The sequence below is a fragment of the Pantoea graminicola genome (genome assembly GCF_048452665.1).
Lineage (GTDB): Bacteria > Pseudomonadota > Gammaproteobacteria > Enterobacterales > Enterobacteriaceae > Pantoea.
In genome coordinates, this window is record NZ_JBLWSJ010000013.1 from 1 (window position 1) to 57671 (window position 57671).

Consider the following 57671-nt stretch of genomic DNA (forward strand, 5'->3'; position numbering starts at 1 on the left):
TCATCATTAACAGCAAAAAAATCACAAGAAATCAGCTATGAAGCTATCCGCCGTTCCTTACGTCGCAGTCTTTTTCAAACGGATCACCCGCAGCTCAATGTGAACACAGCTGTGTTATGTAGTGATTTTTCAATGAATCTGGAGTGCCTGATGGCGGCTACTTTTACGCGCCATGAAGCTGATTTTCATTCGCGCAAGTACCGCTCTGGAATTGAAATGCTGTTTATCAATGCGCATGAAAAACTGCTGGTTACCGTTTTTGTATATTCTTCAGCACAAAGCTCTGATCCGGAAACTTATGAAACCCGTATCGTGCATTCAGCAAATCCGATTGATGAAGAACAGCACCCGGAAAATACGGAGTACGAGACAACCAATGTCTATAAAGCCGCAGGGGAGCTGAATGCCGCAGCTCGTGAAAACTTCTGGTCTGAGCATGAAGAGTTAAGTAAGCATGCGCAGCAGAACCTGCCGATCGCTGATGAATACAGCCCATTCTGCCACTGGCGTTTTTCACGCCTGAAAGGTTAATCATATACCCTGCAGTGCACTGCAGGGGTAATGAGCGCTTTATATTTCACTTTTTTATCAAGCGACGAATGATTTATTCGTTTCATAACTGGCTCCGAATGTTTGAGAAGGATTAAATAATGGTCCGTTTTGCTTCCCGCTATGCCGCTCCGACCGCTATCCGTAAAAACAGCCCGCTGAATAACGACGAGCTGATGCGCATTGTTCCGAGCGCGTTTTCTGCAGAAAAGCATTATTCGCGCTCTGAGCGTTACACCTATATTCCTACCATTACGCTGCTTGATAAACTGCGTGATGAAGGATTTGAACCTTTCTTTGCCAGCCAGTCCCGCGTCCGTGATCCTGAGCGCCGTGAATTTACCAAACACATGATCCGCCTGCGCCGTGGAAATAATAACGGGGGCGAAGAGGTGCCGGAAATAGTATTACTGAACAGCCATGATGGCTCCAGCAGTTATAAGATGATCCCGGGAATTTTCCGGCAGGTCTGTACCAACGGCCTGGTGTGCTGGAAATCATTCGGTGAAATCAGTGTGCCACATAAAGGTGATATTGTGTCACAGGTTATTGAAGGCGCTTATGAGGTGCTGAGTGTGTTCGATAAGGTAGAAAGTAATATCGGCACCATGAAAGCGATTCAGGTTAACAGCGAAGAACGTCGCCTGCTGGGACAGTTGGCGCTGGAGTATAAGTATGACGGAAAAGAGCCGCCAGTAACCGCTGAACGTATTATTCAGCCTCGCGCATGGTATGACAAAGTCACCGACTTGTGGACCGCGTTTAATATTGTGCAGGAAAACCTGATCAAGGGGGGAGTGCCTGGCAGAACGGCGAAAGGAAAAAGAACCACTACCAGACCAGTGACGGGTATTGACGGCGACATGAAACTGAATCAGGCGCTTTGGAAAATGGCGGAAGAGTTCGCGAAACTAAAATCGTAAAAATAACCCCGGTATGCCGGGGTTATTTTTTATCAGGCATCACGTCCGCTGTGAGGAAGTTTTCCGGTGCGGGCGTTTTTTTATTTTTCTGCACGATTGCGGTGTAAACCTCATCCCGTGCAATCAGCACGCGGTAAATGCTTTTGATGATGGCTGCATATTCCCGACGCTGCTTGATCAATTTAGGGCTCGGGCCGGTATTGTACATCCCGACGCTGTCCCAGTTCCTGCCATACTGCCTGAAGTTTCGCGCCTCGATCCACGCACCCGTATATATGCAGATGCACGGATCTTTAAGCAGCCTTTCCCGCGTAATATCAAACTTTTTCAGCTGATTAAAGTGAGAGCTGTTTATCTGCATATTGCAGACATCATGCGTGCCGCCGCTGCTTTTGGTATTCAGTGCATTATTACGCATGCGTGATTCCTGAATGGAATGCGCCATCAGCAGACGCGGATCAATACCGAAATCCTGACCGGCTTTTGTGAAGCACATTTCCGGCGCAGCCTGCGCACTGAATACAGCAGCAAGAGCGAGAGCAGCCAATCTTTTCATTCTAATAATCTCACGTACGTGCGCGTAATGCGCCAGGCGGGGTCGGGTGAAAAATACCCGCTCAGATCATAGCTTGCAAGATAATTCGTTACAGACGCGCACAATGCGCTGAAGGCTACGTGACGAACATGGGGAAGGTTATAAAGAATTCAGGAAGATAAGGTTATTTATCAAGCCGCTCTTAAAAGGTAAATTACCATCACACCCTACGCAAGATTATATCTTGCAGTTTTGTTGTTTAAAAACAGTATTTTGTCCCGTTTTTTCTGCCGTTTTTGTAATGTGTAATCATAAAAGGTGTGTTAATTGACACACTTTGCAGTGCCTGATTGTGTGTCTTTACAGTGCCGAATTGTGTGTCATTGCAGTGCCGAATTGTGTGGTAATTAGGCACTGCAATCGGCACTGCTATGTGTGTTTATTGTGGCTAAGCAATTAAAACAGTAACTTAAGTTATATTTAACAGCCTGCGGTGCCTGATTGACACACATATAAAATGCCTATAGTGCCGGATTGACACACATTTAAAGCCACTGATATGCTGTTTTTACGCGCTTTCTAAGCATCTCATAAGGTAATTTACGGCTGAAATGTGGTCATGGTGCTGGATTGTCACACACAATTTCCAGGTTTTGCGGCGGATTGGTAAGCCTTCTGAATTAAAAGAACAGTGCCGGATTGACACACACTTATGGCGGAGTAAATAATACTGGAATAGTCAGTTTATCCGAATGCGGCAGTCCGACAGGCGCTGTGAAGAAGATAATTATAAATAAATCAAAAGGGCTGAGAGTTATAAAATCAGCCTTACAGGAAATATCAAAATGGCGCGCAGAAATATTTACTTCAAAGAAAAAACCGAAAGGGAAGTACTGGAGCTGGTACAGATAGAGCTGCAGAACGGAGCAACTCACGGTGAGGTTAACTTTTCCTCCGTAGTAAACGAATTAGTTGGCATAGGTCTGATGGTTAAGAAGCATCAAGGGGAAGGTAATAAGTTTGATATGGAAGGGTTCAACCGGGATTTGATACGTCGGGTAGCAGGAACGCGGGAAGGAACCAGTATAATGATGGCTATGATGACAGAGGTTTATCTTCACATCAGAGGTGACTCTAATCCTCAGTCGCTTGAGGATCTCATTGATACTCATCTCACAGGTATGAGTACAGCTGAAGATAAGGCCGAGAATAAACACTTTATCGCTGAATAGTACAGAAGTCCGGGAAACCGGACTTCATCTGGATTTTTTTGTGATTCAATTAACGATATTTACAGGGATTCTGATCATAAAGACAGAACCCTTTCCAATCTCAGAATGCGCAGTAACACTTCCCTTCATTGTCTTCAGATAGCTCTTAACGATTGAAAGACCCAAGCCTAAACCTTGCCGTGTTTCTCTTTCCATACCCTGATTGAACGGCTTGAAAAGTAAGCTTAGTTTTTTTGTGTCAAAGCCACATCCTGTATCACTAACTCTAAAAAATAATACTGACTCAGTTACTCTCAAACGGACTTTGATAACACCATTCTGTGTGTTTTTATTGGCATTATCTATAATATTGTGAATTATGGATATAATCTTATGCATGTCAGCATTAACCAGAAGGTTCTCAGGGTATACGCTACATTCAATTTTGTTAGCATTACTTTCGTTAAATAGTGAAAGCCCTGCATTTAAAACATCTTCAATATAGAAACTTTGATTGGTTATTCCGACATTACCGATCTCTATTTTAGAGAATTCGAGAATTTCCTTTGTCTGCTGATATAGCTTGTTTGAATGATAGGTGATTTTAGCGAGGTATTTTTCTGATTTTAATATATCGCCTCTGACATCAATCATGTCTGATGATAACTGGATTTTCTGAATAGACCCTGACAATTCATGATAAATTGCTGATATAAATATATTCTTCCCTCTGATTGCTCTGTTGAGCCTTGTAATGTGCACCCAAAGCAGAATGATTAAAGTAAAAAGGAGTACTATGCTTAACAGGGCAGCGAGTTCAGTGTAGGAAGAGTTATCTAAGATTAGCGATTTAATTGTGTTGAAGTTTCTTATCTGTATTTTATAGATTATTTCCTGCAGATTTATCAGCGTAGGCTGCATCTTATTCATCTGATCTAAGAGCACTTCTTTTCTCTCTGCGGGATCTGCAGATTCGCTTAGACGGCTTAGCTCAGCACTTTGCTTTTCAAGGAGCTCAAGGGCGCTTAGGAAATCAGGCTCATAATAAAATGAGTTAATACGGAGGGATTTGTTTTTGAGAATTCTGACTTTAGAATCAAAAACTGACTTCTTAACCATGAAATTGTCCGGACTCTCTGTCTGGTAAACAGATGTCCGTGTTCTTTCAAATGCTAAAAAGAGGATTTCTGCCGTCGAATAATTATCAAGATTCGGCTCGATACTTTTATACTGATTTTTTATCTCATTAAATTTTTGTACGGTGAAGAAAACAGAACCTGAAAAAAAAAGAGTCAGGACCAATCCGAGCAAGACTGGGATAATCCTTCCCTTCATTTGATAGCCTCAATCCTGTTAATCTGCCAGACGGTTTTGGCATTTACTTCAAGTTTATTGAGTTCCGGATTCTGATCTCTCGGATAAATCACGGCAAAAGGACCGAGATCAGATACCGGGATCACTTTATCATTTTTGCGGTATGCCAGGATAACGTGATATTTCTCCAGTTCTCCAACCGGCAGTGTGTAGCTATAGTCATCAAGTGCATAGACTCTCAGGGATGATGCCGTAATGGAGTACTTTGACAGCAGCTCCTTGAAGGTTACGCCCTCAAAAGTCGCTTTAGGTGTGAAGTTCGTTGATGTCGTTATGGAAGTAACTGGCAGCTTCAGCAAATCCTCAGTTGATACGTTGATTTCCTTACTATCGTTTACCAGAACAAAGGAATCGGCATACGCTGCTTTAACCGAGATAAGAGCGAGCAAAACCGCCGTGAGTAGCTTCATTATGTCACTTTCCTCTTCTTCATAATCAATTGTCCATATTCATCGTGACCGCATTCATGCCAGCCTCTTGCCTGATAGAATTGTGCAGCTGGCGAGCCCGCGTCAGTTGTGAGTTCTATCTCAGCGTCTCCCTGTTCAAAAAACCACTCCGTAATTTTATCCAGTATCACGCCGCCAATACCCCGCCCCTGATACTCTGGCCGTACAAACAGGCCACCTAACAGAGCATGAGGTATGTGAATGCCGAGACCATAACCCACATACATTTCGTCAATCTTGCAGATCCAACCACCACCCTGAGCAACGTCGGCCAGGATGACCTCTCTCTGCAGATACTCAATCTGATGGGCATGAACTAAGTTTTCTGTGACAGAAAACCTTATGTCGTACATTTCTTTTATATGTTCAGCTGTTAACTTAATAAATTCCACTTTAGTACCATTTAAAAAAAGAGGTGTGCCAGCAATATGGAGGAAAGTATAAATACACGTGTTGGCTTTTCAACCAGCTCAACTCCATATTCTACAATGATTTCGCCTATCTCACGCTCATGCTGATTCAGTTGGCCAGTTAGTAAAATTATCGGTACTGTCTCGCTTTTAGAGCGGATCTTCTTGATGACGGCTTCAGAGTTTTCGTTGTAGTCCAGTAACCAGTCAATAACATATCCATCATAATCTTCCCTGTCGATAGCCTGCATCATGTCTTGTGCCGTTTCATAAACTGATGCATCAATACCATATCGGTTAGATACTGATTTTATGAGTTCTAGTAATTCTTTATCATTATCTAGTATTGCCAGTTTTGGGGCAGGTAAGAAATCCATTCTTATTACCCGTTTCATATCTTTATTGAATTTTACGCCTGTTGGGTTAACTACGTAATAATTTTTATGAAAGTATGCGTAGTTAATTCCGGGGTCTTTAATTTCAACCTTATCATCGCTGACAACGATATTACATCTTACATGCATATCATTAACAATGAATATGCCGTTATATGGCTTTGCTTCTTCTAGCGATTCGTAGAAATAGTTATAAACCGACTTTAGCTCGCTATAGAAAATCCCTCTTTTACCATCAAGTTTTTGTTTGGCACTCTGATATTTGATGCCGAGGATATCAGCCATTGTTGATGCCTGTTTCCTCTTATCTATTCCTTTTCGCTCAAAAAGATCTATTACCTTTTTGAGATTCTTATTAGGTGTGTCCAAAGTCTACTCCCGTCCATCGGTTACGTTTTACCCAGCTAACGCCGTGACTCAAGAATTTGGGTTAAACAAAAGATGATACACGAATGAGTATCTTTTGAAGGGTTTTTTAATCTTGTAAGGCTATGTTTAACAAGGGTTTTTTCGATAAACTCATTTTCTATATAGGAAAATACTCAAAAACCACTCGAAATACTTTTCAATACATGCATAATTCTTTACAGATCCACATCAATACTGAGTATGTTTTGAGTTTTTTTGTTAAGTTTCTTCATCAGTAAGCGAAACGGTTTCAAGTAACTATGTAGAGCTAAGTTACTGAATTCAAACATTTTAAGCCACATGCGAGACGCCTTATGGCCAATGTAAAATCCATCAGGGGAGGTTCAGTTTTAGTCCACCTGTCAGAGGAGACTAACCAGCTCTTAGTGGAATCTTCGAAGCGTTCAGGAAGAAGTAAAACACGAGAAGCAAAGATGAGACTTGAAGACTCGCTCAGATCATTTTCCGACTTAGCCGCCACCGGTCGGAGATTCGAATCTGGTACTGAATGTGAGTAGCTTTTGAGACTTTTTCGCCGCCCAAGCCTCTCGTTTGAATCTATAACTTAACGCTACTATCCATTTGCTGCATATAAGGAGGTGAACATACATAACCGACTCTGAAATAAATAATTCATATTCACTAAAACCTGTTCCTCTGACTGCATCGGATTGCTGATGCAGGAAATCACTCGCCATTATAAAAAAATGGTGAGTACTTTTTTTGAGACCTAATTCTGATTAAGGATTAAATAATGCAAACTTCGATTTTCGCTTCCGCAGATGCGGATAGCGTGGCGGTAGCATTGTCTGATGTCTGCCAGAAACCCATTTCTGATAAATATTTCCCCGTTAAAAAACTGCTGAAAAATATTATCCATACTGCCTGCGGCAAGGTTTATCAGCATCGCGCAAATGTCACGCTGATAGCTCTCGCAATGCTGTTCTTCGCATTGCCACACTTTGCAGGAGCGACTGATCTGCTGGCCACTCAGAAACAGGATGCTAAGGATACATTTGGGCACGGCAGTACCGTTGAGTGGGGGTTATACATCGCTGAAATCATCATCTCGATTGGCGGATACATCAAAACGCGCAACCCGATGCTGTTCGTCGGCGGTCTGGCTTTCCTCATCGTTATCACCCGCACCTTCTTCTCCCTGGCCGGTTAAACCCGCATGGACGGGGAGTCGCTACAGTACCAGTTCCCGGAAACGCTCAATCAGCAGAAACGCCTCGGCGGACTCCCTACAGAGGAGGCCGTGCTCATCCTTGCGTGCGCGGGCATCGGCCTGCTCTGCGACATGTTCATTGTGATGCTGATTGTCGCTGGCGCGCTCTGGCTGTTAGTCCGTCACCTGAAGAAGGGGCAGGGCACCTGGTGGCTCATGAACCTTCTTTACTGGTACCTGCCAACCGCGCTGCTCCGGCTGCAGTTCCGCCGCGTGCCCGACTCGGGCAACCGGCACTGGATGCAGTAACCCTCGCGCCATCTCCGGATGGCGCTTATTAAAAGGATATCGCTATGAAGTATCAGGTCCGGGAGGGGCGCAACCGGGTAATCATACTGGCCCTGTGCGCACTTTCGCTGCTCGTGTTTATTCTCGCCGTCAGCAATGTCGTCACCGGCGCGCTGGCGTGGCACTTTGCAAAAACGCAGAAGACCCTGACCACCCCGATGATGTTTGACCGCCCGTTCATCTCCGATTCCGCCTCCGGGGACGCGGCCTTAAACGGCATGCTGGTGCGCTCTTTCGTCAATCTCCGCCTTTCCGTCACGCCTGAAACGGTGGACAGCCAGCATGCTACCCTGCTGCGCTTCGTTCCCGCTGAATATCGTGACGACATGAAAAAGCAACTCGCCGCCGAAGCTGAATACATCAAAAACAACGGCGTCTCTTCCGTGTTCCGCATCGATGACGAAATCACCGACTCCACCACCGGTGACATCACCGTTCAGGGCACGCTAAGCGCGAGCACTACCAACGGTAACCTGAACATTTCGCTTCCGGATGCCAGTAAAGCCTACCGGCTCAGCGTGCACTACATGGACGGCCTTATCCGCCTGACAGCCTTCCCCGAGGTGCCCTGGACTAAACCTGAACGCCGCCCGCAACAGGATTGAACCGATGAAAAAGACCCTTTCCGCCCTGGCTGTTGCCGGTGCGCTAGCGTTGCTGCCTGCCGCCGGGCAGGCCGCCGTACCCGGCCCGGCCGGGACCCCGTTTGAAAATAATGCGCACCTTAAGGCGCAGATGAGTAATACCAGTCCTAACAAAATCATTATCGACGGCGAACTGATTACCGGCATCACCGGTCCGGAAAATGCCTATCTCAAAAGCAACACTGCCGATGGCGCGCTGCTGATTACGCCACAGACCGGTCAGGACTTCACCATCTTCCTGGAAACGGCTGGCGGCGTGAGCGTTTCAATCGATGTGTCACCAAAGCCCGGCAGCGGTCGTACTCTTCATTTGATCCCGGCTGATGTGCCACTTAAGCCCAACCCGGACGCGAAGTTGTGGGAGGAGAGTCAGCCCTTCCAGAAAACACTGGTAAGAGTGGCGCGCAGCGTGGTCAGCGGCGACGTGCCGGAGAACTATACCGAGGTGAAGGCCTCGCGCGGACCGGTGTACAACCCGCCTGCGGGCGTGCTGCTGACACCTGAGCGTCAGCTTGCCGGCTCCCACCTGCGGGTTATGCGTTACCGTATGAAAAACACCAGCTACGTGACGCGCACACTGAGCGAAAAACAGTTCTGGCAGAAAGGAGTGCGTGCAGTGATGCTCTCAACCCGCACGCTTTATGCAAGTGGTGAAGGTTACGTCTGGGTGATTTTCTCCACTGACGCGGAGGGCGGATTATGAGCAACATCAACACCGCCACGCGCCGGCGGCAGTGGGTGATAGCCGGTGTCGCTGCAGCGGTCATGCTGGCCGTCGGCGGGGGCATCTGGGCTTACTCACATCACCAGGCGGGGCTGAATCAGCCTGCGCCGAAAGCAGCACCTAATCTGACCGGCAGCCTGGTAAACACGTCCTTTACTGAAGGTGTGGCCACTTCCGCCCTGCAGCAGCAGCAGAACAAGACCGCCGGTCTTGAGCGCGATCTCGGCATGCTCACCGGCACGCTAAAAAGCCAGAATGAGGAGCTGCAGAAGAAGCTCAACACAATGGCAGACGCAATCAGTCAGCTGCAGACTCAACAGGCGGCCCGGCCTGCAAATGGCCCTGCAGCAACCACACCGGCGGCAGGCTCTGCATCTGTTAACGCACCGGTCTCCGCCGGACAGTCTGGCCCGGCACAGTGGAGCATCAACAATCCTAGTAGTGGGCCGGCCGCCGGGCAGGGCGGGAAGTTTTACCCGTCGCAGGGGCAGGGCTTTTATCCGGGTACCGGCACAGTGCGTCCGGGCGGTCTGAGCCGCGATACCTTCACCTACGCTGCGCTTGCCGAGAAAAAAACAAAACTTCCCTGGATACCTTCCGGCTCCTTTTCCGAGGCCACGATGATTGAGGGAGCTGACGCCAACGCCAGTGTGACCGGCCAGCAGAATACCTCGCCGGTGGTCATCACTCTGCTCGGTGAGGTCTCCATGCCTAACGGGAAGACCTGGAACATGGATCAGTGCCGCGTGACCGGGGAAATGTACGGAGATATCTCCAGCGAGCGTGGCGAGGTACGCACCAAAAACATCAGCTGCATCCTGAAGAACGGTAAGCATATCGACATGCCGTTTGACGGGCACGTGTCCTTCCAGGGCAAGGTGGGCATTCGCGGTAAGCCGGTCATGCGCAACGGTGCCATCATCGCCAATGCAGGGGCTGCAGGATTGCTGTCCGGTTTCGGTGAAGGAATCAAGTCCGCCGCCACGCCAACGGTCGGGCTGGGAGGCAGCGCCTCTGTGGGCGCCGGCGACATCTTTAAGCAAGGTATCGGGGGCGGTGCCAGCAAAGCAGCTGACACGCTGAGCCAGTACTGGATTAAGCGTGCCGAGCAGTATCACCCGGTAATCGATATCGGCGCCGGCAACGCCGTGACAGTGGTCTTCCAGCAGGGATTCCGCCTGGAAACGATTGAAGACGCTGAAGCAGAAAAGGCTAAGCAGCAGGCCCCACAGGCGGCCGTGCAGCAGGCCGCAGTGATTACACCGGCAGTCAGCAGCAGTAACGGCAGTGCGCCTGTTTTAAACCCTGATGAAGTTCTGCGTCAGGCCAGCCAACTGCGCCTCGGCGATACTATTAATTAAGGAGATGACAGATGAAACAGTGGTATGTACTCAAGTCGTTATTTAATCAGGAAAAACGCGCTGAAGCCCATCTGCTCAACCAGGGCGTGGAATGCTACCTTCCGCTTTTCACCTGTCAGCTTGTTGCAGAAGGAAAGGTTAAACCTGTTAAGCCACAACCACTTTTTCCTGGGTATCTGTTTGCTCGATTTGATCCGGAAGAAATTCATACAACGACGATAAAAGCTACGCGCGGAGTCTCGACTATTGTCAGCTTTGGCAATCGCATTGCTGTTATGGGTGATGCAGAAATGGAGCGCATACGGCGGGGTGCTGAATCGGCCGCGCAGGCAGATATGCAGGCACCTGAGCACGGCGATACAGTTCTGATAACAAATGGCACGTTTGAAAACATGGAAGCTATCTGGCATGAGCCGCAGGGCGCAAAGCGTGCAATGCTTCTCCTGAACCTTATGGGAAGACTGGTTGAGCTCGATCTGAAAAAGGTCAGGTCTCAAAACATCCAGTTCCGAAGGACGTCAACTCACAGGCAGGAGGCGGCATGAAGGCGCTGATTAAACGCTGGCTTCATCCAAACAGTAGAGATCATCTTTTTGTGATTCTGATTGCAGTCACGCTGGCGGCAAACTTGACCGTATCCGCTTTGACGATGCGTGAGGGGTTGCCCGGTTTCCCGGGTTTCCCGGGCTGGCAGGTCTGGCGGCTGGTCCTGTTCACGTCTCCCGTTATTGTTCTGCTGGCTTACATTTTCAGGCAAATGGCGGGCATAACCTTCGGGGTGATGGCAACTTGCTGGCTGGTGCTGGCGGCGTTTTATCTTGTCTGGGGCGTGTGGTTCTGGGCAGTGCCGGTACTCGGCCTAAAAGACATCCTGTTTTTTGCAGGCTTAACTACCGGTATCGCGTATTTTTTTACGCTGATTTTCACCCTGCTCAACTTCAGATTCTGAAAAGGAGTCAGTCGCATGATGTTAACAGCCAGGAAGACGCGTCGCCGGAAACTGTCCCAGATACGATACCTGGTGGCCTGCTGGAAGGGGCGCCATCTACCGTATGGCGGCACGCTGGTGACCAGCGTGCTTGCCAGTACTGCGTTTGCTTTGCTCTGGCGTGAATACGCAGCAGGCTCAGAGTGGGCGGGCGCGGCACTGGTTATACCCGTATTCGTTGCTGCAGCGGCGGTTATCAGACGCTTGCGGGAGCCGCTTAACTGGCAGGATCTGCTGGCCATCAGGCTTGATGCGTACACGCCTCTTGACCTTCCTGCCTGGCGCGAACTGCAGCGGAGCGTTAAAGAGGCCGGTTTTATTGAGTTACCCGTGCTTGAACGCTGGCTTAAAAAAGAGGCCGGGGCCGTGTTTAAACCCGCCCGGCGTGATTTTTCCTTTACTGAACGTCACCCTGAAGAAGGGGTAAGTGAAGATGACTAAACACGGACAGCGTGAGCAACATATCCGGCTCTGTGCGCTGCGGCTTCGTAACCCGGTAAATCAGATTCCACGCATCGCACTAACAGTCCACCTTTAAAAAGAAGACAGTGCTGAGCCTATGTCTGCTGGCCGGGACTGCTATCGCACAACACTACAGTCAATACTTCCGCCTTCACCAGGGCAACCCGCACCACCCGATTAGCTCGCCCTTTTATCTCCCTGACTTATCGCGGCCCGGCCGCCACTGAGGACTCCACCATGCAAAAACTCTTTGCGTGCGCACTGCTGTGCGCTGCGCTGACCGGCTGCGCCGGCATGAACTCTGACTTTGACTGTAATAAAACCGCGACTGACCAGTGTCTGTCGATGTCCGATGCCAGCAGGCTGGCATCAAAGCATCAGAGTCTGGACGACCTGACGGCAGAAAAGGAGGCCGGCCCAAAGCCTGCCGCTGAGGCGCTGGCGACGCCCGGCAATGTGAAACCCGCCGTCAGCCCTTACCGACCGTTAAGCACGGCAACGACTGCCGCGCGCCGGGTTAAAGGGCAGGGCGCGGCCGCAGACAGCCTGCGGGCATCCACGGTGCCGGTCCGTACGGGTGGTACAGGTCCTGTGGTACCGGGTGACTACAGCGGACCGGGACAGGTGAACGCCCGCCGCATCCCGGACGCGACGCAGCGCCTGTGGATTGCGCCTTGGGTGGATGAGCAGGACAGCTTTCATCAGCCTGCAGTGGTGGAGTTTGTGAAAGAGAAGTCCCGCTGGGATGAGGACTTTCGCGTCATAAGCGAGGGGGAGTAATGAAAAAGCGTTTTCCATTCAGCAGGGCTCATATACAGCCAGCATCTGCATCGTCCGCTTTAGCGCTGCATCACCGGGTCAGGCCCGGAATGATGTTCACGGCTTTACCCCCTCATGGACACGTTTTTGCGCACAGTACGCCCGGTGCCGGGAAATCCGCACTCTTACATACCCTGATAAAGGCCGCGCCGAAAACAGAGCGCGCCGGAGGTCTGCATGATCAATAACGTTCTCGATCACCTCACCGGTATTTTCAGCAGCAGCCGTGATGAAGGCGGCGCCAGAATGGCGCGCCAGAGGCTTCAGGAGAGCTTCAGCTACCCGTCAATGACCAGCCTGCTGCCGTGGCGCGAATTTGATGAGAAGTCTGAGCTGTTCATCAACACCCGCTCGGTCGGCTTCATCATGGAAGTGGCTCCGCTTGCCGGTGCCAATCAGCAGGTGGTACAGGCGCTCGATGATCTGCTGCGTAAAAAGCTGCCCCGTAAAACTCCGGTCACGGTGCTGATGGTGGCCAGCAAGTGCGTGGGCGACATGCTGGAAAACGGGCTGAGCAGGGACATGTGGAAGGGCAACATGGCATCGCGCCTGAACGCCATTACAAAGGCCTTCTGGGAGCGATCGGCGCTGAAGGGGCTGGCCAACGAGCGCGAATATCCGCTCTATCTGCGTAACTACCGCGTGTTTCTGGTGTACGCACACCCCGGCACCGGCGGCATCAGGTCGATGGACGCGGTGACGCAGGTGCGCGAAACGCTCCGCGTCTCGATGCTGGCCGCCCACATGGACACGCGCCGTGTGGGGCCGACGGAGTTTTTGTCCATCATCCGCGAGCAGCTGAATTACCGGCCAGGGCAGGTCAGTGCCGGCAGCGAGCACTGGAACCCGGAGCAGGAGCTGCACCGCCAGTGCGTGGACACCAGTACCGAAATGGAGGTTCATCCGGATCACCTGAAGCTGACCACAGCCCGTCAGCACGGTGACCGGGCGGTTAGCGACAGTAGCGACAGCGCGGTGGTCAGCACGCGCATCGTGAACATGCAGCTGACAAAGGTGCCGAAACGGTTTGCACTCTGGCAGGCAGCTGACAACCTGCAGAACATGCGCTTTCCTGACCTGGGCATCCCCTGTCCGTTCCTGCTGAGCTGGACCATCTGCGTGGAGGATCAGGTAAACAGCCAGAATGAGGCATTCCGCAAAGAGCAGGATATGGGCAAGAAGGCCAATTCCTCCTACGGCAAGTTGTTCCCCAACACGCAGCGTACCTATGAGGAATGGCGCGACCTGCGCATGGGGCTTGCCAGCAACGAAATCGCTATGTGCAGCTTCAACCTTAACCTGACGCTGTTCACGCCCGACAGTGACAGCGAACAGCAGCGCTGTGAACTCTCCGCTATCAACGTGTTCCGCAAAAACGATCTGGAAATGTCCGCCCCGCGCTATCAGCAGCTGCGCAACTGGCTGACCTCGCTGCCGTTCGTGATGCAGGAAGGACTGTGGGACGACATGAAGCAGATGAATGCCACCCTGCGCTGCAAGAGCTTCAACGCCGTGAACCTGATGCCGGTTGTGGCTGAGCGGCAGATGGCAGCATCGGGCAGCCCGCTGCCGACCTATCGCAACGCGCTGGCCTTTTTTGACATGTTCAGCGAAAGCAATGGGGCCACCAACTTTAATATCGCGGTGACCGGCACCACCGGGGCGGGAAAGAGCTTCTTTATACAGGAAATCCTGCGACAGGTGCTGAACGCCGGCGGCTTCGGCTGGGTTATCGACATGGGAGGCAGCTATAAGAACTTCTGCCGGCAGGCGGGCGGCGCTTACCTGGACGGTGCGACGCTGCGTTTTAACCCGTTCGCCAACGTGCGGGACATTAAAGAGTCCGCCGAGGGTATTCAGGGCCTGCTGACCGTTCTGGCGAGCCCTAATGAAGCGCTGGATAAGGTCAGCGAAACCATCCTGCTTAAAGGCGTGGTGGCGGCTTATGAGGCGAAGCAAAACACCGCGCGTATCGATGACGTGGTGCTGTACATGAAGTCTGATGCAGTGAAAGAGGAATATGGTCAGCAGCCGACCATCATGAACCGCATCAACGAGCTGGTGCTACTGCTGGACCGCTGGTGTACGTGGGGAGCTAACGGCGACTACTTCAACTCGGATAAGCCGACGCTCGACGGCGACACGCGCTTTGCCGTACTGGAGTTGCTGAGCCTAGAGAACCAGCCTCACCTGCTCTCTGCAATCCTGTACTCGCTGATCCTGGCAATTCAGGAAAAGATGTATCACTCGCCGCGCAGCCTCAAAAAGGTCGCAATTATCGATGAGGCCTGGCGCCTGTTCAGCGGCTCTAATCCGCACGCGGCACGCTTTATCGAAACCGGGTACCGTACGGTACGCCGCCACCGCGGGGCATTCATCACCATTACGCAGGGCATCAAGGACTTTACCGGCACCAAAGACCAGGCAGCACCGCCAGCTGCGGCTGCGGCATGGGACTGTTCGGGCACGAAAGTGACACTGCTGCAGGATGCGAAAGCATTCAAAACCTACCTTAACTCCAACCCGGATCAGTTCAGCGAAGTTGAAACGCAGGTTATCCGTGGCTTCCAGCCCGCACGCGATACAGGCTTCAGCTCGGTAATGATCTCAACAGGTGAAAACAGCTCGTTCCACCGCGTCTTTGTTGACCCGGTGACGCGCGCCATGTTCAGCACCCGTGGGGAAGACTATCAGTACATGACCGAAGCACAGAAACGTGGGGCAACCAGTGAGGAGGCTGCCTACCTGCTGGCCTGCGAGCCGCACATGTACCAGGCCGAGATGCAGGAACTGGAGCGCTGGGCGGGCCTGACCACTGCTTAAAAGAGGATTAAACGATGCAGGAAGAAAGACAGCCGAATCAGCAGGTGGCGACAGAAACCGCGGATAATGCAGGGATGAGTGACGGCGTTCGTGAGACAGTGGGTGCGCGGCTGATGCGTAGCCGCTGCGTCCGTCTGGCGACGCTCGGCGTGCTGGTCATCGCGCTCAGCGCCGGTGTCAGTATGCTGGTTGCTAAGGCAGTACAGCCCGATTACGTGGTGTTTGACATGAAAGGCACCATCGACACATTCCGGCAGCAGACAGCGCAGCAGCCGGTGGAAAAGGAGGCGCTGGCGACGCTGACAAAGCGCTTTGGCGCCGCGCTGGACGCCAGTCTATCTGACTGGCAGGCCGCGCACGGCGGCGTCATCCTGGTGAAGGGTGCAGTGGTAGCCGGCGTCACCGATATTACCCCGGCCATTCAGGCCGATATCGCCCGCCAGATGCAGGGGGCGCCATGAGGCAACTCGCCACAGCGGTTTTTTTGCTCGCCACAGTGGTTGCTCAGTCGGCGCAGGCGAAAGAGCTGGGCACCATCGGTCACCTGTTCCCCATCGCTGAGCCCGACCTGCTGACCTTTATTGATCAGCGCCTGAAGGGCATGGAGGACAGCGGCGAAATGGACCGCCTGCAGCGTGAGGCGGAGGCCAGAGTAAAAGCTCACGCCGTGCGTCCCGCGCCGGTAGCCGGACTCTCACCAGCGAAAACCGACCGCGCATTCCTGTATGACCCGACCTTCACGGTGCGGGAAACCATCCGTGATATGCGCGGCAACGTCATTGCCCGGGCGGGCGATAAAGTTAATCCGCTGGACAGGGTCGCCTTCAGTGAGACGCTGTACTTCATTGACGGCGACAACCCGCAGCAAATGGCATGGCTGAAACCGCAGCTCGCGGGGCAGCAGAACTTCAAAGTTATCCTGGTGAAAGGTAACGTGCACGACAGCAGCATCGCGCTGGACGAGCCGGTGTACTTTGACCAGTACGGTACGTTAACAACAAAATTCGGTTTTGAGCATACGCCGGTTCGCATCTCGCGTGCGGACAGGATGCTCCGGGTAGAGGAGGTGGCACTTAAATGAGTCAAGGCACAAATGGGCAGTCTTCTACCGAACCGGCCGTGGCGACGCCCGTCCAGCTACATCCTGAACCACTGATGCAGACAGAATGGGCGGTGCAAGCCCCGCCTTTATGTCGTGCTGAATTCTCACTGTCACCGGAGAGTATCAGCTCGTTTACATCAGGCCTGCCGGCTGTGGGTATCTTCATTGTCCTCATGGCGATGGCCATCGTCTTTGTCCGTTTGGGAAGGCGAATGAATCCCGAGAGGCCGGACACAATCCCCGTAGCCTTCGGCTTGTCATCACCGGCACCGTTTGGCAGTCGTGAAATGGCTGACCTGGCAGTTACTGAGGTGAACAGCCATTGCTGGCAATTTATGCTGGCAGCGTTTAAAGGCGCGCTAGAGGCTGAAGGATTTACGCTCCGTGCTGATTCACGGGCGAAGGTATCGCTGCCTTATGCTGTCCGAGCCCGCGTGGGTATCGCCATCGTAAAAGCGCGTTCCCGCTACCTGAACCCGCGCCAGAGCGACGAAACTGCAGAGGCAATGCTGCGGGATGCCGAAAAGGATGACTATACCGGCAGCTGGACGGACTGTTGTCAGCGGGGATCTGAAGCAGCTGGATGGTATGTCGTCAGGCGCGACGTTCAGGGCCTCTGAACATTTTCCTCCCCGCGATGCGCAAACTGTTCGTTCCTCGCGCTGCTGCGGTACGCCTCAGTCTGCCCCCCGCAGGCAGGCCTGATTAACGTCTGACTTCGGCAGTTCCGCTGCCTTCATTACGGAATTCCACCTATGACACACCCTGCTGAAATATCGGCTCAGCCGGTCGTGCGCGATCGCTGGGGCGGCTGGACACATCATGAATTTTTTGTGCCAGCTGGAGACAATGAATATCCGCAGCCCGGCGAGTTTGAGGCCTGGCTTTCCGCACATAATCTGGCGGCCGCCTTTATCTGGATGGAAAACGACGCACCTGGCTGGTTGATGGAAGAATTTTGGAAAACTGGCAATTGCAGTCAGTGGGAGCCGTCCGGGCCCGCGGGCGGGGGATGGTTTGTTGGCAGCATAAACGACACAGATGACGGTCCGGTGTGCGTCTGGCTTTGTAACAAAATGCAGGTCGAAGATTAATGAAACGTTTCCTCCTCATAATATGCCTGCTCACGGCAGGTGTTATGGCGAAGCCTGTCATGGCCGCGACCAGCAACGCCGGCGACGGGCGCTGGGTAAACCCTATCAGCGACGTCTGCTGGAAGTGCCTGTTCCCGATGTCGCTGGGCAGTATCCAGCTGGCTTCAGGCGCACATCCGGACACCCCGAATCCCGCCTCGCCGATTCAGATGTGTCCCTACGGTATTTTCTATCGGCTGGGTCTGGCCATTGGCTTCTGGGAGCCGCTGGCGCTGACCGACGTGACGCGCGAGCCCGGTGTTATGGTGAACATGGGCGGCTTTAAAATTAACCTCGGCCGCACCGGCGCCGGACGCGGCGGGCAGAGCGACTCACCCACGCCCGGCAGCTTCTATCACGTGCACTGGTACAAATACCCGCTGATTTACTGGCTCAACATCATCACCAGTATGGGCTGCATGCAGACCGGCGACATGGACATCGCCTACCTGTCCGAGGTTGACCCGCTATGGAACGACAGCACGCTGGCCATGATCCTGAATCCGGAAGTGGCGCTTTTCAACAACCTGCTGGCGCAGGGGGCCTGTGCTGCAGATTCCATTGCTTCTACGGCGGGCGTGCCGCTGGACCCGCTGTTCTGGTGTGCCGGCGCACAGGGTTCGATGTATCCGTTTACGGGCTTTACCAGTAATGAGTTTTCGCCACTGGAAGCCTCACTGCTGGTCAGCGAACGCATGGCCTTCAAGCTGCACCGGGAGGGGCTGGTGATGGAGACTGTCGGGGCGGATGTCGCTGTCTGTTATGAATATCCGTCCCCGATCATCCCGAAATCACGCTGGCGTTACCAGATGGTGAATATGTATCCCGAACCCAATGACTGTCATCCGTTCGGCACCACAACCCAGCTCTGGGGCTCGGTACACAACTCACCGGCGACGAAAAAGAACTTCGGCTACCTCATGTGGCGAAAGCGTAACTGCGTTTATCTGTAAGGACTCTCCATGAAAAAACCTCTGATTACGGCGCTGCTTGCGGGCGCCGCGCTTCTTTGCGCAGAAACGGCGAGCGCTACAGAACAGCCGGTTGTGTCAGGTAATGACATGGCGTACATGAAGCAGCAGCAGCGAGACCTAGAGCTGTTCAAAAGCCAGCTGAAGGGCATGAATATCACGCTGCCGGATGCGCAGCAGGAACGGGTCTCGCAGCTGCAGAATGAGATTGCTGCCTCGCAGGCGGATCAGAACAGCGCCGCCCGCCCCGCACCGCGGGCTGTGTATTTCGTGAGCCTGGGTATCCCGGAGGAGGGGCTGCTGCCGATGCTTGCGGACGCCCGCCGCTTCGGCATACCGGCCACGCTGCGCGGCCTGCTGAACAACGATTTCCGTCAGACCGCTGAGACGATGTTTGAACTGTCTAAAAAAGATAAGCAGGCCGGGGTGCAGATCGACCCGACCCTGTATGAGAAGTACAACATCCGGGCCGTGCCGGCGCTGGTCGTTACCTGTGGCAGTCAGTCGGATGTCATCTACGGCAGCCTGCCGGTTAAGCAGGCGCTCGAAGAGATTAAGCAGCGCGGCGACTGTGGCAGTACGGCCGCGCAGCTGCTGCAGGATGCGGAGGGTACCAAATGAAGCGTGCCCTGCTGCTTTCTTTATGTCTGATGGTGTCCGGCGCATTCGCTGATGCGACGAGTGACGCTTACAACGCGGGTGCGGGATATGCCGGCTCAAACAAGGGGCAGGGCACTGCTGCGGCGAAGGGGACAGACCCTGCATCGGTCATTCCAGGCTATACGGCCAGTCCTCCGCAGGGGGGCTACTACGGCGGCGTGCAGGGCGGTGATGGTGGGATCAAGGATAAAGGGCAGACACAGATCGGAAGTAATGAAGCTGGGCAGGCCGTTACGGATTCTTCAACGAAGAATCCGGCCGTGACCATTGACCCGAACGCCGACTTTATCCAGAACGGCAAGAATGCGGAGGCGAACAGCGGCTCCATCGTGGACGGTACCAACAGCCAGTGCACCGCGAAAGTCGTGTCAAAGTCAGTATTTGAAAACTTCACCTGCGACAGGGACGTGGCTCAGGTTCAGACCTGTGCCCGCACCGGCAGCATAATCCTCACAGGCTCCAGTCACACGGAAACCAGGACGATGAATATGCTGCTCAAAAACGCACGTCGTGTGGACAAACAGGTACTGGTAGATATTACATTCCCGGAAACGGCCACGCTTGTTAGCGGTACCACGCAGCTTGTTTATACGCCGGCACCTACTTATGTCAGTTCACCTAGATTTTATTATTACGTGATGCTGCTCAATAACAATGTCACGCTTGAGTACGGTAAGGGTGCTGTAGGTATCAATATTGCCGGAGTTCAGGTCAACGCAGGCCAGACCTATACAGCGATTGTTACCATGAATTCCTCCCGTGGTAATACACCCTACGATACGTTAGTGAAATACATCAATAATGGCACGACCCTGTTCCATCTCGACGTGACTTATAACGTAACCGTGTCAGATAAAAAGGCTGATACGACATGGTCTGAAAGCTGCAGCTTTGATAAATCCCAGGCAATCGCCAGCACCGGCAGCGTTTGTACCGATCCGGGTGGTACACGCTCAGTTGATTCTGACGGTCAGACCTATACCCAGACACAGGGCTGCTGGCAGTACCAGGACAGTTACATCGTGCCGGTTAATTCCACCGGTAACTGCGCTCAGCTCATGTCTGACAGAAACTGCACTTTAGCTGGCCGAGGTTGTACTGAAGCTGAAGGCGGTATGTGCACCCATGAACAGAATACATATCAGTGCCAGACCACTTTCAGCTCTCAGGGCCTGCTGTGCGGCGGTCAGTACCTCTGTCAGAGCGGCGACTGTGACGCTACGGACGGTGCCGGTGACAACGGTTTCGATACTGCCGTGGCCAAGCTTGCTGGTCTTGCCTCTGCCGGTGATGACGTGAAGAACGGCGATCAGATCAACATAAAAGCGTTTACGGGGCAGGCGCTCTATTGCCGTAAAGCAATGGCTGGCTTTTCAAACTGCTGCGTTGATACCGGCTGGGGAAATAGCTCCGGGCTGGCCAACTGCAACAGTGACGAAATGGCTATCGGTAAGGCGAAGGCTAAGAAGGTAACGGTTCTGGTCGGTGAAGCCTGTAACAAGACTGTACTGGGTGTGTGCGTGCAGAAAAAACAGGCCTACTGCGTATTTGGTGGCAAGCTCGCTCGCATCATCCAGGAACAGGGCCGTCGCGATCAGCTGCACGTCAGTTTTGGCAGCGGAGACTCACCGAACTGTCGCGGAATCACCGTTCCCGAGCTTCAGGCTATTAACTTTGATCTGATCAACTTCCAGGACTTCTACAGCGACCTGATGGCTAACCAGAAAATCCCTGACTCAGCGACGATGATCAAACAGGCAAAAGATCGCATAGCTGCACAGGTTAACGCTCAGACAGGAGGTAAAAAATGAAGCGCCTGCTGATTAGCCTCATGATGATTATGTTCGCCGGACAGGCAATGGCGGATGATGCACCTGATGCTGACGTGGTAGTGACACCGGCAGACCCGTTTACCGGCTGGTACTGGTACAACGAGCCGAAAAAAAAACCGGACCCGCCAGCACCAAAACAGCAGCCTGCGCCGCAGGTGCCGGACTTCAGCAGGCTCTCACCATCAGAGCAGGCGGATGTACTCAAGGAGTACACAAAGGAGGCTTTGAACAATGCCATCCTGCATCCGTCCGCAGAGCATACTGCCACATTCCTGCGCTGGCAGAAGTTCTGGACCGACCGGGCATCGATGTTCAGCCAGTCGTTTGCCGTTGCGCAGCTTGACCATCCGGACCTCGACTACAACCTTGATCATCCGCACTACAACAGCACAGCGCCATTGCAGCAGGCGCGGGACCAGCAGGAGCAGACGCAGGCAATCAGCCAGCTTTCCGGCCAGTATGGGCTGTTTTACTTCTACCGCGGCAGTGACCCGATTGATGCACAGATGGCCGGCGTGGTAGCCGACTTTGCCCGCCTGCGCCACATCTCACTGATACCGGTCAGCGTGGACGGCACGGTGTCCCCGCAGGTGCCCGACAGCCGGCCGGACGCCGGTCAGAGTGCGCGAATGGGGATAAGCCACTATCCGGCGCTGTTTCTGGTTGACCCGAAGTCAAAAAGCTTCCGTCCGCTTGCCTACGGCTTTATGACGCAGGACGACCTGGCGAAGCGCTTTCTTAACGTGGCCACCGGCTTTAAGGCTAACTTCTGAGGACCTGTTTATGCTGACACTCTCACCTGTCTGGCACGGGCGGCTGCGCGCTGCGCGGCTGGTGCAAAATCTCCTGCTGCAGACGCTCGTTATCCATCCGGCGCTAATGTTCTTTCTGCTATTCCTGCTCGGTGCACACGGCGCCGGTGGTGCCGGGCAGATGCTTGTGAACGAGGCCGAAAGGCTGATACGCGATGCCCCAGCGGGGCAGGTGTGGAGCTGCGCCTCACGGGTTTCGCGAGAGGCCGGGCCGCCGATTACTGATACGTCGAGGGATAAGACCGTACCGGTCAGCAGAGAAATTAAGCCTTCACCCCCGCCCGCTAAGTGTGTGGAGGCGGCAGAGAGCCGTGAGGCATGGGCAACAGAGACTAACCGTACGCTGCGCGGCTTTTACTTTACCGGCGTACTATTTTCCATTATTGCCGGCGTTGCGATGCGAATCATGCGCGGCCGCGTTCAGGGAGTCCGTTTATGAACCGCTTACCCCTTATCATCCTCCTGTTTATGTCAGGCATCATTTTTAACTGCCTGCGCCAGTTACTGAAATGGTCTGTCAGTTTCACCTATGACGTTCTCACCGGGGGCTCATTAGCCTGTCTGGTTCTGATTGCGCTTGGCCTTATCGCGGAGCTGATTGCCTGGCGAAGGTCGCGCGGCGGACGGGGAGGCCATCATGAGGCTTAATGTGCTGCTGACTGTACTGCTGACGCTGCCTGTATTCGCACACGCGTCTGTGGCCTCGGACATTGCCGCGCTGGAGCAGGCGAAGGAGCAGCGCGGTGCGCAGCTGCCGGACTTCGGATTACCCGGGGCCCGCCCGGAGCGTGCGGCACCTGTAAAGCCGCCCAGAATGATGACCCTGACCGACGGACGTCAGGTGAACCTGAACGACTATGCGGTGGTGGTTTTTATGCAGCGTGGCTGTCAGTACAGCGCGAAGTTCGACCCGCTGCTGAAGTCCTGGGCTGATGAGGCGGGGATAAAGGTGTATCCCTATACGCTTGATGGCTACGGAGATGCAGCCTTTCCGGTGGCGCTCATCCCGCGTAAAGCGGGGCCGAATGAGCCGATTGCCGGTGAGATCCTGACGTTCTTTGGTAACGGACTGCCCATCGCCACGCCGACCACTTTTATGGTCAACGTGAATACCAACGTGGCCTACCCGCTGTTTCAGGGTGAGACGGACATGGGAACCATGAGCCAGCGACTGGCGCTGATGATCGAAGCCGATATCGATAACCTTCCACCGGACACGCTGGGTCCGGTCCCAAGCAGTGCCTCACTGACCCCGCAGTAATACAGACGGCTGTACCGCCGACGGAATACTCATGATTGAAAAAACTTTAACGCTCTCCCGGCTGGAGACGGCGCTGCTGCTTGTCTGTGCCTCTCTGCTGGCCGCAGCCGCCCTTTATGCCTGGCTCGCCTGCGAAATTGCCGGCCGCATGGATGGCATCACTTACGGTGCTGACATGCTGGTCCTTAGTGGACTCCAGCTCTATCCGCTGTTGTTCCTGTTTTCCCTTTCCGGTGGCTTCGGCTGCGGGGCGCTGACCAGCATCACCCTACGCCGGCACGGATTTATGGCCGACCGTAACGCTTTCTGATCCGCGCAGGAACAAACCTTACTTACCGGAATAACCATTCTCATATTTCGGCTCAGCTGCCCATTAATTTTCTTCCAGCCAATTCAGTCAATGCTGAATCAATGGCTGTTTTGGAGCGTCTTCACATGAAACTCAGGCAGTTCCTTCTCTGCGCCGCGACGGCGCTGGTCATCAGCACGCCGGCTCTGGCCGACGTGCAGGGCGACCTGAACGGCTACTTTGGCAGTCTCGGCTTTGACGGCAACGTCTCAAAGGCTCAGGCATGGCAGGGCCAGGCCGCAGGCTATGTTACCGGCGGCTCTATCTATCTGCGTAATCCGGTTAAACAGGTGCAGCTCATCTCAATGCAGGTACCTTCACTCAACGCTGGTTGCGGCGGCATTGACTCTTATCTGGGGGCTTTTTCCTATATCAACGGCGCGGAACTGCAGCGATTCGTTAAGCAGATCATGAGCAATGCGGCTGGCTACGCTTTTGATCTGGCACTGCAAACGATGGTACCGGAGCTCAAGCAGGCTAAAGATTTTTTGCAGAAACTCGCCTCGGACGTAAACTCCGCCAACATGAGCTCCTGTCAGGCCGCGCAGGGCATCATCGGCGGCCTGTGGCCAGTGTCTCAGGTGTCGAACCAGAAAATCTGTCAGGACATTGCTGGCGAAAGCAACATTTTCTCCGACTGGGCGGCATCGCGTCAGGGCTGCACCGTGGGCGGTCAGGGCGACAGCGTCACCGGTCGGGCGTCCGATAAAATGAAGGACCAGGTGCTGAAAAACAAAAACCTCATCTGGGACGCGCTGGGCCGCAACCACCTGTTCGACGGCAACCGCCAGCTGAAGGAGCTGGTGATGAGCGTGGTAGGCTCCATCATCTTCAATAAAGCCGGGCAGGTGACGGTCCTGACGCCGCTGGTTGATAACCGCGACATCATTACCGTGTTGATGCGTGGCGGCACCGCGAAGATGTACGGCTGTGATGAGCAGGACCTGTGCCTCGGGCCGACGGTGGCCAGCGTCACGGTCAGCAGCGACGTGGCGCTGGTGACCCAGGTGCGCAACCTGATGATTTCCATCGACAGCAAACTCACTGCTGATACCGGCCTGTCGGACAGAGAAAAAGGCTTCATCAACACCACCTCGGTGCCGGTACTGAAATACCTGACAAACTCCCGCAGCATGGGCATGAGCCCGACCTACCTGATACAGGTCGCCGACTTTATCGCGCAGGACATGATGATCCAGTACCTGCAGGAACTGGTAAAACAGGCGGGCCAGTCACTGGCCGGTAAAAACTTCCCCGAGCAGGCCGCCGGCGAGCTTCGTAACAACGTGCTGGCTGCAACCTCGCTACTGGCACAGATGAAGCTGCAGAGCACCGCGGATCAGAACGCGCTGGACGGCATCGATCGCAACATGCAGTACCTGCAGCAGCAGGTATCAACCATTATCTCGACGTCTTATCAGGGTAACTATCAATGGGGAACGGGCAATGACTGAAGTCTGGACCATCTACGGCGGTGACATGTGGCGTCAGGTGTTTAACGGCGTTGTCACCGTCATCGGCAGCGACACCTATGACACGTTAAAACGTATCGCCGGGCTTTTTGGCGTGCTGGGCGTGATCTTCAGCTTCATCAAATCGCGCAATCCGATGGTGTTTGCCAGCTGGCTGGCCATCTTTTTTGTCATTACGTCGGTGCTGCTCGTTCCGAAGCGCAGCGTACAGATTCTTGATGTCACAGATCCGGCGGCAGTTTATCAGGTCGATAACGTGCCGGCTGGCCTGGCTTTCATCACCGGATTGACCACGTCCGTGCAGTTCGGTGTGGCGCGGCTTTATGAGTACAGCTTTTCGCGACCGGATTCGCTGACCTATACGAAGTCCGGCATGTTGTTCGGTTCGCAGATCGTGGCGCAGACCACGGACTTCCGGTCACAGAATCCGCAGCTGGCCGGAATGCTTACCGACTACGTGGAGAACTGCGTGGTGGGCGATATTCTGCTGAATAATAAGTACACCGTGTCACAGCTGCTGAACAGTACCGATCCGCTGACGCTGATTACGAATAACCCGAGTCCGCTGCGTGGCCTGTACCAGGATACTGGCAGTGGCCGGCAGTTCATCACCTGCCAGCAGGCGGCTGCGGTAGTAAAAAACCTGATTGGAGCAGACGTGCGCATCGGTGGCACAACCTGGCACGCGCTGGCCACGCGCGTGTTCGGCAGCCGCGTCAGTGGGGACACACTGCTCGGCAACGCGATGGATGAAAGCTACAACTTCTTCTATGCGGGTGGTCTGAGTGCAGCGCAGATTATGCGTAATAACATCACCAATGCGGCCATTCGTGACGGCTGGAAAGGTTTTGCGGCGCGATCTTCCGATACGGCCAACCTGCTGAATCTGGCCACCGAGTCCAGCATGACCAAGCAGCGCATCAGCTGGGGCGCGGGCGGCGTGATAGCCACGCGTACGCTGCCAATGTTCCAGTCACTGATGATGCTGGTACTGATTGCGCTGTTTCCGCTGGTCATTGCGCTGGCACTGGTGAACCACGACATCTTCGGGATTAAAACGCTGAAGCTGTACGCGGGCGGTTTCGTTTACTTCACCATGTGGCCCGTGATGTTCGCCATCCTTAACTCGCTGGCCAACTTCTATCTGCAGACGAAGACCGGTGCTACGCCACTGGTACTGGCCAATCAGGATCAGGTTGCTCTGCAGCACTCAGATGCGGCGAATATCGCGGGCTATCTGAGCATGTCGATACCGGTGCTCGCTTTTTTCCTGACCAAAGGCGCGGCGTCGGTGGCCTCACAGGCTGTCGGCGGGGTAATGAGTTCGGCAGCGTTTGCGACCGGGGGACAGGCCTCCACAACGGCAGACGGCAACTGGTCGTTTAACAACATGTCGATGGATAACGTCAGCGCCAACAAGTTTGACACCAACATGCTGCGCCGATCGGGGTCTCAGGGCTTCCAGACAGGTAATAACGCGATGATGACGCAGACGGCTGACGGGCACACTGTAGTGGATACCAGCCAGGCAATATCAAATCTGCCTGTCAGCATGAGGCTCAGCTCACTCGCCAGCAGCGGGTTCTCCGAACAGGCACGGCAGGCGCAACAGCAGGCGCAGAGTTCGCTTGATGGCTATAACCACAGCGTGACCAGCGGCTTCCAGCAGATGAACCAGCTGACGCAGCAGAGTGGCAACAGCGACAGCGTAACGCAGGGCAGCGATAACAGTGTGGCGACGAATGTTTCTAAAGGCGCGAGCAAAATGCAGTCTGCCGTTGAAAACTATGCGAAATCGCATAATGTTTCTGAGCAGCAGGCGTACAACCAGCTTATGGACATTACCAATCAGGGAAGTGCAGGCACGGGTGTCAGAGGGCAGGTTAAATTTGATACCGGTGATCAGCTGGGAGGTAAACTCGGTAAATGGGCTACTGGCTTGAGCGCAGGAGGTGAAGCCAGTGTTAGTGCCGACCTTCGTCATAGTACCGGCAGTTCACACGGAACGCAGGAAACTCACTCCGAGGGTCGCGATAGTCGTCACGATCAGAGCAGTCAGGAGGCGCGTGACTTCCGTGAGGGTATGGATATGGTGACATCTACCCGACTTAGCGAATCGGGCAGCCATACCGATAATCAGTCCAGCTCTAATGCTCAGCAGTTCGCAGCAACGCTTAATGATTCGAAGAGTCAGTACCATCAATACACCGAGAGCAGCACGCGTAGTCAGGAATTCAGCCGCATGGCCACACTGTCGCAGACACAGAGCGCCAGCCTGGACGCCAACTACAATCAGGAGTTTGTGGACTGGACAACTGCCAAATATGGCAGTGACGCCCAGAACATCCTGACAAACGTAAGAAGCGCACAGGGCGCAGCGACTGAATTTATGCATGAGCGTCTTGAGCCTGAAATCATGCGTAACTATGGTGCACGGACTGACCAGGTTAACAGTGAACCTCTGCAGCCAGCTCGTTCGCTGGATGTACCTGGAACATCTCAGGGTGGAGGCGCATGGCTTTCTCAGGGTGAACAGGTACCAGGACAAAGCCTTGCAGAAACATCATCGAACCAGAAACCATCACGAACTCTGGATGGGACGGGTTCAGAAGTGCGTGGGGAGATCCTGCTTAGTAACCCTGTAATATATGGACGTGAACGAACCAGCGGGGTAACGCCGGGTGCTGCCCAGACTGATGGCCGACCAACTGAAGTCAGCACGGACAGGAGGGAAAGAAATCTCAGCGTTTCAGCCGGTGCACCTTCACAGCAAATGAGAGACGATTTCCGCAGTGGGTCAAAACTTATAGGTGAGCAGGCTGCAGGTGCCGGCATTCAGAAAAATGTTGCCAATCAGGTTGCAGCACAAAGATCTGGCCTTATGGAAACTCTCAGAGATAATGACGGTAAAATCGCTGAAAATAAAACCACTGTTCAGATGTCCAGTGATATACTTAAGCACGAACATGATTCTGCTAAAGGAAATTTTAAAGCGGGTCATAATAAAGAGTTAAATGAGCAAGGCCAGAAACCCAAAGATAATCTGGGCGATGACTTTGATCGAAAAATAGCGGAGCTTAGGCGGCGTGCCGGATAAGTAAGGGGCTAGGATGATGTATAGCGATATCAAGAAGGATGCAGATTATCTGCTTAATAGTTTTTCATCTGGCGAACAGCAGGTTCCAAATGCACTCGATGCAATGAAACTGAGTGCTGTTTTTCCGGTAGCCTGTTTGTCGTTGTATGCATTATCGTTCGCATACATCATCTATAGTTTTGTGCCGCCAGACGATGTGTGGATTAATCCGACGCTGCACTATCAGGGGCTAACGCTGGCCTTTGGTGGCTTTACACTAGTCTTATCATTAGCAATTATGGCTATGACTTACACTCCGTTCCTGTTACTGACAGCTATACCTCAGACAGTGAGGCGTAAATCGCTACTGGTGCAGAAGTTAGGTCGGACATACAAAAATACCTGTATAGCAGCAATCTTTGGCAATGGCATGTTCGCATTAATGGCAGTCTGGAATCCGCAGTTATTTTATGCGGCACCATTCGTGCTTTTGATAAGCCATCTCATCATGCAGGCTATTATCAGTTCAGAATTAACACGCTATGGTATTGCTGGCGCAATGAGCAAATTCGCCAAAATTATTAAAAGCATCTGAGTAAACTCATCTACTGCTAATGCCCCTTCTGCCACTCTGGCAGAAGGGGTTTTCTTTATAAACACTTCCAATTAATACAGCGTGCCCAGGGGCGCGCCATTTCCGTTTTTTTCTGTCAAATAAGGATTCACCTGTGAAAAATCGTAATGTCTTAGTGGCAGCAACGACTGCTGCCTGTCTGATGCTTTCAGGCTGCAGTGCCATGAGTACAGCTATTAAAAAGCGCAATCTTGATGTCAAAACCCAGATGAGCCAGACCGTCTGGCTGGAACCTTCCAGCCAGAAAACGGTTTATCTGCAGGTGCGAAATACTTCTGATAAAGATATGAGTGATCTTGAACCGATGCTGGCGCAGGACCTGCGCGCAAAAGGCTATACCGTCACCTCCAGTCCTGATGCTGCTTATTACTGGATTCAGGCTAACGTGCTGAAAGCAGAGAAGATGGATTTACGGCAGGCACAAAGCTTCCTGTCGACAGGTTATGAAGGAGCTGCTGCAGGTGCTGCTCTGGGTGCCGGAATCACTGCTTACAACAGTAACTCCGGCGGAGCCATTCTGGGTATAGGCCTGGCCGCAGGGCTTGCTGGAATGGCAGCAGATGCTCTGGTCGAGGATACTAACTTTACGATGGTGACCGATCTGCAGATTTCCGAACGCAGTAAAGCAGCAGTAACGACGGATAATGTCGCAGCGCTTCGTCAGGGAAACTCTGGCATCAAGCTGCAGACCAGTAGCGAAGAGGGTAATCGTATGAAATATCAGACCCGTGTCGTTTCAAGCGCTAACAAAGTAAACCTGAAGTTCGAAGAGGCCAAGCCGGCTCTTGAGGCTCAACTGGCGAAATCCGTTGCCGGCATCATGTAGTCTAAAACACTGCTTAGCTGATGCTGTAATAATCCAGTGTAAAGTCATAAAGGTATGGCAACTTGCAGGTTGCTGAAATTCCTGGTATTAAGTAACGACCGGTTGTAAAACCGGCGGCAAGCGCCTTAAGGAGAAATAAGAAATCTTTCCTGACAACGGGGCGCCTGCCGACCCCCGTCTGCGCCCCTCGGGCGGCTGACATCGGGGCAGCATCAACACCACGGGTGCTGCCCTCCTCCCTTACGGGGCCTCATTTTCAACGGACTTCCCGGATATTCGGGCCAGCGGAAGCGTGGCTTAGATTCCACCAGTTAATTGCCGCGCATGCTTCACTGGCAGGCTTCTGCGTGGCTGGCGCGCATCCGGTCGTGTGCTGTACCTCTACTGATCCTCCATTCTTAACTTTCTGAAGGAAATACCTATGCTTCCTCTCAACGGTGCGGCACGCACATTTGTTATCTGGTTAACACTGTGTTTCGCCTGGAGCGCCATCGTGCTGTGGCAGTTCGGGCCGGATATCGTAAAAACCATCATGTCACACAGCCATCTGTTTGCCTGGGATCTCGCCACCCGTATGGCGCAGGGCGGCATGATGCCTTTGGGCATTATCACGCTGCTGCTGTTTCTGCTGGTGATGACTGCCGGCTGCGTGCTTTCCGCGCTCACGCTGGTCTGCTGGAATCTGTTTGTTTTCACCTGTGCTATCCCCGTTATGGCCAGCGTCTGGCTGCTGCGCCGTGCGGGGCTTATCCGCACCCCCGCGTCCATCACGCTGAATTAATCTTCGGGGCCTGATCGACCCTCTCTGCCACTTTCCTTTGTGCCGTCAGCCTGCCCGGTTTTTCCGGGCGGGCTGCGCCTGCGTGCTATCCGGAGTTCTTCATGAGTTTTACACCCAAATACCTGACGCAGGGCGGCCAGATGACGGCCTACCGGCTGCGTATGTTTGCGCAGGTCAGTAACTGGATTTTCCACTGGATGCTGCTGCTGTTCGTGATAGCCACCGGCGTGCTGTTCTGGCTGACAACACCCGACGATGTGCTGCGTAACGGCTTCTGGTACTGGGCTGCATGGCCAAGCCACTCATTACTGAGCTTGTCCCCGCGTGCGGCGGAAGCCACGTGGGACATTTTATGGCACTGCGATGAGAGTGCGCAGCTGTGCACGATAAAGCTGACGCCCGCGCAGTTGCTGGTCAATCCGTGGATGCAGGACATGGGACGCCAGTTTCTGACGAATCTGCGCTTCATCGCCAGCGCCTGCGGGATCACCGCCAGCCTGCTCTGGTGCCTTATTGCCTGGTATGTGGGTCGCATCGGTAAGAAAGAGAGTGAGGACGAGTTTATCTCGGGCATGACCCTTACTGACCAGCCTAAAGAGGTCAACCGGCTGCTTAAAAAGGCCGGTGAGAAGTCCGATCTGCAGATTGGCGGCCTGAACATGGTGAAGAACGCCGAGGTTATGAACTATCTCATTCACGGCACCATCGGCGTCGGTAAGTCCACGCTCATCCGCTGGCTGCTGGACTACATCCGCCGGCGCGGCGACCGGGCGATTGTTTACGATTCCGGCGGTACGTTTATTGAAACCCATTATGACGAGCGCGTGGACAAAATTCTGAACGCGCACGACAGCCGCTGTGAGAACTGGGTATTGTGGCGCGAGGCGCAGGACGTGGTGGACTACGAGAACATGACGGCTGCGCTGATGCCGGTTGAGGGTGACTCCGACCCGTTCTGGGTGTCCTCATCGCGCACCATCTTCAGCGACACGGCCATGCAGTTCGCGTCCCGTCCTGACCGCAGCATCGAAACTTTCCTGAAGACCTGTCTCTCCATCGATCTGAAAAGCCTGCGCGAGTTTCTCAAAAACACTCCTTCGGCCAACCTGGTTGAGGAAAAAATCGAGAAGACCGCCATCTCTATCCGTTCGGTGCTGACCAACTACGCGAAGTCGCTGCGCTACCTGCAGGGGCTGGATAAGGAGGGTAAGCCAGAGTTCAGCATCCGCGAGTGGATGACCGATGCGCAGTACGACAGCAGCTGGCTGTTTATTTCCACCACGGCCCGCCACCGCAAGGCGGTGCGCCCCCTGATATCTATGTGGCTGTCGCTGGCTACGCTGCTGCTGCAGAGCATGGGCGAGAACAGCGAAAGGCGCGTGTGGTTCGTTGGTGATGAGATCGCCAGCCTGCAGAAGATACCGGAGTTCAACGAAACGCTGGCCGAGGCGCGCAAGTTCGGCGGCTGTTTCGTGATTGGCATTCAGAACATGCCGCAGCTGATCCACATTTACGGCCGCGAGATGGCTAAAGCCATCTTTGACCTGCTGAACACCCGTGCCTACGGCCGGTCGCCAAGCGCTGAGGTGGCCAAAATCGTGGAAGAGGAGCTGGGACATCAGCGCCGGCGCGAAGCTCGCGAGCAGAACAGCTACGGTCTTGATCAGGTGCGTGACGGTATATCCATCAGTAAGGACAAGGTCAACGAGCCTATCGTGGACTACGACCAGATTATGAAGATGCCGAACCTGCAGTTCTATGTGCGCCTGCCAGGCGAGTACCCGGTGGTGAAGCTGAACCTGAAGTACCGCAGACAGAAAAAGTATCACCCCGCACTGCTTGAGCGCGACTTCCGTGACCGGCTGAGTCCGGAGCTCGAACGCATCATCGAGAGCAATGAGCGCAGTTCCCGCGCGGCAAACATTTCCTTTCCGACCGGCGAGGAAATACTGGAAGACGATGACAGTACCCCTGACACCTCCGGGCCGGCGTCTGTGCCTGTCTCATCCGCTGCTGCGCCGTTAAAAGCTCAATCGTCCGTGGTTCGCCCGGCTTTGCATGCTGAGCGGGAGGTTTTGGTGCCGGTACCAGCTGTAATGCCGGTTACAGCACCAACAGCATCAGAGGCCGCAGGTGATACGCCGCCACCCTCAAATGTGCGTCCGTTCCCGCTGCGTACTGTACCCGCGCCGATCATTGCAGCTGAGGCTGAGCCGCTGCCGGCAAAGCAGACTGCCGCAGAGACATCGCCTGAAACGGAAGTAACGCCGCCGGCACCTGTCCGGCCGGTTGCACCGGCAGACATCGGTAGGGAAGCATCGCCGCCGGAGACGCTGAAGCCGGTCGTGCGCCCCCTCATGAAATCAAAGTCAGCCGGACCCAGTGCGCTGGACATGCTGGCGCGCCGCAAAAGCCGCGCGGCTGCAGCACAAAACAGCGAAGACAACGCTGATGAGGCAGCACCGCAGGACGGCGCTGCGCAGGGTGAGGCTCCGGAGCTGAATATGCAGATGGAAAAAGACGACGGCGGCCGCCTTATCGTCCGGCACATCAGCCCGCGGAAAACCGACCAGGAAAAGCGCGAAGAGGCTGATGCCCGGCAGCACAGCGACGCCAATGCGCGCATGGCCGATGACGAAAAGAACATCCTGCGACACCGCGATGACTACGACGCGTATCAGGAGATGAGTGACAGCCTTGACCCGGGAGGGTATGAACGATGATGACCGTTGCTCCAGTGGCTTCGGCCGCCGACGCTGCCGGCTACTACAGCAGCAAGGATAACTACTACTTTCTGGATGATATGCCCACGCAGTGGATGGGTGAGGGCGCTCGGGAGCTGGGCCTGGAGGGTCCGGTTGACCTGGATACGTTTACGGACATTCTGCACGGCAATCTGCCTAACGGCGTGATGCTGGGTAAGGAAGTGCAGGGGGCACACGTGCACCGCCCGGGGCACGACTTTACCTTTTCAGCACCCAAAAGCGTCTCGATGCTTATCCTTGCCGGCGGCGATAAACGCCTGCTGGAGGCACATCATGACGCGGTAAAAGAAACGCTGGCCATCATGGAGCAGACGGTAAGCGCCCGGGACACGAAGGAAGGCGTCACGCGCATCGTGACCAGCGGTAAAATGGTCGCCGCCCTGTTCACGCATGACACCTCCCGCAACCTCGATCCGCAGATCCACACGCATGCGGTGATGGCCAACGTCACGGAGTTGGACGGCAAGTGGAAGGCGCTGGCCACCGACACCATTCATGGTGCTGGCTTTATCGAAACGGCGTACCGCAATCAGATAGCGTACGGCAAAATCTACCGCAATGTGCTTAAAGGCAAGGCTGAGTCTATCGGCTATGAAACCGTGCCAACCGGCGGCCGTCATGACTTATGGGAGATAAAGGGCTTTACGGAAGCGGTGCTGGAGGAGTTTTCCTCGCGCCACCGGGAAATCCACGCGCGCGCCGGCGAGGATGCCTCACTGAAAAGCCGCGACGTGGCCGCACTCGATACCCGCCAGCGCAAGCAGGATATCAGCCGCTATGGCGGGGACGAAGCTGCACCGGAGCGTACCCGGACTGGTACTTCCGTTGTACCTGTGCTGGCTGAGCCAGCAAGGGAGCGCACAGAAGCAGCCACAGATAATATTCCTGAAACCACGGATAAAGAACTTTCAACCCCATCAGCACAGGATAAAGATGTAACGGCAGGATCTGGCCCAGAGAGCACGCTGTCAACTGCAAAAAAAGTCCCTGAGATGATGGATGAAGAATCTCTAACGCCGTCTGAACAGGATAGAGAGTTGCCGGCAGAGCCTGAGCTGGAGGGTACGCTTTCAGTCGCAAAAAAAGCCAGTGCAACCGCGGATAAGGAAAGGCCAGCGCCGTCAGCACAGATTCAGGATGACCCTATCGCTAAGCCTGAAACAGCCGATGGACGTGCCCGGCTGCAGGCGCGCTGGCAGCGCCAGATGGAAGACACCGGCTTTGATATTCAGGGCGTGATAAATAGAGCGCACGAACGTGAAATGTCTCGTCCTGAAGCGAAAGAGTTGCAGGAGGCCCCTGTGTCGGCGATTGAGGCGGTCCGCACCGCCATTTCCGTGTTGAGCGACAGTAAAACGCGGTTTACTTACGGTGATCTTCTGCTGACCGCTCATAATGCCGGTGAACTACAAAACACCATCCCGGATCTGCGTACAGCGCTTGACCAGTCAATCCATGAAAACCTGCTAGTACCTTTGGACGGTGATAAAGGCGTATTTACCTCACACATCCACCTGCTTGATGAGCTATCAGTGCAGTCGCTGGCGGCGGACATTATGAAAGAGAACAGGGTAATTAATTTCAGTCCGGACGGCATTCTGTCCTCCGGGCATCCTGGGCATATTGCCCGGGAGCCCGCCGTTATCATCAGTGCTCCTGCATCAGTCGGACGGCTGCGTGAGGTTACGGAGATGCTGGTGACAATGTCACGGGAACAGGGGCGGGAAGTTAGCGTGCTGGCCAGTTCGGCCGAGCGCGCACTTAGCTTTGCCAAAACACCTGAGCTCACTGATCGGCTGCTCCACCGCAGCCGGATGCTTGATGGCACTTTTAGCCTAATGCCGCAGAGTACAGTCATCGTTGAGAGCGCGGAAAAACTTAGCCTGAAAGAAATGCTGGTCCTCACAGGTGAGGCGCATCAGCAGAATGCGCAGCTCCTCTTTCTGGACAGCGCCGGTCGGCAGTCAAATGCGAACGCCCTGTCCGTGCTGACGGCTGCGGGCGTGAAGCGTCAGAGCCTGAACGCACCGTCTGACGGAATCGAGGTCCGTGTGACCAGTATTCAGGACAAACGCGACCGCTATCAGGCGCTGGCCCAGCGTTACGCCGGTATGGACCCTGCAGAGGGTCCCATTACGGCCATTGTTACAGGCCCACGCGAGCAGGCCCAGTTGACCGGTGTTATCAGGAGAGCGCTGCAGGATGCCGGCAGGCTGGGACAGGATTCGGTCAGCATCGTGGCGCGTACCCCGGTGTTTGTGACGGCTAAAGAGCGCCGTCTACCTCATATTTATCGCGCCGGTATGGTGCTGGAGGACCGGTCAGAGAAAAACGAAACGCGGCACTACGTCATCGACCGCGTGCATGATGAGACCCGCATGCTCTCACTGATTGACGGGGACGGCGTGCTGTCACGGGTAAAACTCAGCGCACTCTCCGGCGACTGGCGGCTGTTTACGCAGAACAACGTTGAGGTTGCCGCCGGAGAGCGCCTGTTTGCGCTTGCCGGCGATAAGCATGCAGGCCTGAAGGCGCGTGATCGCCTCGCAGTCACTGCTATTGAAAATGGCACGCTCATCGTGCAGCGCGAAGGGCAGCAAAAGCCACTGCGGCTGGATGCGTCCCGGCCGCTTTACGTGACTTATGGATATGTCAGCGCGCCCGGCAGCCGTGACAACGATCGCGGCACGGTGCTGGCCAGCCTGGGCGCTCAGGATTTGTCGGTAAATATGATCAATGCGCTGGCACAGTCTGGCCATGAGGCGGAAATTTTTACCGGCGAAGCGCTGACCCGTGCAGAAGAAAAACTGGGGCGCATGCGCTCCACGCGGTCACCGCTGTCGCTGGTCCGTCAGGCCAGTGGAAAGGAGGATGCCAGCGAGGCTGTGGACACGCTCAATAAGCAGCTGCTTTCAGACGCACAGAAAGCCGTAACGCGCGGCGTGGCGCAGATGCGGGACGTCGCTTTCTCGTGGACCAAACTGCTGGATGAGGCGCTGACATTCTGCGGTGACCTGAAGCTTATCGAAAGTGAAATTGCCCGGCAGGTTAAGGAAGGCGATCTTATTGAGGTGCATACCGGCTCCGGACCTCACTTCGTTGCGCGCTCCACGTGGGAGATGGAAAAAGCCATAGTGAGTGAAGTCGAGCGGGGTAAAAACACGCAGGTGCCACTGATGGCACAGGTTGATCCAGCCCTTCTGTCAGGCCTGACTCAAGGTCAGAAAGAGGCTACCTCGCTAATTCTGCAGAGTCCTGATCGGTTTACTGCCGTACAGGGGTATGCAGGCGTCGGTAAAACGACCCAGTTTAATGCGGTAAAAGCGGCTATCGATACCCTGCCGGCTGATGCGCGTCCGGTCATTATAGGCCTGGGGCCGACTCACCGGGCAGTGAAAGAAATGGCGGGGACCGGCATCGATGCGCAGACGCTTAAGTCCTTTGTGCTGGACTGGCAGATGCGCAGCGCGGCCGGTGAGGACGTCCGCTATGACAACATGCTATTTCTTATCGATGAGTCATCCATGATTGGTAACCAGGACACTGCGGCGGCGTACCGCGCGATCGCCGCCGGAAACGGCCGCGCCGTGCCGGTAGGAGATGTTGCACAGCTGCAGTCGCCCGAGAGCGGTGCGCCGTTCCAGCTGATGCAGGAGAGGAGCCCGATTGACGTGGCGGTGATGAAGGAAATCGTGCGCCAGCGCGATCCGGACCTGAAATCTGCGGTTTACAGCATCATCAGTAATGATTTCGCGGCGGCGCTGAGAAATATTGAAAAGGTGTCGCCGGAGGTTGTTCCCCGCAGGCCGGGTATGGTTCTGCCATCCGGCTCAGTTGTTGAGTCAGCAAGCCCGGTGTCCAGCATCGTGGCTGACTTTATGAGCCGTACCGATGAGGCCCGGGCACAGACAATGATCATGGTTCAGCTGCACGCAGATCGCAGAGCCATCAATGAGGGTATTCATAATGCGATGGTTGAATCAAAAGAGCTGGGCGAGGCGTACCGCACCATCCCAGTCCTGGACCGCATTAACGGCGGCCGGCACGACTTTAACCGAATTGACGACTGGGAAGTCGGGCAGGTTGTGATGGCCAATCAGCGTTACCTGCATGTCACCGGCGTTGATCCGATTAACGGCAATGTCACCCTAAAGGATGAAGCGGGACGTACGCAGTTCTGGTCGCCGCAGGAACTTAACGCCACGGAAATTGAGATATTTGAGACTCGCTCAATAGAGCTGCGCACGGGAGACAGCGTCCGTCTGAGCAAAACCCAGAAGCAGGCCGGTCATGCCGCACACGAACAGTATCGCGTGGAAGAACTGCGCGGAAACGGTGAGATTGTCCTGCGTAACGCCAGCGGAGTGAAGGTTATCGATCCAGTAGCCACGCTTGCTGACCGGCACGTGGATTACAGCTGGGCGGTTACCGGCTATGGCGCGCAGGGCGCCAGCGCCCGATACTCACTGGCACTGGAAGGTGTTGAGGGCGCACGTGAGCAGATGAGCGGTGCGCGGGCATTTTATATCAATGTCTCGCGTGCGAAGGATCATGTCCAGATTTTTACCGATGATAAAGCAGGCTGGACAAAGACGCTCAGAACCGGAAAAGACGGGCCGGCCACTGCGCATGACGCGCTCACGCCCGAGCCGGAACGCGACCGTGCCAGACGGATCTGGGAGATGGGTCAGCCCGCGTCTAAAACGGCAATAGGCCGCGCATTTCTGCAGTCAAATGGCCTGCGCGGTAGTCCGGTTACGGCACGCATTATCCCACCGACAAGAAAGTTTCCGGAGCCTCATCTGGCCCTACCTGTGTTCGACGGTAACGGAAAAGCGGCGGGCCTGACGATGGTGCCGTTGCGCCAAGAGAAGGGAACTCTGATCACAGGGCAGAATCGCCAGCTGGTAACCGGGGGTGCACAGGCAGCTATGCTGCAGAAGAGCCGCAGCGGCGAGATCCTGCTTGTCAGCGATCTGACGCAGGCATTTGCCGCTGCACGTGAAAAACCGGAGGCGGGTGTGCTGATCGTGCATAGCCGTCAGATGCCGTCCGCACAGCTTCTGAAGGTGACAGGAGGCAATCCGGAAGAGCTACGCCGTCCGGACACCACGCTGCTGAGCCAGGTGAAAGCGGAGTTACAGGAGATGCTCGCCGTTCTGCCACGAACAGAGAAAGAGCAGGATGAGCAGGCTACGTTGCGCAGTGCAATAAAATCAGTCAGCAACAGCAATATGATGGAAAAAACCGGCCAGCCGGCAGCATCAGTCGGACGGGACGAAATGAATAAGATTACTCTCGCCATCCACCTTGCAGCACGTGTAGCAGAAGTTATGGCGCAGAAGCTGCCACGCCTGCCGGGCGAATCGCAGCCGGATTACAGTTCGCTCGTCCGACAGGCTGCCCGAACGCTGGCGGAAACGCCAGATGGCTCTGCTGATGCTGCGGTGCGCGCCGTGCTCGGTGCTCTGTCAGTCAGCGGTATACCGGACAGCGTCAGGCAGGCTGCTTCAGCCGGCAACGACGTCGCGACCCCGGCTGCGGTGGTCCGGGATGTGCAGGAAGAACTTAACCGCTCGCGGGCTGCAGTTAAAACTGCTCAGCAGGAAATACCGTCGGCTGCGCTGGCAAATGCTGCGCGCGAACTCGACCGCCAGGCTCAAGTCAGTCTGCCTCCGGAATCACGGGGGCGCGAGCCTGACAGAGAGTTACCTGGTCCGGAAATTACCCGTCATATACAGAAAGAACGTTAACACTCTCTGCGGCCGTACTCAGTATGGCCGCCTCTTTTCAGCAGCCCCGCATGGGCATATGAGATCAATCATGAAACAGACCCTAAAGATGGCCACCATTGCGCTGGCCATGAGCGCTTCGTTGTTTTCTGCACAGTCCGGTGCCGCCGGCGTTGAAGAGTTTACCCCGGAGCAGCAGGCCCGCATCGGCGAGATTGCAGCAGACTATCTGGTCGCGCACCCAGACGTGCTCCTTGAGGTGAGCAGAAAGCTGCAGGCGCGGCAGCAGGCTCTGCAGCAGCAGGCTTACGTGCAGTCAGCGCTGAAAACACACCGGCTGCTGATGCAGCTGGATGGCGTGCCCGTCAAAGGGCCAGCGGACTCAAAAGTCATCGTAACTGAATTCGTTGACTATGAATGTATTGCCTGCAGCATGATGGCGCCGGTGATGGAAAAGGTGATGGCTGCAAACGCCGGTGTGCGCTTTGCATTCCGCGACTGGACCATTTTTGCCGCTCGCTATCCGGAATCAATGCAGGCTTCACACCGAGGCCTGGATATTTACAGGCAACATGGCGCTGAGGCATATATGAAGTTTCATAATGGCATCTACCGGACCGGACATAACGAAGGAAAACTGACGGCAGAAGATATTGATAAAGCCGCCGTTGCTGCCGGTGGCGGTGATGCTGTAGATGACGGTAATTCTGTATCTGGCCAGACTATTGAGAAAAATGCTGAGCTGGCTGAGATGCTGGGGCTGACGGGCACTCCGGGCATTATCGTGATGCCTGCAGAGAACGCCACGCCAGATAACACCACGGTTATTCCAGGCGTTGTTAATGCGCAGGTCCTGCAGCAGGCCATCGTACGGGCAGAGAAGGGATAAAACTATGGCCCGAAGAAACAGAACCCTGAACACGTGTCCATGACCGAAACACGAGAAGACAAACAAATCTTATCTAACAACACCAGTCATCAACCGCCAGTCAGATAATAAATATACCCCATGACGGCCAGACCGCTCAGGCTGTTCGTTCCTCGCGATGCTGCGGTACGCCTCAGCCTGTCCGATCTGCCCGCCGTATTGTTAACGTCATGATCTGAGATCCCAGTACAGCCTGCTACTGAATATCAGAAAAACCCCTTTCAGACATCCCTCCTGGTTGCACCGTCCCGCCAGACGCGTGATTTGGATTAAGTCAGACCATTAACGTGAGGGCGGTCAGAATGCAGTTTATCAGTGATTTTTTTTATCCATACGATTCGCGCGATACGTAAACTGTGCTGGATTTAAGCGGGTGAGATGGGTATTCTTTTCAGAATTCGCCGGGCGGCGATCCTTTTTAGATCCTTATCGAATACTGTGGTGGTTGAAGATGAGGGTTTGCAGCAAACCTGTAGCCGATCATGCGCGGCGCGGGAAAGAATTAACCGGATAGGACGTATCCGCAAAAACGTCCAGGGTATGGAGTCTGCGTTTTACCGGACTCTGAATGCAAAAACCCCCTGATTCTGTCATCAACTTGGCGGGAGAAGTCAGAAATCAGGGGGTCCAAAAGCAGGCGCTGCGCCTGTGAAGGATTATAACGCATGCTATTTATAAGACAACCCCTGTCCGCCATAAGTACGGGACAGGGTGAATGACCGCATTTTAATCGGGAAAAACAGCCCGACCTCAGAAAATGACAGACGTCGCCGCGGCGATCATGATGTCACCTGCAAATGCCCTGAACCCCGGTGGTTCGCGCCTGACGGCTATCGTCCGCTTCCGGGTGAATTTGGCCACGCCATGCGTCGTCTGGTCGTTAAAGATAAGACCAGCGGCAAATGGACGCTGCGCTTCCGGGCGTCGCTTCATCCTTACTTCACGCAGTACCGCAAAGCCGCGGGTCGCGATCGGCACTTTCGTCCGGAACGGCGTGCGCTTATCGATGCATTATTCCCTCTGCTTGTTCAGCGAGCCGACATGGCCACATGGGTCGTGACGGTCAATGTCAGCCGGCTGGCCAGTGAACTTAGCCCGAAAGACAGTGAAGGCAATGTCATTCCCGAAACCCGGGTCGAACCCTGCCGGCTGTCACGTCTGTTCCCGGAACTGGCCAGATTTGGCCTTATCGAAATGCCAGAGCTGGAATGGGACCCGGTTGAACAGTACTGGATGCCCCGGCATATCATACTCACGGAGCGTTTCTGGCAGCTGTGTGGCGTCAACATGGATAAGCTGCTACTGCAGCGTAATCTTCGCATTGAGGCTGAAGAGGAAGGGATTCTTGAACCCGGAACGCGTGACTCCGTCCGGGCGGCCCGCCGGCGCTGGTATGAAAAAGCCCGTATGGCGACGCTGCTGAGCCGGCGCGAAAAGGCCGTACGGGAGAAACGGCGGAATAAGCTGGGTAAACTGCCACTCGATGAACGGCGCAGCACGATGGCCAGCTGGCTCATCCGCACGCGGCCGAACCATGAACTGATCAGCCTCGATGCTGACAGCTTCGATCACCTGGTGTGGCAGCATCTTAACCAGCTGGAGCTGGGACTCGGCTACGAGCCTGCGCCTCCCGACGTCGTTCACTGACTTCACCTGCCTGATTTAACCGCCTTGACTGGCGGTAAAGTCGTTTGTGCCGCGTACTGAACCCCCTGTTTTTTATCCCGCTGCCGCAACATAAAGCCCGGGCTTAAAGTAAAAATTGCCGGCCATTGCGGCTCTGTTTTTTTTATCCACATTTACCCGCAATCGGAAAGTTAACCCTAGCTGCAAACGAGTCAGAAGTTACCCGCAAGACATTCCTGACCTTCGGTCAGTAAAGAAATAATCAAAAAGAAAATAAGGTTTTCATCCGGGCTTTTGTGGGGATGAATTATGCCTTCGCTTGCAGCGGCAGCAGGCGTCCCCGACGCTCAGAACCTGAAGTAGCTCCCGCCGGTGGCGGGCGTAGTATACCCTATTTAGTTACAACACCCATAAACAAGCTAAAAAACCGCGCCCAGGCAGTCCTGAAACCTCCAGCCCCTCTCAGCCGGAACCGGAGCAAACCTGAAGCTGGGAGTGCCCATTAACAAGCCGCCCCCGCCCCGGCCCTTCGGGCCGGAACAGGAGTGGCTTTAATGGATGGTGTAACTAATCCTCTAAGTTTTACTGTTCACAGTGAACAGTAAAACCAAGACCCCGGAAATCACGCCCTGTACGTCGCTCTGCGCCGTCCAGCCCGCTCACCGGGGCTACGGGATTAAATTTGCGTAATCGTCGCTTTGAGGCCGTCTGGCTTAGCAGGAAGGGGGTGGGTAGCGCGATATATCAGTCAGTAACCGGCTGCGCCGGGCGTACGGCGCCGTCTGACCACTGTACCCTGCTCTGACATCGTCTGGCGCCTCCATGCCGCTAAAGCGGCATTCAGGAACTGTCTGTGCATTACTCACCAGCTTCGTTCGCTGCATGAAGGCATGAAATAACCGGACTGAATGTCCACTATGTGCCAGCAACGGATGCTCATACAGACATTGCTTATGTAAAATCAAAACAATGTTTACCTAAAACAATATTAACAACAGCACCATGCACAGCAGCATCACGTAGATTCGCGCGTGCCAGACATCGGGAACGGCGGGGAGCGTCCGGCGGCTGAACATAATACCTGTCCAGCCGGTCACCAGGAGCAAGCCCAGAATTTTCAGGCTGATAAATCCCACAAAGCCGTCTGACGGAATTTTATGCCAGCCGTTTATCGCATAGGTCATCGCACCGCACAGCGCTACCGGCAGGGAAAGCGGGTTGGCCGTGCTGATACACTCACGCATCGCATGTCCATGTCGTCGTAAAAGCGGTACCGTCATTACGCTGCCGCCCACGCCCAGCAAGGCGGCTATCATGCCGATTAGAAAACCGCCGCCGGTGCTCGTCAAAAGTGACATACGACGCGGCGCGTTGCTGCTGAAGAAGCCTTTGCGCAACAGGCAGTCTCCAATCGTCGCCAGCATATAAAAGATAAAAAGCGCGCGGATCAGTACCTCGCTCATCATTCCCATCAGCCAGGAACCGGCTACCGCGCCTGTAGCGATGAACCACATCAGCGGAAACAGGATGGATGAAGAAAGCCTGCCTGCACGCCAGTTTTGGTAGCTGACCCAGCCCGCATTGAAAATCATCACCGCTGTCGAGGTGCCCACAGCAATATGCATCGCATTGCCTGCCAGCTGAGGCTGCCGCACCAGCAACTGGTAAACAAAAGGCACCACAACAAAGCCACCGCCAAAGCCAAAAAGTACCGTGGTTATACCGGTAGTAAAACCGGCAAGTGCGATAATAAATAATTCGTTCAAGGAGACACCCCGCCTAAAAATGAAGCTGCAGCTTATCTCGCCAGTGCCTCCCTTCCCATTCGTGCAGCGCTCGATTACCCTTGCAAAATGGTCAAATGGGGGCGGATGTGCGAAACGGGAAGATTGACGATTTAGATCGGCTGGACCGCGAAGTGGTAGCGCTCGGCAACGACTATGTGCAGGGATTTGTCCTGCCGCAACACCAGCACCGCCGTGCGCAGCTTCTGTATGGCGCAACCGGCCTGATGCACGTTTCAACCCGCGACGGGGAATGGGTAGTGCCGCCTCAGCATGCGGTATGGATCCCCCCCGAAATCCTGCATGCTGTCAGGTTTGCAGGGGTCACGACACGTAGCCTGTATATCGAACCCGCATGCGCGGCCAGATTGCGTAACATGAGCCGCTGCGAAGTCATGGCCGTATCGCCGCTCTTGCGGCAGCTACTGCTGGAGGCCGTGGACTTGCCGCCGCTCTACGAGAGCGCACGCGATCGGGCGCTGACAGATTTGATGCTGCTTGAGGTGGCGTCAATGCCGGTGCGCGCGTTCGAGATCCCTTTGCCACAGCAGCCCGCGTTGTTAACGCTATGTCAGGCTTTTTTACTCGCCCCAGCCATTCACGATCCGGCTGAACGCTGGGCCAAGGCGATGTTCATGAGCGGCAGCTCATTTCGTCGCCATTTCCGGCAGCAAACCGGCATGTCGTTCTCTACATGGCGTCAGCGAGCCTGTGTGGTGAGCGCCCTGGCAATGCTGCTAACGGGCACACCGGTAAATGAAGTCGCGTTGTCACTTGGTTATGACAATGGATCTTCCTTCGCGACGATGTTCCGTCGGGTTACGGGACAGCCCCCTTCATTTTATCATCCGTCTTAACAGGGGAGCTTTGCCCTCTGCACTGGTTCATTGCCTGTAAGCTAACAGGGTCACTGACTGATCAGATGCATGGCAATTGTTGTTTTAAAGATGGAATAAGCGCTGTAAAGCCAGGGTAAAAAATAATGCTTGAACAATGACGTCAGCGTTGTGCCAAATGCGGGCATTATCACATGTTTGTTCAAGTTCCCGCATCTCAAAGCGGCATAGCTTTCAAATCATCAGCAATAAAATCAACGAAGGTGCGAACCTTAAAAGGAATGCGGAGCGCACTCGGATAAACTGCCTGAATGGTAAGCTCAGATGTTCTGTAATCTGGCAGTAGCTCAATCAGCTGACCCTGCCTTATGTGCTCCTGAAAAACAAAACAGGGACCATACACAATCCCTGTTCCTGCCAGGGCTGCGTCCATCAACAAATGGATATTGTTTGATGTGAGCCGGCAGCGGTTTTCAATAGTGTACGGCCTGTTATCTGCGTCATAGATTGTCCAGTCTCCGGCAGAAATGGCCTGACTGAACGCCAGGCGGGGCATACGCGAGATGTCTTCTGGCGTTTCAGGCATGCCGTATTTGTTCAGAAAGCCTGTTGATGCACAAAAAACCATTCTGCATGGTGCCAGACGTCGGGTGACAAGCGTCGGATCGTCCAGATTTCCTATGCGTATGGCTACATCAATCCGTTCCTCAAGCAAATCAATATACTTATCCTCAAGAACAACATTCGCACTGACTTCCGGAAATTGCTCAAGATAGCGTGACACAATCGTCCCAAGATGCATTTCACCGAAGGCAAGAGGGGCGGCGATGCGTAACAATCCCCGGGGAGTGGCCTGAATGTCACTGGCTTCCCTATCCGCGTCATCCAGAGCCTCGATAATCACTTTGCAGCGGTCATAATATCGCTGACCAGCATCCGTCAGGCTCAGACGGCGTGTAGAGCGCTGAATAAGCCGCACGTTTAAATCAGATTCTAAAGCACTGACATGTTTTCCTGCCATGGCAGATGAAAGCTTAAAACGTCTTGCGGCCGCAGCAAAACTGCCTTCCTCAACTGACGCGATAAAAATCCTCATACTGGTCAACTTGTCCATTACACGCACCATTCGATAATATGGCTATCGACTGCAAACACTATTGAGCCAATTATCATTTATAAGAACTGTAATTAACATTGTTTTAAACCATGAGGAGAATGAAATAATGAAAATTACAGTGAACGATACTGGTATTAATGTGCAGCAACATGGTCACGGCGAACTTGCACTGGTGTTCCTGCATTACTATGGCGGATCATCCCGAACGTGGCAGAGCGTGATAGCTCGGTTACCTGATCACTACCACACGGTCGCTATCGATCACCGTGGCTGGGGTTTATCAGATGCGCCGAAGTCAGGATACCGGATTGAGGACCTTGCCAGTGATGCTGAAGGCGTGATTGCCGCGCTAAAGCTCAAACGCTATATCCTGATTGGCCACTCAATGGGAGGGAAAGTTGCCCAATTAATGGCATCCCGTCGGCCTCAAGGCCTTGAAGGGCTCTTGTTAATTGCACCCTCTCCTCCTTCGCCCATGATGCTTTCTAAAGAAGATCGCGACAGGCTTACCAGTGCATATAGCAGTCGTGAATCAGTCGAGTTTGTTATCGACAATGTTCTGACGTCGAGGCCGCTTAGCCCGGCGCTCCGTGAGCAGGTCATTGAAGACAGTCTGAGCGCCAGTGCTGAAGCGAAAGCCGCCTGGCCCGACATCGCGATGCGCGAAGACATTACTAGTGAAGTTGCTTTCATTAATGTTCCGGTGAGAGTCATAACAGGGGAGCTGGACCGGGTCGATACGCCAGAAACCTTGGAAAGAGAGCTATTGCCTCGCATTCCTCACGCAGCAATGATGATGGTTCATGGCACAGGACATCTTTCGCCTCTGGAATCACCTCAAGAAATTGCAGGCTACATATCCAGTTTCGCCGCTTCGGTTGAGAAACGCGACACTGTCCATAGATCGCCAGTTGAAACCATTGCTGCATTTGATGAAGCATTTAATGGCGGAAAAATTGACGCATTAATGTCTGTTTTCAGTAATCGTGCAACGATGAGAATGCCCAGCAACGTTGTCATCGAAAGTGATCCCGTTGCATTGCGTATGGCTTTAAACACGTTGATAGAACCGAGGCCAATAATCAGAAACCGAATCCAAACTCTCATCCCTTCGGGTGACCTGATTCTTGCCATCATCAAATGGTCGCTTACTACAACGTCAGGTGATGGTACTCAAAAATGTGATTGCGGTATCGCTACACAGTTGATGGAACAAGGGGCGGATAAGGGCTGGCGGATACGCATTTCAAACCCGACTGGAATTATCTGAATGGTTAATGTCCGCTTTTGGCACACAGCGGACATTGGCCTGCCGTCAGTCCGCTGTGTGCCAAAAGCGGACGATCAAAGCATTAAAATGTATTAATTTTCCGGAAGCACTTTATAAAAAATGGAGCATATCGACTCATAATTATTTAAAGATTATAAATATCATCCGGATCTGATATCGGGCCGATATGCTTGTTAAGTTCTCACACTCATCTGTCTTTCAGTATCGATCACCCTTTCAGGGCCGAGCGGCCGTTCCATCTGGCAGGCGGGCGTTCGTCCATTCCGGGATATCCCCGAGCACCGGATATTTAGCGGCCTCTTTCAGATCAATATCAACGCCCAGCCCAGGACGATCGCTGAGATAAGCATAACCTCTGTCAATCTCCGGACAACCCGGGAACACGTCCATCAATGCTTCATTAACCGGCGTGTATTCCTGAATGCCGAGATTAGTGATGCTTAAATCAATATGGAGATTGGCGGCCACGCCAACTGGGGAAATATCACCCGGACCATGCCATGCAGTTCTGACACCGTAAAGTTCGGCAAAGGTTGCCAGTTTTTTCGCTGGTGTGATTCCGCCAATGGTACTGACATGACAACGAATATAATCGATTAAGTGATTCTGAATCAGTGGCTTCCACTCGTTTATCTGAGTAAAGAGTTCACCCATGGCAATCGGGGTGCTGCTCAGTGCACGCATTTTATCCAGCCAGTCAATGTTCTCTGGCGCAACCGGATCTTCAAGGAAAAATAGCTGATAAGGTTCGAGGGATTTTGCCATCTGAATTGCGGCAATGGGTGTGATTCTTTCATGCACATCATGGATAAACTCCACACCGAAGCCGAGCTTATTACGCAGATGATCAAACAAGCGCGGCACCGCACGCGCATAAGCATCAGGATCGAAATAAACCCCGTGCGTTTGCGTCCGCGGCGAAATTTTGGGCTGAATATTACGCGCTTTTGCCAGTTTACCAGCAATCAAACGCAGGTCGTCCGTTCCGGCTCCGCCGTACATGCCCATCTGGCAGCGGACGTATTGATAGCCCTCTTCCATGCGCTCGCGTATGTTGTCTTCGACTTCAATTTCATCAGCGCCGTCGCAGTGCCGGTATAGCGCCACGCCATCCCGACATTTTCCGCCAAGCAGTTCATACACCGGTAAACCGGCTACCTTGCCCTTTAAGTCCCAAAGTGCCATATCCACGCCAGACAGTGCATTATTCATCACCGGGCCATTGCGCCAGTAGCCACTTACCGCTGCAGATTGCCAGATATCCTCAATGCGGGCGGGATCTTTGCCCAGCAGGAATGGCTTCATATAATTGTCGATCGCCGCAGCCACTGCGTGGATACGCTGCGTAAACGTAGCACAGCCCAGACCGTACAAACCGGGCTCGCTGGTTTCAATTTTAACAACCACTAAATCAATGCCACCCGGCGCAGTCAGTATGGTCTGAACATTCGTAATCTTCAGCTGGCTCATAATAATCCTCAATGAGTTGTAAGATGTCCTACATGTTAAGTTATTTAAAAAAGCCCGGCGGGCTTTTTGTCAGGTTCAGTTATGGCGCACGTCTTCAATAGCATGCACGTTGTGGGTCATTGCACTGTTCAGGGTTTCAGTTGCCAGCCCGGCATCGCGGTTCTTCAACGCCATAAAGACTTTAATGTGGGCTTCAACGCTTTCCAGCGTAATCCCCAGCACGCGGTTGAGCTCTTCCAGATAGTGGACGTATATACCCTTCAGGGATTCCATCACGTGAATAAAAATGGAGTTATGCGATGCCTTCACAATTGCCAGGTGGAAGTCATAATCTGCCAGGGAATATTTTTTATAATCGTCCTTATTCACCAGCATACGGTTCAGCGCTTTTTCCAGCTCTTTGATGTCTTCATCGGTGGCATTTTGAACAGCCAGTTCTATGCAGCGGAACTCAACCGTCTGGCGAAATACCCGCATATGGTCAAATTCTTCCTGAGAAAGATGCAGGATCGGCTGATTATCATTGAATGCGCCGTACCGGGCCACATCCCGCGTCACGTAAGTGCCTTTGCCGTGATGCGTAACAACCACGCCCAGGTCCCTCAGTTTCTGTACAGCACTCCTTACACTCACACGACTTACCTGAAAAGTAGCCGTCAGCGCGGGCTCTGAGGGCAATTTGCAGCCCGGCTCCCAGACGCCATCCTGAATATTTTTCTTCATCTGTTCGTAGATTACATCCACGATATTATGCTTTGGCACACTTTCCAGCGTCACAATAAACACCTGCTTGTCCTACATGTCTGGTTTTGTAACGTTTATGGGAAAACAGCACAAGATAAATTTTTCCATAACAATATAAATCAACATCACGATTTTAATTTTTTTGATTATTTATCAGATGTATAAAATAAAAAACACCATAAATCCGCCCACAGTATTAAAGCAATATTTTGTGAAGCACACTGCATTTTGCTTTCAGGATAATTGCTGCTTTCCCTGACCTCACGTACAACAAAGGCAATCAACTTGTTAGTCATGTTACATGAGGAAATACAATGGACTCCCTTTTTAGCCTTACAGGCAAAACCGCACTGATTACCGGCTCCACTCGTGGCCTGGGATTAGCCTATGCTCACGGACTCGCTGAAGCCGGTGCCAGCGTCATCCTGAATGGCACGCGTCAGCAACACATGGATACCGCGCTTAGCGAGTTGCGGAACAAAGGCTACAACGCTTCCGGCTTTATCTTCAATGTTGCTAATGAAGAGGAGATTGAGAGCGTTTTCAGCCAGCTTGATGAAGCCGGTATTCATGTTGATATCGTGATAAACAATGCCGGTATTCAGTTCCGTAAGCCGATGCTGGAACTGGCGCTGAGCGACTGGCAACGTGTGCTGGATGTCAACCTGACCAGCGCTTTTCTGGTGGCACGAGCAGCCGCAAAACGCATGGTTGAACGTAACAGCGGCGGCAAAATTATCAATATAGGCTCCCTGACCAGCGAGGCCGCGCGCGCGACGGTTGCGCCTTATACAGCAGCAAAAGGCGGAGTTAAGCTTCTGACAAAATCCATGGCCGCGGAATGGGCTGTTCACAATATCCAGACCAACGGTATCGGCCCCGGTTATATCCTGACCGACATGAACGCCGCGCTGGTTGAAAACCAGGAATTCAATCAGTGGGTCTGTAACAGCAACCCATCCGGCCGCTGGGGCAAACCCGAAGAACTGATTGGCACCGCCGTCTATCTGGCGTCATCTGCTTCCAACTACGTTAATGGCCAGATGATTTATGTGGATGGTGGCTGGCTCGCCACGCTGTAGCGCGATTTATTACGCCCCGGAAATGTGGACACAACGTACCTTACTAGAAAAGTCATAAGAGGTCAGAACCATGAATCAGACCGTTGCAGGGATATTACCCACCAGACGCTGGGGGCGACTGATCCCAATAGCGTTCATCACCTACAGTCTTGCTTATCTCGATCGTGCCAACTACGGCTTCGGCGCGGCGGCTGGATTAGCTGAAGATCTCAACATCACACCCGGAGTTTCATCGCTGCTCGGTGCGCTGTTTTTTCTGGGCTACTTCTTTTTTCAGGTGCCAGGCGGAATTTACGCTGAGAAGCACTCTGCGAAACGGCTGATTTTCTGGAGTCTGATCCTGTGGGGCGTGCTTGCCGCCGCCACCGGCATGGTTCACAACGTAGCGCTGCTGGCTGCTATCCGCTTTTTGCTTGGCGTCGCTGAGAGTGTCGTGATGCCGGCAATGCTGATATTCCTGAGCCACTGGTTTACCCGTGAAGAACGTTCGAAAGCCAATACGTTCTTATTTCTGGGTAACCCTATCACCGTACTGTGGATGTCGATTCTCTCCGGCTATCTGGTTAATGCTTTTGGCTGGCGTGGCATGTTCATCATTGAAGGTGTACCGGCAATACTGTGGGCATTTATCTGGTGGGCAGTGTACGCCGATCGGCCAAAAGATGCCAAATGGCTCAGTGAAGATGAGAAACGCGCTGTAGAAAACGCACTGGCTGCCGAACAGCGGGCAATCAAGCCGGTTAAAAACTACCGTGAGGCGTTCCGTTCACCCAAGGTTATCGCCCTGGCATTTATTCACTTCTTCTGGAACATCGGTATGTACGGTTTCATTATGTGGCTGCCGTCCATTCTTAAAACAGCCTCAGGCATGGGTATTGTCGCCACCGGCTGGTTATCGGCCGCACCTTATCTGCTCGCCGTACCACTGATGCTGGGCGCATCCTGGTTCTCTGATAAATACCAGCAGCGTAAGTCAATTGTAGTGACTTTCCTCGGCCTTGGTGCGGTGTGCTTTATAGCGTCATTCACGCTGGGCGCTTCGCACTTCTGGATCTCCTACACGCTGTTAGTTATCGCCGGTGGCGCAATGTATACCCCTTACGGTCCTTTCTTTGCCGCGATTCCTGAAATGATCCCACGTAATGTGGTTGCGGGTGCGATGTCTTTTGTTGTCTGTTTCGGAGCACTGGGTTCCTTTGTCGGGGCATGGATTGTCGGTTACCTGAACGGTCTGACAGGCAGTCCGGCAGCATCCTATGTGTTCATGGGGGGATCGCTGGTCGTCGCCGTGCTGCTGACCACGAGAACAACATTTAACAGTAAATCCGACGCGTTAGCGCGCCCCTCAAATGTTTACTGATGCAGGTAAATTCATGATCACGAAACCCACGAGAGCACGTTTCTCGGTGCTGACCATGTTGTTTATTGTCACCGCCATCAACTATATGGATCGCGCGAACCTGTCCGTCGCAGGCTCGCATATTCAGGGCGAATTCGCCCTGTCAGCCACGCAACTGGGTCTGCTGTTTTCCATGTTTACCTGGTTTTATGCCATGAGTCAGATACCGGTCGGCTATCTGCTGGATCGGATTGGCTCGCGCTGGCTTTACGGTGGCGCCATTGTTCTGTGGAGCGTATTCACGCTGCTGATGGGCTTTGCGTCACACAATCTTTTCACCACGGCAAGCGCCTCTTTTATGATGTTACTGGTGTGTCGCGCGCTGGTCGGCATGGCAGAAGCGCCCTCCTTCCCTTCCAACACTAAAATTATCGCTACCTGGTTCCCGGATCATGAGCGTGCGCGGGCAACCGCAACCTATTCCAGCGCACAGTATATTGGTCTGGCGCTGCTTACCCCGGCCCTGTCTTTTGTCGTCAGCACATGGGGCTGGGAGATGTCTTTCTATCTCTCCGGTGTGGTGGGCATCATCTTTGGCTTTTACTGGCTGATTGCCTATCGCGATCCGCAGCACAGCCGCGCAGTTAATCAGGCCGAACTTGACATCATCCGTAACGGCGGCGGTTATGGCTCTGCCTCGCAAAACACCCTCAGCCGGATTAACTGGCACTCGGTGCGCTACATCCTGCGCCAGCGCACTACGTGGGGTTTGTTTATCGCACAGTTTGCCGCCTCCTCAACGCTCTATTTCTTTCTGACCTGGTTCATTGTTTATCTTGAAAAAGGCTTACATCTGTCGATTGATAAAGCGGGGATCGGGGCAATGTTCCCGTATCTGATGGCAATGGCGGGCGTGCTATGTGGCGGCACCCTGAGTGACATGCTGCTTAAACGCGGCCGCAGTAAAACCTTCGCCCGTAAACTGCCTGTAATGGCAGGCATGCTGCTGACCTGTTCGATAGCCCTGGTAAATTACTTTCAGGACCAACCGGTGATCGCTATTGGCATCCTGTCTGTCGCCTTTTTTGCCAACGCCTTTTCGAACCTTGGATGGGTGGTGTGTAGCGACGTCATTCCTCGCCACCTTATCGGCACCATTGGGGGATTCCTGAATGTCTTTGGCAACCTTTCCGGTATTGCCAGCCCGATTATCATTGGCGTGATCCTGCAACGCACGCAGAATTTCCAGTATGCGATGTGGTATATCGCCGCTGTTGCGCTAACGGGTTTCCTCGCCTATCTGTTCCTGGTTGGCAAAATCGAGGTGATCACGCCACCGGACGAGGGAAAAAGCAGTAACGAAGAAAACACCTTCAATACTCCATCAAATGTGCAGGGATAAGTTATGCAGAAAAAAAATGTGAAAGCCATCATGGTTCAGGGTGTGCGTGATGTATATGTGGATACTCAGACCATCAGCTGGAATGAAGAACAGGTGCTGGTACGGGTAGAGCGCGGCGGGATTTGCGGTTCGGACATTCACTACTTTCAGCATGGTAAAGCCGGAATGTCGGTGCTTAAATCGCCGATGGTATTAGGTCATGAATTTGTTGGCGTCGTCGAACATGCGCCAGCCGGGAACGCTCTTAGCATCGGTCAGCGTGTTGCCATTAATCCTTCACAGCCGTGCCAGCAGTGCGGGATTTGCCATAGCGGCAGACAAAATCTTTGTCGTTCGATGCGCTTTATGGGCAGCGCGCAGTTCTTCCCTCATGTGAACGGCGGCTTTGCCCAGCACGTGGTGGTAAGTCCGCAACAGTGCATACCTTATGCAGCACACGCCGAGGCTAAAATCATCGCCTTTGCTGAGCCGCTCGCTGTATGTATTCACGCGCTGAAACAGGCAGGTAATCTAACAGGCAGCCGCGTTCTCGTCACCGGCGCCGGGCCCATTGGATGCTTAATCATTGCTGCTGCACTGGCTTCGGGCGCAACCGAGGTAATTGCCACTGATATCAGTCAGCGCTGCCGCGATTTAGCATTAAAAATGGGCGCTTCAGCCGCACATGACCCGCGTGATGAGACAATCAGTGCATCCTGGGAAAAAGAGGGTGGAGTATTTGATGTCTGCTTTGAGGCTTCGGGCGCCCCTGCAGCTATCGCCTCTGTAGTGGCTTACACACGCCCGGCCGGTGTTATCGTTCAGGTGGGTATGGGAGCGGCTGAGGTAAATTACCCTATCGGCCCGTTACTGGTGAAAGAGATCCAGCTTCGGGGTTCGTTCCGCTTCATTGATGAATTCACGACCGCGGTAAGATGGCTGGAGTCCGGTAAAATAGATCCGCTAGCGCTCCTTTCAGCAGAATTCAGTATGGAAGATGCCGTCGCTGCACTGGAGATGGCTTCAGATAAAAATTGCGCGGCAAAAGTACAGCTGACGTTCTGACAAAGTGGCCCAACCCTTCCCGTCATGGCAGCCGGAAAGACCGGGCGTACAGCTTATTACTCTGACATTTTCTGACACCGGCAATCATCAATTTCCGGTGAACGCTCATAGCGGACCTTGCACCCAGCCAGTCCGCTTTATGCCAGAAGCGGACATTAATGGATAAGACATTCAAAGCAAATATGGCACTGCGAAAGGGTTATTAGCTGAAAGCATAAGGAAAGATGTGCAGCATGTTGGAGGCCAGAGGATACATTCCCAGACCGCGCGTGGACGTTTTAAGCTCATCTAAAGACGCCCCTTCCGCAGGCATTTTCCCTCCCCACACTACGACGCCTTCAGGTATCGTGGCCGGTCGACTGGTCTTTTCATCGGCTATTTCCAGGGTCTCTCCGTTGCCGAGCGTGATGATCAATGATGACACGTCAACGTCATGCATTGTCCCATCTTTATTCTTTAACTTTACTTGCATCTGAACCTCTCTTGCACTGCCTTTTATCTAAGCCTGTAAAAGCTCAGTGTTTATTTTCAAGCGTAAAACATAATATGCCTGAAGAATATGATAAATATCAACAGAATAAGAAATCATACTCTGTCAATAGGGGAAATAACGGTTTAAAACATCTTCCGGAAGCATCTTAATCAACAGGGATGTGAGGGTTCTGACTTCTTCTGTATTCAGCCTTTCGGTAATTTTCATTGGTAAATTGACCATGCCATCTCTTTCAAAATCGATGCAGAGTTGATTGCCTTTATCGGTCAGACTAAGACGAACGTACCTTCTGTCATCAGGATCGGGCAGTCTGATCACGACCTTATGACGCACCATTCTTTCAAGCATACGGTTCAGTGAGCCGGAATCAATCCCCATATGTCTGATCAGCTCAGCGGGTGTGGTGAGGCCTTTATAAATACCCATAAGGACTTTCAGCTGCGAAGGACTGATATCTTTATCAATTAAATACTCTTCTAAAATCTTATCTTTATGGCTGTTTACCGCATGAATTAACAGACCTATTGGATAGCCAGCCTGATGATGATTATTATCCATACGCCCCCTCTGCTTATCCGAAATTTTTATCTGCGCGAGCCATCAGCAAATAATAAAATGCCACATAGCGCAATAATCTGCAGCAAAGAAGAAATTGCTAAAATTTTCAAACCAGTTAAAGCTGACGACCCGGCAGATAATGACATTACTTAGCTCAAATGAGGATTTTTCACAACTACGGCGTTATTGATAGCGTAAACATCACATTTCCCTTTGCCTTTATCGTGTTTTCTGCAGCTTTCGAGAGCATAATAAGCGGCATCCTCAGCCGTCCTGTTTTTGTAAGAAACGCCCCATGCGCCATCATCACTGACGGCAAAAGCCTTTTCATATTGCATCGCAGCAAGATAATCCTTAAACCCTTTTACTCCCTCTTTATTATTGAGGTAGGCAGGTTGTGATAATTGAGCCTGTGGAATATCCAGTATTTCTTTATAAGGCAGCCCTCGACCTTTGAGGAAAAGCGACACTTCAGGCCACCAGAATTTTTCAGGTGCTGAATCCATCACGACATGCCCGTTATCGGAAAAAGGTGGAAAGATGTGTAACCTGGCCAGGTTGTTATTTTTTGAATAGGCTGAAAAAAAGGCTTTAGCGAAATTGGGTGGGAAGAAATGGTCATTCTTTGCATAGAGCCAAAGAGAGGGAATTTTAGCGCTCCTGCCATAATCTGAAAATGCTTTGAGCAATCCGGGCTCATCGCACACAGATTTTCCGTCCTTACCCCCCCGTCCTCCGGCAAAGTTGATCACAGCCTTCACACCGCCAGGATTAACAGAACCCGCTGAGATTACTGCGAATCCACCCGCCGACATTCCAACTAAAATAGCCTCATCAGGCGATGCCCACGGGTATTCTTTGATTATGCCAAGCGCAGCCAGGATGTCTTTCTTGTCCCGCATGCCTGCGATTTCATGATTTGGCTCTTCACAGGAGTCCCCACGGTATTCCGCCGCACCACTGGAATAACCATACCCTTCCCGTAGCACAGCGACTGCTGCATAACCGTGCCTTGCGAAAGCAATCGCCGTTGATGAAAGATAATTCGGATTCATTGTCCAGCGATCAAACTCAGCCGTTCCGACTGTGCCGTGTGTGATTAATGCAACGGGCAAATGCTCCTGACCTGCGGGACGGGTCACGAACGCATCCAATACTGCAGGTTGACCATCACTGAGGGTTACATTGAGATAAAATGGCTCCCTTATAAGCCCTTCCAGCTGCTGGTTGTGCGAGCCTGTATCAGAAAAACTGTAAGATGAAAAAAGAAGGAAAGTCGTGAAAACCGATACTTTTTTGATGTTTTCTAAAGACATTGAGATCATTTAAAGATATCCCCTGTGAAGAATCTGAATTGCACGTTTAATTTTATAAATGACGCAGGCTGTCATACTGGTGTCACATTCATTATTTCCTTAAGCATCATTGCCCCATCTGAATATCAATCCCGTATAAACCCGAGAGTGGATAAACAATAAATACATAACTATTTATAAATTTATCAGGATAATTTCAGCCGTGCGTGGCGATCAATTTTTCAAGTAACACGATTTCATTCCTTAACATTTCTACATCCTCATCAAACGCATACTCTGCCTCGACAGCGTTCATTCCCTTAATACAGCTACTCAGGGTAAGCTGAGTGTTGTAGAGCTGCACAAGCCATGTTACCGGCATTTCCTCTGTAAACCGCATTGATAAAATACCAGCAATTTTCTCAATGTCAGTCCGCAACAGCTGGAGCCGGAGAGCACTACACTCATAAACTTCTGTATTCTGAGGTTGTGAGATCATGCCTTCAAAATGCGTCAGTGCACTCTGAAAACTCTCCAGGACTTTATTTAAAAGCTGCTCCACTTCAGTTTCTTTACACATTCCACCTCCCGCACAGGCCGAATGAGATATTTAACGCTTCCTGAAAGAACCTGCGCCAGACAGATAAATTCAGAGACTGCTTTATTTGTGAATTTTTTATTACGTATTTAACGAAGAATTGACTTTACAGGAACAGCAAGTAACTAATGGTTACTACTGATCGGTCAGAGACTTTTAACATGAAAACTAATTTATGTACACTTTTTTTATGTGCAGTGTTGCTTACGCAAATTTTTATTATTTACAGGGAAACCCTTTCCGCAGTCATGAAAGTTTATATAAGTTTAGTAGAGAGCTATTTATCTATTATTTTCAGTAACATATGATCTCTGTCATATTGATATTTTCAGAGGCATCCTGTTTCATTGAATTTATAATCCGTTAATCAGGAGACTAACCAAGTCAGCGGATAAGTGGTGAGATACATTCGAAGGAAAGCATTCCTTGAATTCTAAAATGTTACACTGAAAATAAAAAAAATTATCAAAGATTTGAAGGTCATGGAGCAGCGAGGATGACTTTCCCGTTGCGCCTGAGGAGCAGTGTTAAGCACTTCATTAATAACAAACAATACTGAACGTTGCCTAAACAATTTTGATTGAATCCGGTGCGCATCTCGAAGCCATAGCTACAAAGATTTCGCATTTACAAATGTCATAAAACTAATTAACTTTTACATTTACACGAATGACATAAAAAAATTATTGGTTAAGTATAAAGTAAAAAAATCAGTACTTTTCCCATTACATTTGCCATGTAATTGAGCTTAATTTGCCTGCAGGACCTTCTGCGGCCTGGCTTCTGAATGTGCCACTTTGATATTCAATTCAGCGGCAGGAAAACGTTTATTGCTTAAACACCTAATGTTTTTATACTTAATGGTTTATGCACAAACATAATGCATTTTTACAGCTTCAGAATTTAATCATAGTGGCTTAACCTGACGCTATCCCCCAGCGTGAACTGTCTTTTATCTTTGTCTCAGAAGAGGCCCGTTTTGAATAATAGTCTGTCATGCCGTCTTGTTTCACCTCAGCCAGGCTTTGAAGGTAAGCAAGGTCTGAAATATTACGTGGGGGTTT

At 53.0% G+C, this 57671-nt stretch carries 54 protein-coding genes (1 of these 54 running past the window's edge); 41 read left to right on the forward strand and 13 right to left on the reverse strand.

Translation table 11 applies throughout. The features are described from left to right. The coding region (locus tag ACNY69_RS20770) for a hypothetical protein (protein WP_418800093.1) at positions 1-531 on the forward strand (531 nt) is incomplete at its 5' end. Between the two features lie 119 nt (positions 532-650). Further along, positions 651-1472 carry a DUF932 domain-containing protein gene (locus tag ACNY69_RS20775; RefSeq protein ID WP_418800095.1) on the forward strand — a complete coding sequence of 274 codons (822 nt, stop codon included), beginning with the start codon at positions 651-653 and terminating at the stop codon, positions 1470-1472. A gap of 22 nt (positions 1473-1494) precedes the next feature. On the opposite strand, the gene ACNY69_RS20780 is transcribed toward ACNY69_RS20775, so the two are convergent. Continuing rightward, positions 1495-2028, reverse strand: a complete 534-nt coding sequence (locus tag ACNY69_RS20780; RefSeq protein ID WP_418800098.1) for a lytic transglycosylase domain-containing protein — start codon at positions 2026-2028, stop codon at positions 1495-1497. Positions 2029-2852: 824 nt separating this feature from the next. Between ACNY69_RS20780 and ACNY69_RS20785 the strand changes: the two genes are divergently transcribed. Further along, on the forward strand, positions 2853-3239 hold the full coding sequence (locus ACNY69_RS20785; RefSeq protein ID WP_115758331.1) for a relaxosome protein TraM: 387 nt from the start codon (positions 2853-2855) through the stop codon (positions 3237-3239). A 45-nt stretch (positions 3240-3284) separates the two neighbouring features. Here the strand turns inward: ACNY69_RS20785 and ACNY69_RS20790 are convergent, their stop codons facing one another. Genes ACNY69_RS20790 through ACNY69_RS20805 form a run of 4 tightly spaced genes read right to left on the reverse strand, consistent with a single transcriptional unit; the run spans position 3285 to position 6215 of the window. Next, complete coding sequence (locus ACNY69_RS20790) at positions 3285-4553, reverse strand: sensor histidine kinase (RefSeq protein WP_418800101.1); 1269 nt, start codon at positions 4551-4553, stop codon at positions 3285-3287. Next, positions 4550-5002 (reverse strand): putative pterin-binding protein, encoded by a 453-nt coding sequence (locus ACNY69_RS20795; protein WP_418800104.1) that lies wholly within the window; start codon positions 5000-5002, stop codon positions 4550-4552. Before ACNY69_RS20795 ends, ACNY69_RS20790 begins: the two co-directional genes overlap by 4 nt. After that, positions 5002-5394 carry a GNAT family N-acetyltransferase gene (locus tag ACNY69_RS20800; protein ID WP_418800260.1) on the reverse strand — a complete coding sequence of 131 codons (393 nt, stop codon included), beginning with the start codon at positions 5392-5394 and terminating at the stop codon, positions 5002-5004. The genes ACNY69_RS20795 and ACNY69_RS20800 overlap by 1 nt, the downstream gene beginning before the upstream one ends. A 50-nt stretch (positions 5395-5444) precedes the next feature. Further along, positions 5445-6215 carry a response regulator gene (locus tag ACNY69_RS20805; RefSeq protein ID WP_418800107.1) on the reverse strand — a complete coding sequence of 257 codons (771 nt, stop codon included), beginning with the start codon at positions 6213-6215 and terminating at the stop codon, positions 5445-5447. 353 nt (positions 6216-6568) lie between these two features. Between ACNY69_RS20805 and ACNY69_RS20810 the strand changes: the two genes are divergently transcribed. The 31 genes from ACNY69_RS20810 to repA all read left to right on the forward strand — a co-directional run bounded on the left by ACNY69_RS20810 (position 6569) and on the right by repA (position 41575). Continuing rightward, complete coding sequence (locus ACNY69_RS20810) at positions 6569-6772, forward strand: TraY domain-containing protein (RefSeq protein WP_375718195.1); 204 nt, start codon at positions 6569-6571, stop codon at positions 6770-6772. A gap of 236 nt (positions 6773-7008) precedes the next feature. Continuing rightward, positions 7009-7425, forward strand: coding sequence for a type IV conjugative transfer system pilin TraA (locus ACNY69_RS20815; protein WP_418800110.1), 417 nt, complete (start codon positions 7009-7011; stop codon positions 7423-7425). Positions 7426-7431: 6 nt separating this feature from the next. Next, complete coding sequence (gene traL, locus ACNY69_RS20820) at positions 7432-7734, forward strand: type IV conjugative transfer system protein TraL (protein ID WP_275222670.1); 303 nt, start codon at positions 7432-7434, stop codon at positions 7732-7734. A gap of 44 nt (positions 7735-7778) precedes the next feature. Further along, positions 7779-8378 (forward strand): TraE/TraK family type IV conjugative transfer system protein, encoded by a 600-nt coding sequence (locus tag ACNY69_RS20825; protein ID WP_418800113.1) that lies wholly within the window; start codon positions 7779-7781, stop codon positions 8376-8378. A 4-nt stretch (positions 8379-8382) separates the two neighbouring features. After that, positions 8383-9120, forward strand: a complete 738-nt coding sequence (traK, locus tag ACNY69_RS20830) for an F-type conjugal transfer protein TraK (protein WP_418800117.1) — start codon at positions 8383-8385, stop codon at positions 9118-9120. Continuing rightward, the gene (traB, locus tag ACNY69_RS20835) at positions 9117-10502 is read left to right on the forward strand and encodes an F-type conjugal transfer pilus assembly protein TraB (RefSeq protein ID WP_418800119.1); all 1386 of its coding nucleotides are present in this window, start codon (positions 9117-9119) and stop codon (positions 10500-10502) included. The genes traK and traB overlap by 4 nt, the downstream gene beginning before the upstream one ends. 11 nt (positions 10503-10513) lie before the next feature. Next, positions 10514-11047, forward strand: coding sequence for a transcription/translation regulatory transformer protein RfaH (gene rfaH, locus ACNY69_RS20840; protein WP_418800122.1), 534 nt, complete (start codon positions 10514-10516; stop codon positions 11045-11047). Continuing rightward, complete coding sequence (locus ACNY69_RS20845) at positions 11044-11451, forward strand: hypothetical protein (RefSeq protein WP_418800125.1); 408 nt, start codon at positions 11044-11046, stop codon at positions 11449-11451. The genes rfaH and ACNY69_RS20845 overlap by 4 nt, the downstream gene beginning before the upstream one ends. Positions 11452-11466: 15 nt before the next feature. Continuing rightward, a complete protein-coding gene (locus ACNY69_RS20850; RefSeq protein WP_418800128.1) occupies positions 11467-11931 on the forward strand; it encodes a hypothetical protein in 465 nt (154 codons plus the stop codon). A 258-nt stretch (positions 11932-12189) separates the two neighbouring features. After that, complete coding sequence (gene traV, locus ACNY69_RS20855; RefSeq protein ID WP_418800130.1) at positions 12190-12732, forward strand: type IV conjugative transfer system lipoprotein TraV; 543 nt, start codon at positions 12190-12192, stop codon at positions 12730-12732. Between the two features lie 216 nt (positions 12733-12948). Further along, the gene (gene traC, locus ACNY69_RS20860; RefSeq protein WP_418800133.1) at positions 12949-15594 is read left to right on the forward strand and encodes a type IV secretion system protein TraC; all 2646 of its coding nucleotides are present in this window, start codon (positions 12949-12951) and stop codon (positions 15592-15594) included. Between the two features lie 14 nt (positions 15595-15608). Beyond that, on the forward strand, positions 15609-16055 hold the full coding sequence (trbI, locus tag ACNY69_RS20865) for a type-F conjugative transfer system protein TrbI (protein ID WP_418800136.1): 447 nt from the start codon (positions 15609-15611) through the stop codon (positions 16053-16055). Continuing rightward, positions 16052-16675, forward strand: a complete 624-nt coding sequence (traW, locus tag ACNY69_RS20870; protein ID WP_418800139.1) for a type-F conjugative transfer system protein TraW — start codon at positions 16052-16054, stop codon at positions 16673-16675. The genes trbI and traW overlap by 4 nt, the downstream gene beginning before the upstream one ends. Beyond that, positions 16672-17316: a hypothetical protein gene (locus tag ACNY69_RS20875; protein WP_418800142.1), complete on the forward strand. Its 645-nt coding sequence runs from the start codon at positions 16672-16674 to the stop codon at positions 17314-17316. Before traW ends, ACNY69_RS20875 begins: the two co-directional genes overlap by 4 nt. A 135-nt stretch (positions 17317-17451) precedes the next feature. Further along, complete coding sequence (locus ACNY69_RS20880; RefSeq protein ID WP_418800144.1) at positions 17452-17790, forward strand: hypothetical protein; 339 nt, start codon at positions 17452-17454, stop codon at positions 17788-17790. After that, positions 17790-18782, forward strand: a complete 993-nt coding sequence (gene traU / locus ACNY69_RS20885; RefSeq protein WP_418800147.1) for a conjugal transfer pilus assembly protein TraU — start codon at positions 17790-17792, stop codon at positions 18780-18782. Before ACNY69_RS20880 ends, traU begins: the two co-directional genes overlap by 1 nt. Before the next feature lie 9 nt (positions 18783-18791). After that, positions 18792-19421 (forward strand): type-F conjugative transfer system pilin assembly protein TrbC, encoded by a 630-nt coding sequence (gene trbC / locus ACNY69_RS20890; protein WP_418800150.1) that lies wholly within the window; start codon positions 18792-18794, stop codon positions 19419-19421. Then, the gene (gene traN / locus ACNY69_RS20895) at positions 19418-21271 is read left to right on the forward strand and encodes a type-F conjugative transfer system mating-pair stabilization protein TraN (protein ID WP_418800152.1); all 1854 of its coding nucleotides are present in this window, start codon (positions 19418-19420) and stop codon (positions 21269-21271) included. Before trbC ends, traN begins: the two co-directional genes overlap by 4 nt. Beyond that, entirely contained in the window at positions 21268-22065 is a 798-nt protein-coding gene (gene traF / locus ACNY69_RS20900) for a type-F conjugative transfer system pilin assembly protein TraF (RefSeq protein WP_418800155.1), read from the forward strand. Before traN ends, traF begins: the two co-directional genes overlap by 4 nt. A gap of 10 nt (positions 22066-22075) precedes the next feature. Continuing rightward, positions 22076-22543, forward strand: coding sequence for a hypothetical protein (locus ACNY69_RS20905; protein WP_418800158.1), 468 nt, complete (start codon positions 22076-22078; stop codon positions 22541-22543). Positions 22544-22741: 198 nt separating this feature from the next. Beyond that, positions 22742-23365, forward strand: coding sequence for an F-type conjugal transfer protein TrbB (trbB, locus tag ACNY69_RS20910; RefSeq protein ID WP_143790490.1), 624 nt, complete (start codon positions 22742-22744; stop codon positions 23363-23365). Positions 23366-23396: 31 nt separating this feature from the next. Then, a complete protein-coding gene (locus ACNY69_RS20915) occupies positions 23397-23675 on the forward strand; it encodes a hypothetical protein (protein WP_143790488.1) in 279 nt (92 codons plus the stop codon). Between the two features lie 125 nt (positions 23676-23800). Beyond that, on the forward strand, positions 23801-25168 hold the full coding sequence (gene traH, locus ACNY69_RS20920) for a conjugal transfer pilus assembly protein TraH (RefSeq protein ID WP_143790486.1): 1368 nt from the start codon (positions 23801-23803) through the stop codon (positions 25166-25168). Next, positions 25161-28283, forward strand: a complete 3123-nt coding sequence (gene traG, locus ACNY69_RS20925) for a conjugal transfer mating-pair stabilization protein TraG (protein ID WP_418800162.1) — start codon at positions 25161-25163, stop codon at positions 28281-28283. The genes traH and traG overlap by 8 nt, the downstream gene beginning before the upstream one ends. Before the next feature lie 13 nt (positions 28284-28296). Then, positions 28297-28857: a hypothetical protein gene (locus ACNY69_RS20930; protein ID WP_143790481.1), complete on the forward strand. Its 561-nt coding sequence runs from the start codon at positions 28297-28299 to the stop codon at positions 28855-28857. 181 nt (positions 28858-29038) lie between these two features. Then, positions 29039-29722 (forward strand): complement resistance protein TraT, encoded by a 684-nt coding sequence (traT, locus tag ACNY69_RS20935; protein ID WP_143790524.1) that lies wholly within the window; start codon positions 29039-29041, stop codon positions 29720-29722. A gap of 421 nt (positions 29723-30143) precedes the next feature. Beyond that, positions 30144-30503 carry a hypothetical protein gene (locus ACNY69_RS20940; RefSeq protein WP_418800167.1) on the forward strand — a complete coding sequence of 120 codons (360 nt, stop codon included), beginning with the start codon at positions 30144-30146 and terminating at the stop codon, positions 30501-30503. A gap of 101 nt (positions 30504-30604) precedes the next feature. Next, entirely contained in the window at positions 30605-33226 is a 2622-nt protein-coding gene (gene traD / locus ACNY69_RS20945) for a type IV conjugative transfer system coupling protein TraD (protein WP_418800170.1), read from the forward strand. After that, positions 33223-39021 (forward strand): MobF family relaxase, encoded by a 5799-nt coding sequence (gene mobF, locus ACNY69_RS20950; RefSeq protein ID WP_418800172.1) that lies wholly within the window; start codon positions 33223-33225, stop codon positions 39019-39021. The genes traD and mobF overlap by 4 nt, the downstream gene beginning before the upstream one ends. Before the next feature lie 70 nt (positions 39022-39091). After that, positions 39092-39889, forward strand: a complete 798-nt coding sequence (locus tag ACNY69_RS20955) for a DsbA family protein (protein ID WP_418800175.1) — start codon at positions 39092-39094, stop codon at positions 39887-39889. A gap of 750 nt (positions 39890-40639) precedes the next feature. Further along, a complete protein-coding gene (gene repA / locus ACNY69_RS20960) occupies positions 40640-41575 on the forward strand; it encodes a plasmid replication initiator RepA (RefSeq protein WP_418800178.1) in 936 nt (311 codons plus the stop codon). A 956-nt stretch (positions 41576-42531) separates the two neighbouring features. On the opposite strand, the gene ACNY69_RS20965 is transcribed toward repA, so the two are convergent. Continuing rightward, entirely contained in the window at positions 42532-43320 is a 789-nt protein-coding gene (locus ACNY69_RS20965; RefSeq protein WP_418800181.1) for a sulfite exporter TauE/SafE family protein, read from the reverse strand. A 107-nt stretch (positions 43321-43427) separates the two neighbouring features. On the opposite strand from ACNY69_RS20965, the gene ACNY69_RS20970 reads away from it, so the two are divergent. Continuing rightward, positions 43428-44195 carry an AraC family transcriptional regulator gene (locus ACNY69_RS20970; protein WP_418800263.1) on the forward strand — a complete coding sequence of 256 codons (768 nt, stop codon included), beginning with the start codon at positions 43428-43430 and terminating at the stop codon, positions 44193-44195. 196 nt (positions 44196-44391) lie between these two features. On the opposite strand, the gene ACNY69_RS20975 is transcribed toward ACNY69_RS20970, so the two are convergent. Beyond that, complete coding sequence (locus ACNY69_RS20975; RefSeq protein WP_418800184.1) at positions 44392-45288, reverse strand: LysR family transcriptional regulator; 897 nt, start codon at positions 45286-45288, stop codon at positions 44392-44394. Between the two features lie 109 nt (positions 45289-45397). Between ACNY69_RS20975 and ACNY69_RS20980 the strand changes: the two genes are divergently transcribed. Beyond that, entirely contained in the window at positions 45398-46561 is a 1164-nt protein-coding gene (locus ACNY69_RS20980) for an alpha/beta fold hydrolase (RefSeq protein ID WP_418800188.1), read from the forward strand. A gap of 237 nt (positions 46562-46798) precedes the next feature. On the opposite strand, the gene ACNY69_RS20985 is transcribed toward ACNY69_RS20980, so the two are convergent. Then, positions 46799-48052 carry an enolase C-terminal domain-like protein gene (locus ACNY69_RS20985; RefSeq protein WP_418800191.1) on the reverse strand — a complete coding sequence of 418 codons (1254 nt, stop codon included), beginning with the start codon at positions 48050-48052 and terminating at the stop codon, positions 46799-46801. Positions 48053-48127: 75 nt separating this feature from the next. After that, positions 48128-48829: a FadR/GntR family transcriptional regulator gene (locus tag ACNY69_RS20990; protein WP_418800194.1), complete on the reverse strand. Its 702-nt coding sequence runs from the start codon at positions 48827-48829 to the stop codon at positions 48128-48130. A gap of 281 nt (positions 48830-49110) precedes the next feature. On the opposite strand from ACNY69_RS20990, the gene ACNY69_RS20995 reads away from it, so the two are divergent. From ACNY69_RS20995 to idnD, 4 genes are all read left to right on the forward strand, one after another. Further along, complete coding sequence (locus ACNY69_RS20995; protein WP_418800197.1) at positions 49111-49878, forward strand: SDR family oxidoreductase; 768 nt, start codon at positions 49111-49113, stop codon at positions 49876-49878. A 70-nt stretch (positions 49879-49948) separates the two neighbouring features. After that, on the forward strand, positions 49949-51238 hold the full coding sequence (locus ACNY69_RS21000; RefSeq protein ID WP_418800200.1) for an MFS transporter: 1290 nt from the start codon (positions 49949-49951) through the stop codon (positions 51236-51238). 13 nt (positions 51239-51251) lie between these two features. Further along, positions 51252-52619 carry an MFS transporter gene (locus ACNY69_RS21005; protein ID WP_418800203.1) on the forward strand — a complete coding sequence of 456 codons (1368 nt, stop codon included), beginning with the start codon at positions 51252-51254 and terminating at the stop codon, positions 52617-52619. A gap of 3 nt (positions 52620-52622) precedes the next feature. Beyond that, complete coding sequence (gene idnD, locus ACNY69_RS21010) at positions 52623-53663, forward strand: L-idonate 5-dehydrogenase (RefSeq protein ID WP_418800206.1); 1041 nt, start codon at positions 52623-52625, stop codon at positions 53661-53663. Between the two features lie 202 nt (positions 53664-53865). Here idnD and ACNY69_RS21015 read toward each other — a convergent pair whose 3' ends face one another. The 4 genes from ACNY69_RS21015 to ACNY69_RS21030 form a co-directional block, all read right to left on the reverse strand. Next, positions 53866-54135 carry a hypothetical protein gene (locus ACNY69_RS21015; RefSeq protein WP_346555806.1) on the reverse strand — a complete coding sequence of 90 codons (270 nt, stop codon included), beginning with the start codon at positions 54133-54135 and terminating at the stop codon, positions 53866-53868. Between the two features lie 123 nt (positions 54136-54258). Next, the gene (locus ACNY69_RS21020; RefSeq protein ID WP_418800209.1) at positions 54259-54714 is read right to left on the reverse strand and encodes a MarR family transcriptional regulator; all 456 of its coding nucleotides are present in this window, start codon (positions 54712-54714) and stop codon (positions 54259-54261) included. A gap of 149 nt (positions 54715-54863) precedes the next feature. Further along, positions 54864-56030, reverse strand: coding sequence for a dienelactone hydrolase family protein (locus ACNY69_RS21025; protein ID WP_418800212.1), 1167 nt, complete (start codon positions 56028-56030; stop codon positions 54864-54866). A gap of 196 nt (positions 56031-56226) precedes the next feature. Next, a complete protein-coding gene (locus ACNY69_RS21030) occupies positions 56227-56589 on the reverse strand; it encodes a hypothetical protein (RefSeq protein WP_418800215.1) in 363 nt (120 codons plus the stop codon). 958 nt (positions 56590-57547) lie between these two features. Here ACNY69_RS21030 and ACNY69_RS21035 point away from each other — a divergent pair. Next, on the forward strand, positions 57548-57671 hold the start of the coding sequence (locus ACNY69_RS21035) for a cupin domain-containing protein (protein ID WP_418800218.1). It continues 272 nt past the right edge of the window; only the first 124 of its 396 coding nucleotides appear in the window; it begins with the start codon at positions 57548-57550; its stop codon lies beyond the right edge, outside the window.

What these genes read in the sequence shown, in the direction of transcription:
- ACNY69_RS20985 (WP_418800191.1), bottom strand. Translation starts at nt 48,052, where the DNA reads ATGAGCCAGCTGAAGATTACGAATGTTCAGACCATACTGACTGCGCCG.
- ACNY69_RS21030 (WP_418800215.1), bottom strand. Translation starts at nt 56,589, where the DNA reads ATGTGTAAAGAAACTGAAGTGGAGCAGCTTTTAAATAAAGTCCTGGAG.
- traW (WP_418800139.1), top strand. Translation starts at nt 16,052, where the DNA reads ATGAGGCAACTCGCCACAGCGGTTTTTTTGCTCGCCACAGTGGTTGCT.
- trbI (WP_418800136.1), top strand. Translation starts at nt 15,609, where the DNA reads ATGCAGGAAGAAAGACAGCCGAATCAGCAGGTGGCGACAGAAACCGCG.
- ACNY69_RS20915 (WP_143790488.1), top strand. Translation starts at nt 23,397, where the DNA reads ATGATTGAAAAAACTTTAACGCTCTCCCGGCTGGAGACGGCGCTGCTG.
- ACNY69_RS20980 (WP_418800188.1), top strand. Translation starts at nt 45,398, where the DNA reads ATGAAAATTACAGTGAACGATACTGGTATTAATGTGCAGCAACATGGT.
- traL (WP_275222670.1), top strand. Translation starts at nt 7,432, where the DNA reads ATGGACGGGGAGTCGCTACAGTACCAGTTCCCGGAAACGCTCAATCAG.
- ACNY69_RS20795 (WP_418800104.1), bottom strand. Translation starts at nt 5,002, where the DNA reads ATGAAGCTACTCACGGCGGTTTTGCTCGCTCTTATCTCGGTTAAAGCA.
- traD (WP_418800170.1), top strand. Translation starts at nt 30,605, where the DNA reads ATGAGTTTTACACCCAAATACCTGACGCAGGGCGGCCAGATGACGGCC.
- mobF (WP_418800172.1), top strand. Translation starts at nt 33,223, where the DNA reads ATGATGACCGTTGCTCCAGTGGCTTCGGCCGCCGACGCTGCCGGCTAC.
- traT (WP_143790524.1), top strand. Translation starts at nt 29,039, where the DNA reads ATGCTTTCAGGCTGCAGTGCCATGAGTACAGCTATTAAAAAGCGCAAT.
- ACNY69_RS20875 (WP_418800142.1), top strand. Translation starts at nt 16,672, where the DNA reads ATGAGTCAAGGCACAAATGGGCAGTCTTCTACCGAACCGGCCGTGGCG.
- ACNY69_RS20850 (WP_418800128.1), top strand. Translation starts at nt 11,467, where the DNA reads ATGATGTTAACAGCCAGGAAGACGCGTCGCCGGAAACTGTCCCAGATA.
- traN (WP_418800152.1), top strand. Translation starts at nt 19,418, where the DNA reads ATGAAGCGTGCCCTGCTGCTTTCTTTATGTCTGATGGTGTCCGGCGCA.
- ACNY69_RS21005 (WP_418800203.1), top strand. Translation starts at nt 51,252, where the DNA reads ATGATCACGAAACCCACGAGAGCACGTTTCTCGGTGCTGACCATGTTG.
- ACNY69_RS21025 (WP_418800212.1), bottom strand. Translation starts at nt 56,030, where the DNA reads ATGTCTTTAGAAAACATCAAAAAAGTATCGGTTTTCACGACTTTCCTT.
- ACNY69_RS20955 (WP_418800175.1), top strand. Translation starts at nt 39,092, where the DNA reads ATGAAACAGACCCTAAAGATGGCCACCATTGCGCTGGCCATGAGCGCT.
- trbC (WP_418800150.1), top strand. Translation starts at nt 18,792, where the DNA reads ATGAAAAAACCTCTGATTACGGCGCTGCTTGCGGGCGCCGCGCTTCTT.
- ACNY69_RS20975 (WP_418800184.1), bottom strand. Translation starts at nt 45,288, where the DNA reads ATGGACAAGTTGACCAGTATGAGGATTTTTATCGCGTCAGTTGAGGAA.
- ACNY69_RS20880 (WP_418800144.1), top strand. Translation starts at nt 17,452, where the DNA reads ATGACACACCCTGCTGAAATATCGGCTCAGCCGGTCGTGCGCGATCGC.
- ACNY69_RS20825 (WP_418800113.1), top strand. Translation starts at nt 7,779, where the DNA reads ATGAAGTATCAGGTCCGGGAGGGGCGCAACCGGGTAATCATACTGGCC.
- traV (WP_418800130.1), top strand. Translation starts at nt 12,190, where the DNA reads ATGCAAAAACTCTTTGCGTGCGCACTGCTGTGCGCTGCGCTGACCGGC.
- ACNY69_RS20800 (WP_418800260.1), bottom strand. Translation starts at nt 5,394, where the DNA reads ATGTACGACATAAGGTTTTCTGTCACAGAAAACTTAGTTCATGCCCAT.
- traG (WP_418800162.1), top strand. Translation starts at nt 25,161, where the DNA reads ATGACTGAAGTCTGGACCATCTACGGCGGTGACATGTGGCGTCAGGTG.
- traK (WP_418800117.1), top strand. Translation starts at nt 8,383, where the DNA reads ATGAAAAAGACCCTTTCCGCCCTGGCTGTTGCCGGTGCGCTAGCGTTG.
- ACNY69_RS20815 (WP_418800110.1), top strand. Translation starts at nt 7,009, where the DNA reads ATGCAAACTTCGATTTTCGCTTCCGCAGATGCGGATAGCGTGGCGGTA.
- ACNY69_RS21000 (WP_418800200.1), top strand. Translation starts at nt 49,949, where the DNA reads ATGAATCAGACCGTTGCAGGGATATTACCCACCAGACGCTGGGGGCGA.
- ACNY69_RS21015 (WP_346555806.1), bottom strand. Translation starts at nt 54,135, where the DNA reads ATGCAAGTAAAGTTAAAGAATAAAGATGGGACAATGCATGACGTTGAC.
- traU (WP_418800147.1), top strand. Translation starts at nt 17,790, where the DNA reads ATGAAACGTTTCCTCCTCATAATATGCCTGCTCACGGCAGGTGTTATG.
- ACNY69_RS20940 (WP_418800167.1), top strand. Translation starts at nt 30,144, where the DNA reads ATGCTTCCTCTCAACGGTGCGGCACGCACATTTGTTATCTGGTTAACA.
- ACNY69_RS20785 (WP_115758331.1), top strand. Translation starts at nt 2,853, where the DNA reads ATGGCGCGCAGAAATATTTACTTCAAAGAAAAAACCGAAAGGGAAGTA.
- idnD (WP_418800206.1), top strand. Translation starts at nt 52,623, where the DNA reads ATGCAGAAAAAAAATGTGAAAGCCATCATGGTTCAGGGTGTGCGTGAT.
- ACNY69_RS20995 (WP_418800197.1), top strand. Translation starts at nt 49,111, where the DNA reads ATGGACTCCCTTTTTAGCCTTACAGGCAAAACCGCACTGATTACCGGC.
- ACNY69_RS20780 (WP_418800098.1), bottom strand. Translation starts at nt 2,028, where the DNA reads ATGAAAAGATTGGCTGCTCTCGCTCTTGCTGCTGTATTCAGTGCGCAG.
- traF (WP_418800155.1), top strand. Translation starts at nt 21,268, where the DNA reads ATGAAGCGCCTGCTGATTAGCCTCATGATGATTATGTTCGCCGGACAG.
- ACNY69_RS20775 (WP_418800095.1), top strand. Translation starts at nt 651, where the DNA reads ATGGTCCGTTTTGCTTCCCGCTATGCCGCTCCGACCGCTATCCGTAAA.
- trbB (WP_143790490.1), top strand. Translation starts at nt 22,742, where the DNA reads ATGAGGCTTAATGTGCTGCTGACTGTACTGCTGACGCTGCCTGTATTC.
- rfaH (WP_418800122.1), top strand. Translation starts at nt 10,514, where the DNA reads ATGAAACAGTGGTATGTACTCAAGTCGTTATTTAATCAGGAAAAACGC.
- ACNY69_RS20905 (WP_418800158.1), top strand. Translation starts at nt 22,076, where the DNA reads ATGCTGACACTCTCACCTGTCTGGCACGGGCGGCTGCGCGCTGCGCGG.
- traC (WP_418800133.1), top strand. Translation starts at nt 12,949, where the DNA reads ATGATCAATAACGTTCTCGATCACCTCACCGGTATTTTCAGCAGCAGC.
- ACNY69_RS20790 (WP_418800101.1), bottom strand. Translation starts at nt 4,553, where the DNA reads ATGAAGGGAAGGATTATCCCAGTCTTGCTCGGATTGGTCCTGACTCTT.
- ACNY69_RS20930 (WP_143790481.1), top strand. Translation starts at nt 28,297, where the DNA reads ATGATGTATAGCGATATCAAGAAGGATGCAGATTATCTGCTTAATAGT.
- traB (WP_418800119.1), top strand. Translation starts at nt 9,117, where the DNA reads ATGAGCAACATCAACACCGCCACGCGCCGGCGGCAGTGGGTGATAGCC.
- traH (WP_143790486.1), top strand. Translation starts at nt 23,801, where the DNA reads ATGAAACTCAGGCAGTTCCTTCTCTGCGCCGCGACGGCGCTGGTCATC.
- ACNY69_RS20810 (WP_375718195.1), top strand. Translation starts at nt 6,569, where the DNA reads ATGGCCAATGTAAAATCCATCAGGGGAGGTTCAGTTTTAGTCCACCTG.
- ACNY69_RS20845 (WP_418800125.1), top strand. Translation starts at nt 11,044, where the DNA reads ATGAAGGCGCTGATTAAACGCTGGCTTCATCCAAACAGTAGAGATCAT.
- ACNY69_RS21020 (WP_418800209.1), bottom strand. Translation starts at nt 54,714, where the DNA reads ATGGATAATAATCATCATCAGGCTGGCTATCCAATAGGTCTGTTAATT.